The following is a 44809-nucleotide window of genomic DNA, read 5'->3' as shown; positions in this document are numbered from 1 at the left end:
AGGCGAGATTTTGATCTGCTTTCGCAGTGTCGTCAAGTACTTTTTGAAAATTTCTTTCAGACAGCGTCTTCAAGATCTTCAAGCACCCAACGAACCCTCCAGCTCGCCCCAAACCTTTCGGCTTGGTCGCCAACCTCAACTCACCGCGCTACCGTCTCCGGTTTGCGCCGCGCTTTGTGATCAGCGAAGCCCACGACTGTAGCACAGCTTTTTTCGGGAGAGCAAGAGATTTGCAGAAATTCGTTCGAGTCCGGCCTTGAAGCCTCGCCTGCCGCGTGCTGCGCGGCAGGCGTTCTGCGCTAGCTACTAATAGAAGGCGTCACGTGCGTCGCACTTCAGGCCGAGGCCGCGAGCCGCCTGACTGCTGTTGACCCGCCGGGGGGCCTCAAGCGCCTCGTGGGCTCACCCGTCCCCAGTGCCGCCTGTCGACTCAGTGCACGACCCCGACGCCCGCCCGGCTGCCCAGCAACTCCTTCTCTGCCGTCGCTTGAGGGTCCTCGCTGGAGAGGATGGCGGGCAGCACCGCCGCCAGGCGCTGGGCGTCAGCGCGCAACACCCGCTGCTTCACGGCCGGGATCTGTGAGGGATGCATGGAGAAGCTGCGCAGCCCCATGCCAAGCAGCAACTCGGTGAAGACCGGGTCCCCCGCCATCTCGCCGCAGACACTGACACTCTTGCCTGCCGCCCTCGCCTGCGCGATGGATTGGCTGATCAACTGAAGCACGGCTGGGTGCCAGGGGTCGTACAGATGGGCGACCGCCTCATCGGCACGATCGATTGCGAGCGTGTACTGGATCAGGTCATTCGTGCCGATGGAGACGAAGTCCACATGCTTGAGCAGCAGCGGGAGCATGACGGCTGCCGCCGGGATCTCGATCATGACGCCGAGCTCCACGCGGGTGAACGCATGCCCCGCATCGGTCAGCTGCTGCTGCACACGCTTGACCATGTCGAGGATCTGCCGCACCTCCGCCAGATGGGCCACCATCGGGATCAATAGCCGCACCTTGCCGAAGGCGCTCGCCCGGTAAATGGCGCGCAGCTGCTGGCGGAACATGCTGGGCTCCGCCAGGCTCCAGCGAATCGCCCGCAGTCCCATGGCCGGGTTGAGCACATGCTCATGCCGAAGCTCGTTGATGGTGAGCCGGTCAAGCGGCTTGTCAGCGCCAACGTCGACCGTGCGGATGGTGACGGGCATGCCCTTCATGGCGATGACCGCGGCCTTGTAGGCTTCGAACTGCTCCTCCTCGCTCGGCAACTCGCCCTCGCGATTCATGAAGAGGAATTCGCTGCGGAACAGCCCTACGCCGGTGGCGCCCGCCTGCACCGCGGCTTCGGCGTCCGCGGGCATCTCGATGTTCGCGTGCAGCTCGATGTGCTCGCCATCCAGCGTCACCGCCGGGGTATGACGTAGACGGCTCAGCCGCGCCCGTTCCAGTTCGCTCTGGCGCTGCCGGAAGCGGTACTCCTCCAGCACGATGGGCGACGGGTTGACGATGACGGTGCCGGCGTCGCCGTCGATGATGACCCAGTCGTCCTGCATGATCAGACGCGAGGCCTCCCGGGTGCCGACGACCGCGGGGATGTCCATGCTGCGCGCCACGATGGCCGTGTGCGAGGTCTTGCCGCCGATGTCGGTGATGAAGCCGCGGAAGACGCTGCGCTTGAACTGGATCATGTCCGCCGGCGCGATGTCGGCGGCCACCAGCAGGAGCGGGTCCTCCCCCGCGAAGTCACGGGGCGTGACCGGCGTGGGCGCCTCACCTTGTGCCTCGGCCAGCGCCCTCAACACGCGCTCCACCACCTGCTCCAGGTCCGCCTTGCGCTCCCGCAGGTAGTCGTCCTCCATCTCGTCGAACTGGCGGGCCAGCACTTCCAGGTGGGCTGACAACGCCCACTCCGCGTTGTAGTGCCGGTCGACGATCCAGTGGCTGGCGCCGCCCGTGAAGGCCTCGTCGTGCAGCAGCATCAGGTGCACGTCCAGCAGTGCGGCGAGTTCGTGCGGCGCGTCTTCGGGCAGTTCGTCCTTCAGCGTCGTCAATTCCAGTGCGACGGCGTCCCGCGCGCGCAGCAGCCGGTCAACCTCGCCCTGAATCTCATTCGGCGTCACGAAGTAGTGCGCCACGTCGATGCGGCTGGATGCGACCAGCACGGCACGGCCGATGGCCACGCCCCGCGAGACCGGAATGCCGAAGACCTGAAAACTCATGACGCTCTCCGCAGATCGAGTGGCCAATGTAGCGCGTGGCGGAAGGCCGTCGCGTCATGGTTTTTTCATGGTGACTTCACGGCCGCGTCAAACCCCATGCCCAGCATGGCGGGTCATGAACAGAAGCCAGATGATCCTCACGCATGCACTGCCGCATGCCCCCTCGCTGCAGCGCATCCAGCGAGCCACACCCCCGCGACTCAGCATCAGCTGGGCCCGCAGCGAAGCCGAGGTACGCGAGGCCCAGGCACTGCGCTATCAGGTGTTCACCACCGAGATGGGCGCCCGGCTGCCCACGCCACCGGGGCAGCCGGCCGGCCTGGACGTGGACCTCTTCGACGCTTACTGCGAGCACCTGCTGGTGCGCGCCGGCGACAGCGAAGACCACCCCGGCCCAGTCGTCGGCACCTACCGCGTGCTGACGCCGGCGGCGGCCCGACGTGCCGGCGGCTTCTACAGCGACACGGAATTCGACCTGACCCGGCTGCGCGGCATGCGCTCGCGCCTGGCAGAAATCGGCCGGTCCTGCGTGCACCCCGACCACCGCAGCGGCGGCGCCATCCTGGCGCTGTGGAGTGCGCTGGCGGAATTCATGGCGCGCAACGGGCTGGACACCATCATCGGCTGCGCCAGCGTCAACATGCGCGACGGCGGCCATGTGGCGGCCAGCCTGTGGCGCCAACTGTCCGCCGACCACCTCGCACCCATCGACTGCCGGGTGCGCCCGCGCCTGCCGCTGCCCATCGAGCACCTGCGCCAGGACCTGGTGGTCGAGCCGCCGGCACTGATCCGTGGCTACCTGCGCTGCGGCGCCCGCATCATGGGCGAGCCGGCCTGGGACCCGGACTTCAACACCGCTGACCTGCCGCTGATGCTGCGCACCGCCGACCTGCCCGCGCGCTTCCGCCGCACGGCTGGCTGAAGCCGAGCGCTTACTGGCCTTCGCCGAACTTGTCGTTGACGAGGGCGGTGATCGCGTCCTGCGCGGCCTGTTCATCCTCGCCGTCGGTCTCCAGCTCCACCGTGGCGCCCAGCCCGGCGGCCAGCATCATCACGCCCATGATGCTCTTGGCGTTCACGCGGCGGCCGTTGCGGCTCATGTAGACCTCGCATTTGAAGCTGCCGGCCAGCTTGGTCAGCTTGGCCGAGGCGCGCGCGTGAAGACCCAGCTTGTTGCTGATGGTGAGGTTGGACTTGATCATTCGTCGGGAGGCAAGGGGGGCGTGGCGACGATGCCGGTGACCGCGCCCTGCATGGCGCGCCGTGCCAGCTCGGTCAAGGGCTTCTGACTGGCGTAGCACAGCGTGCGCCACAGCATGGGCACGCTGACGCCGCTGAGCACCTGCACCCGCTCGCCCGCCAGGCGCTGGGCGCCATTGCAGGGCGTGGCGCCGAACACGTCGGTCAGCACCAGCCATTCGGGCTGGACCGAGCCGGCCATCAGGGCGCGGGCGGCAGCTTCAACGTCATCGGCACACATGCCGGGCTCGACGTCGAGCACCGACAGCGTGGGCGCACAGTCAGGAAACGTGTGCTCGGCCACTTGCCGCAGGGCGGAAGCCAGCGGGGCGTGGGCGATCACGAGCAGGTGGGGCATGGCGGCATGTTAGCGGGCGGCCTCGATGGCCAGCCCGGCGCGGAAGCTGTCCCAGGCGGCGGCGTCGTCCTGCGGCGCGGTCATCAGCGCCTGGTAGACCCGGGTGCCATGGGCAAACACGGCCACGTGCGTGACAGCGCCGTTGCTGGTCAATTGATAGTGCGAGGCCTCGGGCATCGGCGTCATGCCGGCCACCTGCAGGGCCAGCCCGGGCGGCAGCGGTCGGCCGAGCTTGGTCGCCAGCGCCTGCGGCATGGCCTTGAGGGCGGCGCCGACCTGCGTCGGGTCCGGCACCTCGGCCCAGGACAGTGCGAAGCCCTTGCCCCCGGTTTCACACTGGGCCAGGCCCATGCCTTGGCGCTGCTCCACATCCGGCTTGCAAGGAAAGAGCGCCACCGCCCCGGAGCCGGCCGGATGCACCTGGCGCCAGTTCAAGGCCGGCTGGCAGGCCGTCAACAAGGCCAGCATTAGGGCAAATCCGACAAGGGGGCTCACGCGCATGACCGGATTATCGGCAGCCGGCGGCCGACAATTCCGCAATGCAACAACAGCCCTCACCCCAAGCACTGACCGGCGTGCGCGTGCTCGACCTGTCGCGTGTGCTCGCCGGCCCCTGGTGCACCCAGACCCTGGCCGACCTCGGCGCCGACGTCATCAAGATCGAGCGCCCAGGCAGTGGTGACGACACCCGCGCCTGGGGGCCGCCCTATCTGAAGGACGCCGACGGCCAGGACACCTCCGAGGCCGCCTACTTCCTGGGCGCCAACCGCAACAAGCGCTCCCTGGCCGTGGACCTGTCACGTGCCGAGGGCCAGGCCATCGTGCGGCGGCTGGCCGGCCAGGTGGACGTGCTGGTCGAGAACTTCAAGGTGGGCGACCTGGCCCGCTACGGCCTGGATGCCCAGACCCTGCTGGCCGAACACCCGGGCCTGGTCATCTGCTCCATCACCGGCTTTGGCCAGACCGGGCCGTATGCAGAGCGGGCCGGCTACGACTACGCGGTGCAGGGCATGGGCGGCCTGATGAGCGTGACGGGCGAGCGTGACGACCTGCCGGGCGGCGGCCCGCAGAAGGTGGGCGTGGCCGTGGCCGACCTGTTCACGGGCATGTACGCCACCGTCGCCATCCTCGCGGCGCTGCGGCATCGGGACGCCACCGGCCAGGGCCAGGTCATCGACATGGCGCTGTTCGACACCCAGCTCGCCATGCTCGCCAACCTCGGCAGCAACTACCTGTGCAGCGGCAAGGCACCCGGCCGCATGGGCAACGCGCACCAGAACATCGTGCCCTACCAGGTGTTCGAGGCCAGCGACGGCCACCTGATCCTGGCAGTGGGCAATGACCGGCAGTTCGCCAAGTTCTGCGAGATTGCGGGCCAGCCCGGCTGGGCGGCGGACCCGCGCTTCGCGACCAACGCCGAGCGGGTGCGTCACCGCGCGGCCCTGGTGCCGATGCTGGAAGACGTCATCCGGCAGCGGCCGCGCAACGAGTGGCTGGCCGCACTGGAGGCAGCCAAGGTGCCCTGTGGCTCCATCAACTCCATCGGGGAAGCCCTGGCCGACCCGCAGGCCCAGGCACGCGGCGCCGTCGTGCCGATGGCGCACCCGCTCACGCCCGACCTGCGACTGATCGCCAGCCCCATGAAGCTCTCGGCCACGCCGGTCGCCTACCGGCATGCGCCGCCGCTGCTGGGGCAGCACAGCGACGAATTGCTGCGAGAAGCCGGCTGTTCCGAGGAGGAAATCACAGTCTGGCGACAGCGTGGCGTGATCGCGTGAGGGTTCACCCACCCCTGAACCAAGGGTTTCCCCCTGCCCGGGGGATGGAGCGTGAGACGAGCTGTCCTCAGGATGCGTCCACGCACTGCGGCGGGCCCACCTCCTAGAACCATCTGCCGCAGGTTCGCCGTCAACGGGTCATGCCTACACCTCCTTCTCCTGCGCCCGCGAGTGCCGCCAACGATGTCATGCCTGAGCCGACGCCGGTCCAGTGGGCGGACATCGTCCAGCAGCTCGGCGCCGAGATCGCAGGGCCGCTGAGTGCGGCGCTGGAGCAGATCCAGAACCTCGCCACCACCGGGCAGATCGACCGCCGCGGCCTGCGTCTGCTGCGCCGCAGCGTGGACGACGCCCGCACGGCCGGCATGCTCGGCCAGCAGCTGGCACGGCTGGCCTCGGGCCGGCTGCGCCTGAACCGCGAACGCCAGCACCTGACCCAGATGCTGCGCAGCGTGCTGGCCCAGCGCAGCCGCGAGACCCAGGCGCGCGGCGTGCAGGTGCGCCAGTCGCTCAAGCCCGTGGAAATCTGGGCGGACGGCGCGCTGTTGTTTTCGCTGCTCAATGCACTGATGGACTGGGCGCTGGCCAACACGCATTCGTCGGTCGACCTGCGGCTGGACCTGACCCCCTGGCCGGTCAAGGCCCGGTTGAGCTGCCGCTTCGCCCACCGTTCGCTGGACCTGCTGACCGACGAGGTCGACCCGGGCGACGACACGGCCGGCCTGGACTCGCTGGCCTGGCGCCTGCTGGAGCAGACGGCCATCACGCTGGGTGTGCTGCCGCTGCGCGAGCAAGAGGCGGGCATCACGATGCTGACGCTGGAATTCAACCAGCTCGCACCGGATGAAGAGGCTCCGGCCCCGCTGGACAGCACCCACGCACGGCTGGAAGCCGAAGCCGAGCGCATGGGCGGCAACTCACGGCCGCTGGCGGGCTGCCAGCTGCTGATCCTGTCGGCCAACCGCGAGCTGCGCGCCGAGGCGCAGAACGCGGTGCGCCACATGGGCCTGCTGGTGGATGCGGTGGGCAATGTCGCCGAGGCCGAGCAGTTCTGCGACGAAGGCCTGCCGCATGCGCTGCTCTTCGATGCGGCCCAGATGAGCGAGCCGCTGATGCAACTGATCTCCGGCATCAGCCGCGACGCGCCGGATGTCGCCTTCATCGAGATGTTCGACGGCGAGCACCGCACCCAGCTGTCCACCGCGACGAGCGACGGCATCGCGCGCATCTCGCGCCGCCACCTGCCCGACGCCCTGCCCTCGCTGTTGATGTTCGAGCTGGCTCGCCGGCCCTGAGCCGCCGCCGTCAGCCTGCGGTTGCCGTGGTCTTTGGCGGTTTTCCTAGAATGCCGGGCATGCTGCACCGTCGCCTCTTCGCCCCTGCCCTGGCCCTGATCTGCGCCGCGGCGCTCTCGGGTTGCGCCCGCGAGCAGGCCCCGGCGGTCGAGTACACCCTGCTGGACGGTCAGAAAGTCAGCTCCAAGCAATGGGCGGGCAAGGTGATGGTCGTGAACTTCTGGGCCACGAGCTGCGCCACCTGCGTGAAGGAAATGCCGCAGATCGTCGCCACGCACGAGAAGTACAAGGCTCGTGGCCTGGACACCGTGGCCGTGGCCATGAGCTACGACCCGCCCGCCTTCGTCTCGCGCTTTGCCGAGACGCGCAAGCTGCCCTTCGGCGTGGCCATCGACAACACCGGCAACGTGGCCAATGCCTTCGGCCCGGTGCAGATGACGCCGACGACCTTCCTCATCAACAAGCGCGGCGAGATCGTCAAGCGCTACGTGGGCGAGCCGGATTTCGCCGCCTTCCACGAGCTGATCGAGAAGCTCCTCGCCGAAGCCTGAGGTCGCGCCGCGCCGGGCCGCCACGTCAAACCGCCAGGTTATGGCCCGCCGACATGCCGGCATGGGCGCTGGGCGCCCGCCCGCCGCACACTGGCGGCCATGCACAAGACCCTGGCATCTTTGACGATGGCGCTGCTGCTCGCCGGCTGCGCCCACACGCCAACGCCACCTGAGGCGCCGCGCGTCACCCCCACCGCCGCGCAGTTGCAGGCAGCAGCCCGCGTGGGGCTGAACGAGGCGGAGCTGACGCCCCTGCTGAACAAGCCCACGTTCCGCATGACACCGGCCGAGGTGGACCGATTCCTGGCCTGGCAGCAGCTCGACCAACCGCAGCTGCGCCAGCGCATCGCGGCCTTGGCGCGCAAGAACATCGGCCAGCCCTACGAGCTCTACCTTCTGGGCGAGTTTCCGTACGAGGTCTACGACAGCCAGCCGCTGTTCGACCTGAGCAAGAGCGACTGCGTGGTGTTCGTCGAACACACTTATGCGATGGCGCTGAGCGCCTCGTGGCCGGAGTTCTTCTGGATGCTGCAACGCATTCGCTACCGCGACGGTGTCATCGGCGTGGCCACGCGCAACCACTACACCGAGGCCGACTGGAACCTGGCCAACGCCTGGCTGGTGCAGGACGTGACCGCCAGCCTGGGGGCGCCGACGCAAAGCTACCGGCAACGCATCGACCGACAGGCCTTCCTGAAGAAGCAGTTCAAGGTGGCGCGCGAGTTGCCGGTGCAGGTCTTCGACGATGTCTTCATCGCCAAGCAGGATGTGGCGGCCATCGAGGCACAACTGCAGGACGGTGACTTCGTCAACGTGATCTCAGGGCGCGACGGTAACTACTGGGCCTCGCATGTAGGGCTGATCGTCACTGGACCGGACGGCTCGCGCCGACTGCTGCACTCGGCCGAACCCCAGGTGCGGGAGGAGACGCTGCAGGCATTCATTACCCGCCTGGCGGAGCGCGATGCACGCCAGGCCGGCCAGGGCAAGGCGAGCTTGGCGGGCTTCAAGTTCCTGCGCCTGAACGAGGCACCGCAGGTGCCCCCGATGGCGCCCCAGCCACGCCCGCCAAGACCGGCCGCGCTGCTGCCCTGACGGGGGCTGGGTTCAGGCTGCCGTCGGGTTCAGCGCCGCGTGGGCCTGCTGGTCGGCGTGGTAGCTGGAGCGCACCATGGCGCCCACGGCCGCGTGCGTGAAGCCCAGCTCGTAGGCTTCCTTCTCGAACTGCTTGAAGGCGTCGGGCGTCACGTAGCGGCGCACCGGCAGGTGGTGGCCCGAGGGCGCGAGGTACTGCCCGATGGTGATCATGTCGATGTTGTGCGCGCGCATGTCGCGCATCACCTGGCGGATCTCGTCGTCCGTCTCGCCCAGGCCGACCATGATGCCGCTCTTGGTGGGCACGCCAGGCACTTCTTCCTTGAAGCGCTTGAGCAGGTTCAGGCTGAATTCGTAGTCCGAACCCGGGCGCGCTTCCTTGTACAGGCGGGGCGCGGTTTCGAGGTTGTGGTTCATCACGTCAGGCGGGGCGGCCTTCAGGATGTTCAGCGCCCGGTCGGCGCGGCCGCGGAAGTCGGGCACCAGCACCTCGATCTGCGTCGTGGGGCTGAGCTCGCGGACCTTGGTGATGCACTCGGCGAAGTGGCCGGCGCCACCGTCCTTCAGGTCATCGCGGTCCACGCTGGTGATGACGACGTACTTGAGCTTGAGTGCCGCGATCGCCTTGGCCAGGTTCAGCGGCTCGTTGACGTCCAGCGGGTCGGGCCGGCCGTGGCCGACGTCACAGAACGGGCAGCGGCGGGTGCACTTGTCGCCCATGATCATGAAGGTGGCCGTGCCCTTGCCGAAGCATTCGCCGATGTTGGGGCAGCTGGCTTCTTCACAGACGGTGTGGAGCTTGTGCTCGCGCAGGATCTGCTTGATCTCGTAGAAGCGCGTGCTGGGCGAGCCGGCCTTGACGCGGATCCACTCCGGCTTCTTGAGCACCTCGGCGGGCACGATCTTGATCGGGATGCGCGAGGTCTTGGCCTCGGCCTTCTGCTTGATCGTGGGGTCGTAGGTGGTGTCGGACATGGTCATGGCGTCAGCTGTGCCGAGAGCCGCTCGGCGAGCCGCCCGGCCGCGGTCGGCCAGTCGGTGGAAACCCCGAGTTTATCGAGGGATGTCGTTTCAAGCCCTTCGTAACCGCAGGGGTTGATGCGGCGAAAGGGTTCCAGGTCCATCGCGACATTCAGCGCGAGGCCGTGATACGTGCAGTGCCGGCTCACCTTGATGCCGAGCGCCGCCACCTTGGCCAGGCCGCGGAACGGGTCCTCCGGATCGGCGGGCCCGGCCAGCGCCGCATGGCTGCCGGGGTCGGCCGGGCGCACATAGATGCCCGGCGCGCCGGCCACGCGCAGGCCGGTGACGCCATAGCTGCCCAGCGTCTGGATGAGCGCGGTCTCCAGGCGGAAGACGTATTCCTTGACGAAGATGCCCAGGCGCCGCAGGTCCACCAGCGGATAGGCCGTCACCTGACCGGGGCCGTGGTAGGTCACCTGGCCGCCGCGCTCGGTGGGCACGACCGGGATGTCGCCGGGCAGCAGCAGGTGCTCCGGCTTGCCGGCCAGGCCTTGGGTGAAGGTGGGCGGGTGCTCGCACAGCCACAGCTCATCGGGCGTGCCCGGCTCACGTGCGGCGGTGAAGGCCCGCATGGCCTCCAGCGTGGGCAGGTATTCCACCCGCCCCAGGGTCTTGACGATCATGCGCGGCATCATAGGCACCCCCCGTAAGGCCTCGCCGGCCCAGGACGACTGCACATGATGAAAACGCCCTTGCTTTCCGCCCTGCTGCTGGCCGCCACGCTGGCCCACGCCAACCCGCTGGCCGAGGCCCTGACCGCCTATGACGAGGGCGACCTGAAGGCCGCCGCCCGCGGCTTCACCGCGTCGGCCAGCCAGGGCAACGCGCTGGGCCAGTTCAACCTGGCCATGATGCATCTGCGCAAGGAGCTGTCCGGCGCGAGCGACAGCCAGGCCTGGCGCCTGCTGCAGCGCGCCGCGGGTCAGCAGCTGGCGCTGGCCGAGAACGCGCTGGGCGAGATGATCGAGCAGGGCCGCCGCGGCAAGCCTGAACCCAAGGCCGCGTGCGGCTGGTTCGAGCGGGCCGCCGAGCATGGCAACGCCGATGGCGCCCTGGCCACCGCCACCTGCTACTACCTCGGCCGCGGCCGCAAGCAGGACATGGCCCAGGCGCACCGCTGGTACCTGGAGGCGGCCAAGGCGGGTGACGTGGGGGCGCAGTACATCGTCGCGTCGATGTTCGAGAACGGGCTGGGCGTCCAGAGCGACGAACGGTTGTCGCGCTACTGGTATGACGTTGCCGCCCGCAATGGCGATGTCGCCGCGCAGGCCAAGGTCAAGGCCCTGCGCGAGCGGGATCAGGCGAGTTGACCTGCCCCGCCGGGCGCCGCACCGTCAGAGCACGACCTTGACCATCGGGTGCGTGGTCAGCGTGCGATAGAGCTCGTCAAGCTGCTCGCGGCTGGTGGCCGTGACGGTGACCGTCAGGCCAAGGTAGTTGCCGCCCTTGCTCGGGCGGTGCTCGATGGTGGCGGCATCGAAGCCGGGGTCGAACTGGAGCACCACGGAAGTGATGGCCTCCACGAAGCCCTCCACATGCGCGCCCATCACCTTGATGGGGAACTGCGAGGGGTACTCGATCAGCGACTGCTCCGGCGGGATGTCAGGCGGGATGTCGGGCGGCATGTTCATCACGGTCTCCTGGCTCACTTGATCCACAGACGGATGGCGTCGAAGGCGCGGCCGAAGATGCCAGCCATGGGCACGGCTTCCTGCACGATCAGCGGCACCTCGGCGACCGGCGTGCCGGCGGTGGTGGTCACGCGCAGCGTGCCCACGCGCTGGCCCTTGTTCAGCGGCGCCACCAGCGGGTCGGTGCGCTCGACCTGGGTCTGCAGCTTGGCGGCATCGCCATGCGGCACGGCCACGAAGACCGCGTCGGCGGCGCCCAGCTTCACTTCCTTGGCCTCGCCCTTCCAGACCGGCACGGTGGCGATGGCCTTGCCCGCCTCGAACACGCGCACCGCATCGAAGGCGGTGTAGCCCCAGTTCAGCAGCTTCTGGCTCTCGCTGGCGCGGGCCTCCTTCGAGGCCGTGCCCATGACGACCGACAGCAGGCGGCGCTTGCCGTTGGGGAACTCGCGGTTGGCGCTGGACACCAGGCAGTAGCCGGCGGCGTCGGTGTAGCCGGTCTTCATGCCGTCGACCGTGGGATCGCGGCGCAGCAGCAGGTTGCGGTTGTCCTGGCGGATCTTGTTGAAGGTGTAGTCGCGCTGCGAGTAGTAGGCGTAGTACTCGGGGAAGTCCGTGATGATGTGCGAGGCAATGACGGCGATGTCTCGGGCGCTGGCCTTGTGGCCCGGCTCGGTCATGCCGGTCACGTTCTTGAACTCGGTGTTCTTCAGGCCCCAGGCCTGCGCCTGGCGGTTCATCAGCTGCACGAAGTTCTCGACCGTGCCGCCCACGCCTTCGGCCAGGGCCACGGCGGCGTCGTTGCCGCTCTGGATGATGAGGCCGCGCAGCAGCTCGTCGACCTTGGGCGTCATCGTGGTGTCGATGAACATCAGCGACGGGTCACCCTTGCGCTCGTCCCAGGCGCGCTTGGACACCGGCAGGGTCTGCTCCAGCGTCAGCTTCTTGTCGCGCAGCGCACCGAAGACGACGTAGGCCGTCATCAGCTTGGTGAGGGAAGCCGGGTCTTGCGGCACGTCGGCCTCGCGTTCGGCGAGGGTCTTGTGCGCGGTCAGGTCGATCAGCACGTAGTTGCGCGCGGCGATCTCGGGCGGTACGGGGGCCTGGGCCTGTGCAGTCAGGGCCAGGGCGGAGAGGAAGGAAGCAAGCAGTCGTTTCATCGGATCGGATTCAGGCGCTGGGCGTCAGACCTTGGTGGGGTCGAAAGCGCGCACCACAAGAGACTTGAGCAGCGGCAGCTGCCCATGAAAGAAATGGCCCACGCCCGGGACCACGGTCACGGGCAGGTTCTGGGGGCGTGCCCAGTCGAGCACGGAAGACAACGGCACCACGTCGTCGACCTCGCCGTGGATGACCACCGTGTCGGCCGGCACCGGCGCGGTGTCGAAGCGGCTGGTGGCCGGGCCGACCAGGACGAGACGCTGCGGCGGCACCGCCAGCCGCTGCGCGGCGCGCGACGCCACATAGCCGCCGAAAGAGAAGCCCGCCAGGATGAGCGGGGCGGCACCAGCGTGCTCGGCCTGCAGGACCGCGAGTGCATCATCGACCTCACCACGGCCCTCGTCCCAGCCGCCCTGGCTTTGGCCGATGCCGCGGAAGTTGAAGCGCACGGCCCGCCAGCCGAGCTGCAGGAAGGCACGCGCCAGGGTCTGCACGACCTTGTTGTCCATCGTGCCGCCCTGGGTGGGGTTGGGGTGGCAGATCAATGCGGTGCCCTGGGGCTCGGCAACGCCGGGCGGGAGGTCGATGGCCACCTCGATCATGCCGGCCGGGCCGGGCACGAGGCGCTTCTCGGTCTGCGCGTTCATCGGCCGACGGACTCGGGCAGCACCAGGCGCTCGACCACTTCACCGTCACGCAGGTGGCGCTCGACGATCTCGTCGATGTCGCTCTGGTCAACCCACGAGTACCAGACGGCTTCAGGGTAGACGACCGCGACGGGCCCGCCGGCGCAGCGGTCCAGGCAGCCGGCCTTGTTGACCCGCACGCCGCCCTTGCCCGCCAGGCCGAGCTGCTTGACGCGGGACTTGCAGTGGTCAAAGGCGCCCTGCGGGTCGTGGTCGCCGCAACTGGCCTCGCCGTTGGTGCGCTGGTTGAGGCAGAAGAAGACGTGGCGCTGGTAGTAACTCATCGCGGTGGATTCTCTCACTGGGGTTTCTGCACGAGGCGGGCGGCGAGCCAGACGAGTGCAACGAAAGGCCACGTCCAGGCCAGCCAGCGTGTCAGGCCGTACAGGTTGACGAAGCGGCCATGCTCCCACGCCTGCAGGTTCAGCGTCAGGTACGGGTCGCCCGGCGCGATGCTGATCAGGCCCACCAAAGCGCACAGCGCGAACAGACCGAAGGCAGCGGCCACACGCGAGGGCAGCAGGCAGGCCAGCAACGCCAGGCCCACGCCGAGGCCGACGCCCGGGCGCGTGGCGTCGCTGAGCCAGGCCCAGGCATGGTCGGGGCCGAAGGCCATAGCGGTGGCGGTGGTCGTGCCGAGCAGGCCGAGCACAACCGCCCCGGCAGCGAGCGCCAGGCGGCGCAGCCCGGGCCGGGCCACGGTGATCATCAGCAGCACCGGCGCCAACAGTCCCAGGCCGATGGCCAGCGCCTCCAGGCCCGGCGGCAGCTCGCGCTCGATGATGACGCCGTCGCCCCAGTTCAGCGCCCAGGGCGTGCCGGCCAGTGCGTCAACGAGTGACTCGCGCCACCAGGGCAGCCACTGGCCCAGGCCGAAAGGCAGCGGTGTGGGGTAGAGCAGCGCCAAGGGCCACAGCGCCAGCAAGGCCAGGGCCGGCGCACTGCTGGCGCCGAACCAGTGCTCGCGCATGTCCTGCCAGCGCCGCACCCAGCCGAGCGCGTTGAACAGCAGGCCGAGCACCGCGCCCAGCGTGCTGCCGGCTGAATTGAGCGCCCAGTCGGACAGCGACGGTACCCGCCCCGGGACGTAGAACTGCAGCGTCTCCATCAGAAAGGACAGCAGCGGCCCCGGCAGCAGCGCGGCGGCGAGCGCGGCGCGCAGCCCCCAGCCGGAGCGGATGGCCGCGGCGAACCCGAGCAGGCCCAGCGGCACGTAGCCGATCAGGTTGGCCTGCACGTCAAACGCGTAGAACCGGGTTGGCCAGGGCAGACTGAACAGCCACGGCACGCCCAGCCCCGGCGGCGCGCGCAGCGGCCAGAAGGGGTAGAGGCTGGCGTACAGAATCAGGCCGATGTGGGCCAGCAGCAGCCAGGTCGCGGAGCTTTGGCGGCGGGGCACCGCAATCCTCCGGCTCAGAACGGCTTGACCGTCACCAGCACGACGATGGCGGTGAACAGCAGGACAGAGGTCTCGTTGTAGACCCGGAACCAGCGGTGACTGCGGCGGTTGGCCAGTTCCTCGAAGCTGCGCAACAGCCGGCGGTTCATGTGGTGATAGCCGACCACGAAAACCACCAGCAGCAGCTTGGCATGCAGCCAATAGCTGCCGCTGAAGCGGGTGGCGCCGAAGCCCAGCCAGACCCAGAAGCCCAACAGCAGGGCCACGCCCATCAGGATGCTGGTGAAGCGATGCAGCTTGTGTGCCATCAGCAGCAGGCGTTCGCGCTCGGCATGGCTGTCGACCGGCACCATCGCCAGGTTCACGAAGATGCGCGGCAGGTAGAACAGGCCCGCGAACCACGCCGCGACGAAGACGATATGAAAGGCTTTGACCCAGAGCATGGGCCCATTATGGGCAGGCCACCTGTGGGCGAGCCGTCAGGCGGCGTAGGCGGTTTCTGATTTGGCCGCACAGCCGCGGTGAGCGCGGCTGTCACAGAGGCAAAAAAAAGCCCCGGTAAAAACCGGGGCGGCAAAGCCTTATCGCTGTCATCACGTTAAGGCTCCTGCTCAGGGAGGAAAAGCAGGGGACGACCACCTTGCGGCTATCATCCGGCGACAAGTTTAGCGCGCTTGAGCGGTGGCGTCACGAAGATGTGACGCCTTGATGTGTTGTCCATCACGCGCCGGGCCGCAGCCTCTTCTTCTGCCCCGCCCGAGGAACACACGTGCCCCGCTCCCTGATCACTCCCGCCTTCCCCGCGGCACGCCCGCGCCGCCTGCGCCGCGATGCCTTCACCCGTGCGCTGGTGCGCGAGCACTCGCTGCAGGCGTCGGACCTGATCTACCCGGTCTTCATCCATGAGGGGACCGATCTGCTCCAGCCCGTGCCCTCCATGCCCGGCGTGGCCCGCCAGAGCCTGGACCACCTGCTGCGCACGGCCGAACAATGCGTGTCGCTGGGCGTGCCGGTGATCGCGCTGTTCCCGGTCATCGACGCCGCCCTGAAGACGCCCGACGGCGCCGAGGCGCTAAACCCCGACGGCCTGGTGCCGCGCGCGGTCCGGGCGCTGAAGCAGCACTTCCCGCAACTTGGCGTGCTGACCGACGTGGCGCTGGACCCGTTTACCAGCCACGGCCAAGATGGCGTCATCGACGAGACCGGCTACATCCTGAATGACGTGACGGTGGACATCCTGGCCAAGCAGGCGCGCGTGCAGGCCGATGCTGGCGTGGACATCGTCGCGCCCAGCGACATGATGGACGGGCGCATTGGCGCCATCCGCCAGACGCTCGAAGCCGCCGGCCACATCCACACCCGGATCATGGCCTACAGCGCCAAGTACGCGAGCAGCTTCTACGGGCCCTTCCGCGATGCGGTCGGCTCGGCCGCCAACCTGGGCAAGGCCGACAAGAAGACTTACCAGATGGACCCGGGCAACAGCGACGAGGCCCTGCGCGAGGTGGCGCTGGACCTGGCCGAGGGCGCCGACATGGTCATGGTCAAGCCCGGCCTGCCGTACCTGGACATCGTGCGCCGCGTGAAGGACGAGTTCCGCGTGCCGACCTTCGCCTACCAGGTGAGCGGCGAGTACGCGATGGTCAAGGCCGCCGCGGCCAATGGCTGGCTGGATCACGACGCCGTCATGATGGAAAGCCTGCTCGCCTTCAAGCGCGCCGGCGCCGACGGCGTGCTGACCTACTTCGCGCTGGACGCCGCGCGCCTGCTGAAGAAGGGCTGACCCGTGCGGGTCTTCCACATCGAACCCGACAGCTTCCGCGAGCTGCCGGCCCTGCCCGAGCAGTTGCCGGAGCGCGGCTTCCTGTGGCTGGGCTACGGCCGGCGGGTGTTCGAGGTGGGCGAGCCGGTGCTGCAGAACGCGCTCGCGCGCTGGGGTTGCGGCAACCTCGTCGACCTGCATGTGTCCGACCTGATCAACAACCAGCTTCCCTCGCACTTCGACTACACGTCCTGGTACGACATGCTGGTGTTCCGCCGCCTGGCGGCCGCGCCCGGCAGTGAAGACCTGTTCGTGGACGACGAGCATGGCACCTTGGCCTCCGCCCAGCGGGCGCTGCGGGCCATCGACACCAGCCCGGTGGGCTTTGCGGTCTTCGACCGGGTGCTGATCACGGTGCACCCGACCGACTGCCAGGTGCGCGACTTCTTCGCCCACAAGCTCGACCGCCTGACCGAAGGCCGCGAGAAGTCGGCCCGCGGGGGCGCGCGGCTGCCCGCCAGCCCGGCCGACCTGATGCTGCGCATGGTCAACCACATGGTGGACAGCTACCTGGAACTGCGCCGCCTGCTGACCCGCCAGCTCGGCACGCTGCAGCGCGTGCTGCTGGATCAGAACAGCGAGTTCAACGACTGGCCGCTGCTGCTGGAAAGCCGCGATGCCCTGCACCGGCTGGAAGACACCTGCGAAGACCAGCGCGCCGCCATCCAGGAGTGGATCGACGCGCTGGAGGAATGGCCGGTGGACGACGACCCGCAAGTCAACCGCGAGCGCGAGCTGCTGCGGGTGCGCTCACGCGACGTGCTGGAGCATGTGGAGCGGGTGCTGACGCATGTGCGCCGGCTGGAGTCGTCGGCGGAGTCGGCGGTGCAGATGCACTTCAGCGCCCTGGGCCATCGCACCAACAGCATCATGCGCACGCTGACGGTGCTGACCGCCATCTTCCTGCCGCTGAACCTGATCACCGGCATCTTCGGCATGAACTTCGAGTGGATGCCGCTGATCAAGAACCCCAACGGCTTCTGGGAGTCCATCGCGCTGATCCTGGCGCTGGCCGTGGGTCTGTGGCTGCTGTTCCGCCGCAAGCGCTACCTGACGAGCCGCTAGGGTTCAGCGGGCGTAGGGGTCAGGCACGCCCAGGCCGGCGAGGATCTCGGTCTCGCGGGCTTCCATGCAGGCGGCTTCGTCGTCTTCCTCGTGGTCATAACCCTGGGCGTGCAGGGTGCCGTGCACCAGCATGTGGGCGTAGTGGTCCAGCAGCGGGATGCCCATCTCGGTGGCCTCGCGCTCGACGACTTCCGCGCAGATGACCAGGTCGGCGCCCACCACCGGCTCGTGCGCGTAGTCGAAGGTGAGCACATTGGTGGCGTAGTCCTTGCCGCGGTACTCGCGGTTCAGCGCGCGGCCTTCCTCGGCGTCGACGATGCGCACCGCGATCTCGCCCGGCAACTCCAGGGCCGCACGGATGTAGCGCTGCACCTTGTGGCGCGGCAGCAGCGTGCGGTGGCGCGGGTCCGCGAACTGCAGGGACAGGCTCAACTCGGGCCGGCTCATCAATTTCTCCCTTCGCGCTTGGCACGCGCCTCATAAGCTTCCACGATGCGTGCCACCAGCGGGTGTCGCACGACGTCGGCACTTGTGAAGTGCGTCATCGCGATGCCCTTGACCTTGGCCAGCACACGCTCCGCGTCGATGAGGCCGGACTGCACGCCGCGCGGCAGGTCGATCTGGCTGGTGTCGCCGGTGACGACACAGCGGCTGCCGAAGCCGATGCGGGTCAGGAACATCTTCATCTGCTCGGGCGTGGTGTTCTGCGCCTCGTCCAGGATGACAAAGGCGTGGTTCAGGGTGCGGCCCCGCATGAAGGCCAGCGGCGCGACCTCCAGCTGGCCTTTCTCGAAGGCCTTGGTGACGCGGTCGAATCCCAGCAGGTCGTACAGCGCGTCGTAGAGCGGGCGCAGGTAGGGGTCGACCTTCTGCGTCAGGTCGCCGGGCAGGAAGCCCAGGCGCTCGCCGGCCTCGACGGCCGGGCGCGTCAGGATGATGCGTTGCACCGCGGCCCGCTCCAGGGCATCGACCGCGCAGGCGACGGCCAGGAAGGTCTTGCCGGTGCCCGCCGGGCCCAGGCCGAAGGTGATGTCATGCGACAGGATCTGCTGCAGGTACTGGTGCTGACGGGGCGTTCGGGCGGACAGGTCGGCCCGGCGGGTGCGCAACACCAGCGGGCCGTTGGTGTCTTCATGGCCTTCGGCGCGCGGTGCGGTCACGGGCGCCTTGGCCTCGACGAGGGCCAGTTGCAGGGTCTCGGCCGAGAGCGGACGGCGGGCACGCTCGTACAGGCCTTCCAGCAAGCTGCGTGTGCGCTCGGCGGCCGTCTTGGCGCCGTCGACGCGGAACTCCGCGTCCCGCCGGGTGAGCTTCACGCCCAGCGCCGCCTCGATCTCGCGGAGGTGAGCATCCAGGCTGCCGCAGACGCGCGCCAGCCGGGTGTTGTCGACAGGTTCGAGGGTGAAGCGAAGGATCACGGTGCTTGATGAAAGTGTTGTGGAGATTGTCGCTGGTGCATTCCCCGGCGCGCGAGTGTCAAGGCCTCCCGCACAATGCCGCCCCATGACGCTGAACCTCGCGCCCAGGGCTGGCATGCCCCGGCGCCTGCCCCTGTTTCTCTTGTGCGCCCTGACCCTGCTCTGCCCGACGGCGCAGGCCCAGGTCATGACGCCTGGCTTGTACTGGGCCACCACCGTGCATGCGTGGCTGGCGGCCATGCTGGCCTTGATGGCCACCATCGTCGGGCTGATCTCCGGCCTGCACTCGCGCGAGCGCCCCGCCACCTTCCTGACCGGCATGATGCTCAGCTGGGTGGTGCTGCGTGCCGCGGCGGCCCCCGGTGCGTCAGGCCTGCGGCCCCTGCTGATGACGCTGCTGGTGCTGTGCGGCGTGCAGTACCTGCTGCGGCAGATGAACTGGAAACGCAGCTGGATCGACCACGCGCTGCTCATCCAGTGCCTGGTGGTGCCGGCCAGCTTGCTGCTCGCAGGCATCCAGGTCAGCCTGCTGGGCACGATCTGGCATGCGGTGCTGAGCCTGGAACTCGTCGCGGCCATGGGCTGGGCGCTGTGGCTGCGGCGGGCCAGGCTGCAGGCCACGCCGGACGAAGCCCTGCGCCGCGATTTCGTGCTGATGGCGGGGCTGCTGCTACCGACCATGGTGGCCCTGCTGGCCGAGACCATGCTGGCCGCGACCAGCGAATCGCTGTGGTGGACGGCCTCGCCGTGGCTGGGCCTGCTGCTGCCGGTGCTGATGCTGGCCCTGGGCCTGCAACTGATCAACGGCGTGGCGCAGGCCAGGCTGGACGCGGAGCGGCGCATCGGCGCCATCGAGCAGCGCATGGCCGAGCGCATCGCCGAGGTGGAGCGCACGCACAGCCAACTGGCTGAGCAGAAGCTCGAGCAGGTGACGGAGCGCGAGCGCAAGCGCATCGCTGCGGACCTGCACGACGACCTCGGCGCCAAGCTGCTGACCATCGTGCACACCAGCGAATCCGACCGCATCTCCACGCTCGCCCGCGAGGCCCTGGAAGAAATGCGCCTGTCGGTGCGAGGTCTGACCGGCAAGCCGGTGCATCTGATCGACGCGCTGGGCGACTGGCGCGCAGAGGTCGTCTCGCGGCTGGGCCAGGCCAATATCCTGGCGGAGTGGAAGTCGCCGGCCGAAGACGTGGAGCACACGCTGCAGGCCCGCTCCTACGTGCAGACCACGCGCATCCTGCGCGAGTCGGTCTCCAACATCATCAAGCACAGCGCGGCCACCCACGCCACCATTTCCAGCACGGTGCAGGACGGCGATTTCATCCTGACCATCCAGGACAACGGCAACGGCATTCCCACCGAACTGGACGGCAGGTTGGACAGAGGCCACGGCATGGCGAGCATGAAATCACGCGCCAAGCAAATGCATGGCCAATGCCTGGTGGAATCCGGGCCCGGCTGGGGTACTGTCATCCGTCTGACGATTCCGCTGTGATTTCGCCGCTGCGAACGCGCTTGTTGCTGCCCTTGTTGCCGCCCCTGTATCCCGAGGCCCTGCCATGAACCACATCCTGCTGCTCGAAGACATCCCGGAGATCCGCGCCTGGCTGAAGGCCCTGGTCAAGCAGGTATTCGCCAACGCCCAGATCACCGAATGCTCGCGGGTGCAGGACGCGCTGTCCCTGGTGAATGGCCAACGCTTCACGCTCGCCCTGCTGGACCTGGGCCTGCCCGATGGCTCTGGCGTGGAGGTGATCGCGGCGCTGCGCGAGAAGCAGCCGGAGGTGCAGTCGGTCATCGTGACCATCCATGACGACGATGAGCATCTCTTCCCCGCGCTGCAGGCCGGCGCCTTTGGCTACCTGCTGAAGGAGCAGTCGCGCGAGCTGCTGGTCGAACAGCTGCAGCGCATGAGCCAGGGCGAGCCGCCGCTGTCGCCGTCCATCGCCCGCAAGGTCATCGCCTACTTCGCCGCCCAGGCCAAGCCCAGCTCGCAGGCACTGCTGCACGAAGTCTCGCTGACCGACCGAGAGACCGAGGTGCTGCTGCGCGTGGCCAAGGGTTTCACGCTGCCCGAGATCGGCGTGCAGCTGGGCCTGTCGCGCCACACGATTGCCGACTACGTGAAGCAGATCTACCGCAAGCTCAATGTGAGCTCGCGTGCCGAGGCGGCCCTGGAAGCCCAGCGCCTGGGTTTGTTCGGTCGCAACTGAAGTCGAGGCGGCCCGGATAATGGGCCGATGATTGGACGACTCAGCGGCGTCATTGCCGAGAAAACACCGCCGCAGGTGGTGATCGACGTGGGCGGCGTCGGCTACGAGGTCGACGTGCCCATGAGCACCTTCTTCAACCTCGGCGGCCTGGGCGAACGCGCGGTCCTGCTGACACACCTCGTCGTGCGCGAGGACGCTCACCAGCTGTTCGGCTTCCTGACCCAGGAAGAACGCGCCACCTTCCGCCAGCTCATCAAGATCAGCGGCATCGGGCCCAAGATGGCGCTCGGCCTGTTGTCAGGCCTGTCGGTGGCGGAACTGGCCCAGGCCGTCACGCGCCAGGAAGCCGGCCGCCTGACCAAGGTGCCCGGCATCGGCAAGAAGACCGCCGAGCGGCTGCTGCTGGAGCTCAAGGGCAAGCTCGGGCCGGATCTCGCCCTGCCCGCCACGGTGGCCAACGATGCGCAAGCCGATATCCTCCAGGCCCTGGTGGCCCTCGGCTACAGCGAGAAGGACGCCGCCGCGGCGCTGAAGGCCCTGCCGGCGGATGTGGGTGTCAGCGACGGCATCAAGCTGGCGCTGAAGAAGCTGTCGTGAGCCGCCTGCCATGAGCATCCAGACGGACAAGTTCGGCGATGACTTCGCCCCGGCGCCGCGCATCGTCAGCACCGCGCCCGAGTCCAGCCGCGAAGAGGCGCTGGAGCGCGCCCTGCGCCCCAAGTTGCTGGACGACTACGTCGGCCAGAGCAAGGCCCGCGAACAGCTCGAGATCTTCATCGGTGCTGCCCGCAAGCGCCATGAAGCGCTGGACCACGTGCTGCTGTTCGGCCCGCCGGGCCTGGGCAAGACGACGCTGTCGCACATCATCGCAGCGGAACTCGGGGTGAACCTGCGCCAGACCTCCGGCCCGGTGCTCGAAAAGCCCAAGGACCTGGCAGCCATCCTCACCAACCTCGAGAAGAACGACGTCCTCTTCATTGATGAGATCCACCGGTTGAGCCCGGTCGTCGAGGAGATCCTGTACCCGGCACTGGAGGACTACCAGATCGACATCATGATCGGCGAAGGCCCGGCGGCGCGCTCGATCAAGCTCGACCTGCAGCCCTTCACGCTGGTCGGTGCCACCACCCGCGCCGGCATGCTGACCAACCCGCTGCGCGACCGCTTCGGCATCGTTGCGCGGCTGGAGTTCTACACGCCGGCTGAGTTGCAGCGCATCGTGACGCGCTCCGCCGGGCTGCTGGGCGCCCCCATCGACCCCGACGGCGCGCTGGAGATCGCCCGCCGCTCGCGCGGCACCCCGCGGATCGCCAACCGGCTGCTGCGCCGTGTGCGCGACTATGCCGAGGTGAAAGGTGACGGCCGCATCGTGGCCGGCATCGCCGACAAGGCGCTGGCCATGCTGGACGTCGACCCGCAGGGTTTCGACCTGATGGACCGCAAGTTCCTCGAAGCCGTGGTGCACCGTTTCGACGGCGGGCCGGTCGGCCTAGAGAACGTGGCGGCGGCGATTGGCGAAGAGGCCGGCACGATCGAAGACGTGATCGAGCCCTATCTGATCCAGCAAGGCTTTCTGCAGCGCACGCCGCGCGGCCGGGTGGCAACCCTGGCGGCCTGGCGCCACCTGGGGCTGGCACCGCCGAGCCGGGGCGATCTGTTTTCGGAGTGAGTGCGGCCGGAGCGGGTGCAAAACACCAGGCCCAAACGGCCATGAAAAAAGCGCCCCGCGGGGCGCTTTTCTGCTTCAGATCGCGAGGATCAGAAGTTGTGGCGGATACCAGCGGCCAGCGACGAGAAATCTTGGCCAGCCTTCATGCCGCTGACGGGGAAGTACGTGCCGGCAGCCTGGTTGTCAACCTTGGTCCAGAAGCCGTACACCTTGGTGCGCTTGCTCAGGTTGTAGTTGTAGCCCACGGTCAGCTGCTTGGCGCCGTCGTTGACGTTGATGTTGTCAGCCTTGCCGAAGTTCAGGTGGAACTCGGACTGGCCGACGACGTACATGCCGGAGGCGCGCCACACGTTCCAGTTCTTCTTCACACCACCGAAGGTGTTCTCGGCGCGCTGGATGTAGCCACCCAGGACCAGAGGACCGAATTCGTACAGGCCGCGGACGGCGAACTGGTTGAAGTCACCCTTCTTCTGGTAGCCGAAGCCGGCGTGGGCCGGGCCCATGTCGTAGTTGACGGCGGCGTCCAGCGAGCGCTTGGTGGTGCCTTCGCCAGCGGTCACGGACAGCTCGGAGGAGAAGCCACCGACGGTCGGGGTGAAGTAGGCCACCTTGTTCGACGACGGGAAGTCGCCGTAGGCGTACAGCGCGTCCGACGACGTGCCGGTGTCGTGGTTGTGCATGCTGACGTAGTCAGGCACGGCGAAGTAGGAACCCGGGAACCACTTGCCCAGACGCACGGCGCCGAAGGAGCCGCTCAGTTCGACGTTCGACTGACGGTTCCAGAAGGTGGTGCCGCCGCTGGCAGCGCCGGTGTCGCTCTCGAAACCGTGCTCCAGGTTGAAGCTGACCTTCAGGCCGCCGCCCAGGTCTTCCGAACCCTTCAGGCCCAGACGCGAGTTGTTGTTCTGCAGGACCATCTTGCGGTCCAGGGAGCCGATCTTCTGGCTTTCGACCGTGGTGTTCAGGCGACCCCACAGGGTGACGCTTTGTGCGAAGGCCGGAGCGGCAGCGGTAGCAGCCAGAGCGGCGACGAGAGCGATCTTTTTCATCGTTTGCCTTTTCAGTAGGGTTGGACGGGGCTTTTCAGCCCTGCCTTGAAGGACAGTGGCGGCCAGTATAGGAGCGGCTTTTGCCACACCCGACAGGAGCGACGCGCGGATGCAACAGTTCAATGACAGCGCTGAAACGGCGTCTCGAACTCAGGCCGCGATGTCGTCGGCACTCAAGCCGGCCAGGTGCTGATCGTCATTCCAGCCCACGAGCGTGAAGCCGTCGGGGGTCGCCAGCAGCCGGTTGATGGTCGCGTTGCCGAGTTGCCAGCTGCGTGGTGCATCCAGCGCCACCCGGGTGGCGGCGCGGTAGAGGCAGTCCAGCACGCCGCCGTGCGCCACCAGCGCGATGCTTTGCCCGGGGTGCGCAGCGGCAGCCCGCTGGGCCGCGGCCAGGCAGCGCGCGCTGAAGTCAACCAGGCTCTCGCCCCCGCCGACCGGGAAGTCCGGCTCCCGGCGACGCCAGCGCGCCGCCTCCTCGGGGTAACCCTGATCGATCTCCTGCCAGCTCAGGCCTTCGAAGCGCCCGAAGGCGCGCTCGCGCAGCCCACGGTCTTGTCGAACCGGCAGGCCATGGACGGCCGCCAGCGCCTCGGCCGTCTGGCGGGCGCGGCTGAGGTCGCTGGCATAGATGGCGGCCAAGGGCTCATCGGCCAGCGCCTGGGCCAGCCGCTCAGCCTGGGCCAGGCCCAGCGCGCTCAGCGGGATGTCGGTGTGACCCTGGATGCGCGTGGCGCGGTTCCAGGTGGTCTCGCCGTGGCGTATGACGATCAGTCGTGTGGCGTTGTCCAGCACTAGACGCCCCAGACGACGTCGGCGCCTTCCTTCAGGCTGCGCTGCATCAGGTCACGCAGCGGCCAGGCGCGCTGGCGCAGCGTCACGCCTTGACGCCGCGGCGCCGGCTGACCGGCAGCCACGGCTTCGTCGACGGCGCGCTGGAACTGCGCTTCGTCGTCAGCCACACCGGCCTCCAGCTTCTGGATATAGCCCGCGAGCTCCGCCGACACGAGGATGCCCTGGGGTGACGGGTCGCGGCCCATCAGGCGGAGCACCGCCTCGGCCGAGTCGGCCATCATGATCACATCGGCCGCAGCCTTGGATTTGAAGCAGTAGAGCATGCGCCGATTGTGCGCGCCGCCGGCTGCTCGTGGTGTCAGCCGTTGGCCAATCCGAGCCAGCCGGAGACGGCGGCATCCACCACATGCCGGCGGGGGCGCACACGCTGCTCGAATTCGTCCGGACGCAGCGGCCGTGCGAACAGGAAGCCCTGGAATTCATGGCAGCCGGCCTGGGCGAGGAAATCCCGCTGGGCTTCGGTCTCGACGCCTTCGGCGATGACCTGCAGGCCCAGCGCCCGCCCCATCTGCACGATGGCATTCGCGATGCCGACATCGCTCGCATCGCCTGGCAGGCCTTGCACAAAGCTGCGGTCGATCTTCAGGCGCCGGATCGGGAAGCGCTTGAGGTAGGCCAGCGACGAGTAGCCGGTGCCGAAGTCGTCGATGGACAAGGTCACCCCCAGCGCATCCAGAGCCTGCATGCGCTTGAGGGCTTCGTCGGCATCGCCCAGCAGCACGCCTTCGGTCAGCTCCAGCTCCAGCATGCTGGCCGGCAGCATGGACTCCCGCAGCGCGTCAGCGACGGTCTGCACGAAATGCGCCTGCTGGAACTGCAGGGCCGAGACGTTCACCGCCACCGGCATGCGCAGGCCACGGCTGAGCCAGTGCGCGGCCTGGGCCACGGCCTCGCGCAGCACCCAGTCGCCGATGGCGACGACGAAGCCGCTTTCCTCAGCCAGCGGGATGAACTCGGCCGGCGAGATCTCGCCACGCTGCGGATCGCGCCAGCGGATCAGGGCCTCGGCGCCGATGACGCGGTCGCTGCCCAGCTCCACCTGGGGCTGGTAATGCAACCGGAAGCGCCCCTGGGCCAGCGCCTGGCGCATGTCGTGGTCCAGCCGCATGCGGTAGAGCAGGTCGACTTCCTTGCGGGGCACATGGAAGCGAAAGCCCGCGCGGCCGCTTTCCTTCACCCAGTGCATCGCGCGCTCGGCGCTCGCCATGAGTTCGTCCGGCGTGCCGCCGTCGCCCGGGTACAGCGCCACGCCACAGCTGGCAGTGACGGTGAAGCTCAGGGTGTCGAAGGTGAAGGGTTCGGCCAGCACCTGCTGGACGCGCCGCGCCGCCGCCTCGGCCTCGAACATCTGCGCGCCGTCCACCAGCAGGGCGAACTCGTCGCCGCCCAGGCGGGCCAGCGTGTCGTTGGCGCCAACCGCGCCGCGCAGCCGCTCCACCACCTCTCGCAGCACGCGGTCACCGTAGCTGTGGCCGAGGGTGTCGTTGATCTGCTTGAAGCGGTCCAGGTCCAGGTGCAGCAGCGCAAAGACGGGCGAAGGCTCGCCCGTCTCGACGGCGGCCATCAGTTGCACGATGCGATCGGCCAGCGCGCGGCGATTGGGAGCGCCCGTCAGCACGTCGGAACGGCCGAGCTCCTCGATGCGCTGGTGGGCAGCCAGCTTTTCGCTCAAGTCGCGGAAGGAGAACACCCGCCCAATGGGCTCGCCGCGGCTCATCTGGGGCAGGGACACCTGCTCCAGCACGCGGCCGTCAGCCAGGCGCAGGACGTCGCTGGAACGCATCAGCGGCGCATCCAGCAGGGCCTCGATGCGCAGCCGGTACTGCTCCCCGTCGCGCATCACGCGCTGCAGGCTGAGCCAGATGCCGGCGTCACCCGGCTCGTGCGTCAGCCCGCCGGGCAGCCCCCAGAGCTTGGCAAAGCGCCGGTTGAAGCTACGCACCCGGCCGCTGAGGTCGACCACGAGGATGCCGTCGGCGGTGGATTCGAGCGTGGCACGCAGCTCGGCCAGCAGCGTCTCGCGCTCGGCCTCGGCACGGCGGCGGCGGGTCTGGTCGTGCAGCAGCACCAGCCAGTAACGGGCGCCCCCCGGCGTGTGCACGGGGCTGATGCTGCGGCTGACCCACCGCGGCTGGCCGTCGCTGTGGGTCAGCACGGTGTCGGAGCGGATGCGCGCGAACGGGTCTCGCGAGGCGCCTTGCCAGAAGGCTTCGTCTTCGAGGGAGCCGCACAGCGCCGCCGGCGACTGGCCGAGCGCGCGTTCAGGCTTGAGCCCCAGCAGCCGCAGGGCCGCGCGGTTGATCACCGAGACCGTGAGGCTGTCGCCATCCACCAGCCATGCCGGTTCGGGCAGGCCTTCCAGGAGGGCGCCGATCAGGGATGACGGCACCTCGGTGTTGCGAGGCAGTGCGGGACTGGCCTCGCGGACGGGGTTCACGTCGTCAGCTCCCCGGGGCCGGTGGTCACGGCGTCGAAGAAATAGGCAATGCGCGCACGCGGGCTGAGGTAGTCGAGCGAGGCACGCGGCAGGAACTGGGGCTTGAGGCTGCGGCGGATGCCGAGGTCGGGCATCTCTTCCAGATTGAGGATGAGCGCTTCGTCCTTGGGCACCTTGGGGTCATGCACCATCACGCGCGGCTTCAGCGGCCGGGCCGAGTTGACGGAGACCACCAGCGCATAGCGGTCGTCGGTCAGTTGCACCGTCGAGCCCGGCGGGTAGACGCCCATCATGCGGATGAAGGCGTTCAGCATGGTGGCGTCGAAGCGGTTGCGCCCCTGGGCGAACATCAGCGACAGCGCCTCGTGCGGCGTCATGGCCTTGGAGGTGATCAGCGGGTTGCACAGGCCGTCGAAGCGGTTGACGAGGGCCACGATGCGGGCCCCCGTGCTCATGCGGTCCATGTTGATGCGCTGCGGAAAGCCGCTGCCGTCAGCATGCTCGTGGTGCTGGGCAATGATGAGCAGTGGGGCGGGCGCCAGGCCCATGCTCTGCGCGATCGCCACGCCCTTGGCGACATGCTGCTGGTAGGCCTGGGTCTCGGCCGCCGTGAAACTCTCGTCGCGGTGGCGCAGGCGCGCGGCGATTTCAAGCTTGCCGACGTCATGCAGGAGCGACCCGACGCCCAGGTCCATCATTTCGTCGCGGCCCAGGCCGAAGGCTCGGCCGAGCAGCAGCGCGATGATGCAGACGTTGAGCGCATGCGCCGTGCTGCGGTCGCCCGCGGCTTCATTGAGCAGCCGCATATTGAGATCACCCTCGACCAGCATCTTGTCGAGGAGGGCGGCGGTCAGGCGCTCGGCCTGTTCACGCGCTTCCTGGGGCGAGGCCTGCACCTTCTCCATGACGCCGCGAAAGCCATCGGCGGCCTCGCCGTACTGTTGTTCACACAGGCGCAGGGCTTCGCGCTGGGCAGCCAGTGCACGGCGATGGGCCTCGCGGGCGAGCTCTTCCGGGCTGGGCTCGGCGGACGAGGCCGCGCCTGCCTCAGCCGCGCCTTCGGGCACCGCGGGCGCGGGCTCCGGTTGGGGCTGCAGGTTGAGGTCGCTCTTGGACGGGCTCCAACGCACCTGGGTCAGGCCCAGGCGGCGCAGGATGAGGAGCTGATCGCTGGAGGCGATCTTGAAGCTCGACAGCGGAAACGGATGCGACATCCAGCCGAGGTCGAGATGTATGAACATCCCGACGGTCAACTGGCTGACATCAATCAGCGGATCGCTTGTTCTATCCTGCATTCACTCAGAACCCGTGGCGCGGGCACCCCTGAACTCCGCCCCGTCTGCGGCAGGAGCACCACAGAGACCGGGCAGGTTTCCAGTCATACGTCAAATCAACAGATCACGCGCCACCGCCGTCCGGGAAAAATCCCATGGTGGTGCGCACGGCGGAGCTTAGCGCCTGATCGTTACCGAAATTCCGAGTGCAAGTCGGGGCAAACGCGAAGGAATGCCCAACCTGCGCCCCCCTGGACGGGTGGGGTGAGCACATCCTCACGTTTTGGGAAGTGCGGCCGCGGCATGTGAAAGCGCTGCGTCAGCGGCTGGCCCGGTGGCGGGCCACGAAATCGCGGTACCAGTGGGCGCTGTCCTTGAGCAGGCGGGCCTGGGTCGCGTAGTCGACGTGGACCAGGCCGAAGCGCTTGTCGTAGCCCGAGTTCCACTCGAAGTTGTCGAGCAAGCTCCAATAGAAATAGCCCCGCACGTCGGCGCCCAGGCTCATCGCGGCGGCCAAGGCCTGCAAATGGCTGCTGAGGTAGCTGATGCGCGCCTCGTCCGGCACGCGACCATCCACCACGCGGTCGGCATTGGCCATGCCGTTTTCGGTGATGAACATCGGCGGCGGGTTGTACTCGCGGGCCAGCCGAACCAGGTGCTGGGCGAACACCTCGGGCACGATCTCCCAGCCCATGTCGGTGAAGCCGCGCTTGCCCGGGCCCGGCACGGTCTTGCCGTCGGCATCAAACAGGCTGCGCGTATAGAAGTTGATGCCGAGAAAGTCCAGCGGCTGGCGGATCAGCGCCAGGTCACCGTCTTGCACCCGGGGCGCATCCGCCCCGACATAGGCCAGCGCGTCGGCGGGGTAGGCGCCCCGGAAGATCGGGTCCATGTACCAGCGCACGTTCAGCCCATCGTCGATGCGCGCGGCGCGGCGGTCGGCTTCGTTCGGCGTGGCCGGGAAGGACGGCGTGTGGTTGAGCACGATGCCCAGGCGTGTCTTGCAAACCGCCCGCATGGCCTGCACGGCGGCACCGTGGGACAGCATCAGGTGGTGGGCGACCTGCAGGCTTTCGGCGCGGCTGGTGTGGCCAGGCGCGAATTGCGCCGTCTCGTAACCCAGGGTGGCGGTGCACCACGGTTCGTTGTGCGTGGCGATGCTGGCCAGCCGGTCGCCGAAGCGGCGCGCCACCTCGGCCGCGTAGGTCGCGAAATGCCCGACCACGTCGCGCGACAGCCAGCCGCCCAAGCCCTCGTCCAGCGCCTGCGGCAGGTCCCAGTGATAAAGCGTGGCGTGGGGCTGGATGCCGGCTTCGAGCAGGCTGTCGATCAGGCGGTCGTAGAAGCCGAAGCCCGCCTCGTTCCAGGCGCCCTGCCCCAAGGGCTGCACCCGCGGCCAGGCGAAGCTGAAGCGGTAGCAGTCCAGGCCCAGGTCCTTGATCAGGGCCACGTCGTCACGGAAGCGGTGGTAGTGATCGCAGGCGACGTCGATGTTGGAGCCGTCCTTGATGCGGCCGGGCTGGCGGCAGAAGGCGTCCCAGATGGACGCGCCCTTGCCGTCTTCGAACGCGGCGCCCTCGATCTGCGCGGCGCTGGTGGCCACGCCCCAGCGGAAGTCGGACGGGAAAGCGGCGGCCAGGGCAGCCGGGTCGATGCGGGTGGTGTCGGAGAGGTTCATGGCAGCGAAGGGCGGCGCGCGGCGAGCCCGAGAACGGAAATGGCGGCGCGCCAGAGGACGCTCGCCGGGTTTGCAGCAGGCTCACGCTGGAGCCCGACCCTGGGCGCCGGTGCACTGCAACTGCCGACCCCACCGGGGCATCTTGCCGCCGATTGACAACGCTGTCAATTCACCACGAGAGCGCGGCGCGTGAGGCGGCCGGGCGGGCCGCCGGCGAGGCAGGGTCAGCGGGCGCGAGTGGAGTCCCGCACGACGAGCTCGTGCGGCAGGACCTTGTGCAGGTCGGCCTCGTCCTCGGGCGCGGTCATGTCGGGGCGCTGCACCGACACCAGCATCTCGACCGCGGCGCGCGCCATCTCGGCGACCGGCTGGCGCACGGTGGTCAGCGGCGGCCAGACCAGCGCGGCGGTCGGCGAATCGTCGAAGCCGGCGACCGACAGCTCGCCCGGCACCGACAGGCCCAGGCGCTGGGCCGCGGCGAGCACGCCCAGGGCCATGTCGTCATTGCTGGCGAACACGGCGGTGGGCCGCTGGCGGCGGCTGAGCAGCTGATGCGCTGCGTCCCGGCCGCTGGCAAAGGTGAACTGGCCCGGCTGGACCAGCTCGGGATCGGGCTGCAGACCGTGCGCGCGCAGCGCCTGGACGAAGCCCTGGTAACGCAGCGCACTGGCGGACTGGTCCGGTGGCCCCTTGATGAAGGCGATGTGCTCGTGGCCCAGGCTCAGCAGCAGGTTGGTGATCTCTTCGGCCGCATGCACGTCGTCCATGCGCACCGAAGGCACGCCGCGCAGGTCACGCTCGGGCGACATCAGCACGCACGGGGTGCCGCTGTCGCGCAGCGCGGCCAGCACCTCGGGGTTGTCGCACAGCGGCGGCGTGAGGATCATGCCGTCGGGCCGCAGCGCGAGCACCATGCGGTCGATCTGCTGGCGCAGGTCGGGGGCATCGTTGTGCAGGGACTCCACCACCAGGTGGTAGCCCAGCTCACGGCATCGCAGCGTGGCGCCTTACTGCACGCTGCCGACGAAGATGGCGCTCGGGTCGTAGTACAGCAGGCCGATCAGGAAGGATCGCCCGCCGGCCAGGCTGCGCGCCGATTGTTTGGGGCGGTAGCGCAAGGCCTCGACGACCTTGAGCACCTGGGCCCGGGTGCTCTCATGCACCCCGGGCTCGTGGTTGAGCACACGCGAGACGGTCTTGATCGACACGCCCGCCTCGCGGGCGACGTCGACGATGGTGGGACTTCCCCCGCGTGCGCTCACAGCAGAGAAGAATTACTTCTTCTTGGCCTTGGCGGCCGGCTTGGCGGCGGGCTTGGCAGCCGCCTTCTTGGCAGCGGCCTTGGGATCAACGGCAGCCTTGAAGCCAGCACCCGGAGTGAACTTGGGCAGCTTGGCGGCGGCGATCTTGATCTTGGCGCCGGTGCTGGGGTTCACGCCGTTGCGGGCGGCACGGGCGTGCTGCTTGAAGGAGCCGAAGCCCGGGATCGACACGGCGCCACCCTTTTTCACGGTGGTGACGACGGCGTCCAGCAGGGTCTCCAGGATGCGGCCGGCTTCGGCCTTGCTCAGCTCGTGCTTGGCGGCCAGGTGTTCGATCAGATCGGTCTTGTTCATGCGGGGGGTCTCGCGAAATAACGCGCCCGAACGGCTCGGGCGGGCGCGATTGTGGCTTATTGCGAGAGGCATACAGTCCGGCAGAGTCCCGTATCCATCGCGGAGGTCCGTGCCCGTGCAGTTTTCCACTTTGCTCGATGCCCTCCCGCAGCAGGTCTGGAAGGCCGACGCGCAGGGCCGCCTGCTGTGGATGAATGCGCGCCTGGCCGAGGCGCTCAACCGCCCTGCACTGCCATCCCCGTTGGTGAACTGGCTGCATGCCGACGACCGCGAGGCCTTCCGTCACCGCTGGGCGCAGGCCCAGGCCAACGGACGTTTCGAGATGGAGTACCGGCTGGGTCAGCAATGGGTCCTGGCCCAGGCGCAGCGCCTGCCGGACTCGCCCCACTGGCTGGGCACGCACATCGACATCTCCGCCCGCCGCACGGCCGAGGCCCGGCTGCAGCAGGCCGACGAAGTCTGGAAGCTGGCCCTGGAATGCAGCGGCGATGGCGTCTGGGACTGGCATGTGCAGCGGGGCACCGAGCATTTCTCGGAGCGCTACCTGCGGCTGCACGGCTTCCAGCCGGGCGATGTGGACGCCACGCCCGAAGCCTTCGATGCCCGCACCCACCCCGACGACATTCCGCAGATGAACCGCGACCGCGAAGATCACTTCGCGGGGCGCACCGCCATCTACCGCAACGAGCACCGGGTGCTGGCCAAGGACGGCACCTGGAAGTGGGTGCTCAGCCGCGGCATGGTCATCGAGCGCGACACGGCCGGCCAACCGGTACGCATGGTCGGCACACACACCGACATCACCGACCGCAAGCGCCAGGAAGCGCTGGTGTGGCAGCAGGCGCGGGTGGATGCGCTGACCGGGCTGCCCAACCGCCGCGCGCTGCGTGAGCGCATTGACCGAGCGCTGGCCCAGCGGGCGGTGCGCGGGGACGAAGAACTGGCGGTCATGTTCGTCGACCTGGACCACTTCAAGGAAGTGAACGACTCCCTGGGCCACGACGTGGGCGACGCCCTGCTCGGCCAGGTCGCACAGCGCCTGCAAGCCTGCATGCCGCCGGGCGGCGTCGTGGCCCGCATGGGGGGCGACGAGTTCACCGTGCTGCTGGCAGCCGCTGATGCGGCGGCCGCGGCCGAGCAGGTGGGCCGCGACATGCTGGCGGCGCTGTCCGCGACCTTTGATGTCGGCGGCGAACGGGTCTATGTGTCGGCCAGCATCGGCGTCAGCCTGGCACCGCGCGATGGCGTGGAGATCGAGTCCCTTTTCAAGCATGCCGATCAGGCGCTGTATGAAGCCAAGGGTGCCGGCCGCAACCGGTTGCGACTGTTCACGCCGGACCTGCACGAAGCGGTCCAGCGCCGGGCCCGGCTGGCCGCAGAGTTGCGCCAGGCCCTGCCCGCCCGGCAGTTCAAGCTGGTCTACCAGCCCATCCTGTCGCTGCGCGACCCGACGGCACCACCCCGCAAGGCCGAGGCCCTGCTGCGCTGGACCCACCCCAAGCTCGGTGACGTGAGCCCGGCCCAGTTCATCCCGCTGGCCGAGGCCAGCGGGCTCATCGTCGACATCGGCGACTGGGTGTTCCGCGAAGCCGCCGCGCAGGTGCAGGCCTGGCGGGCCCGCGGGCACGCGAGTTTCCAGGTCGCGATCAACAAGTCACCCGTGCAGTTCCTCAGCGAGCGCAGCCAGCAGGCGCATCCGGACTGGGTCGAGCATCTGCGCACCCTCGGCCTGCCCGGTGAGGCCCTCGCCGTGGAGATCACCGAAGGCCTGCTGCTGGAGCGCGACGAGGCGGTGGCCGAGCGTCTGCGCGCGTTGCGGGCTGCGGGGCTGTCGATCTCGCTGGACGACTTCGGCACGGGCTACTCGTCGCTGAGCTATCTGCAGCATCACGAGATCGACACCGTCAAGATCGACCGCAGCTTCGTCGCCGGCCTGGAAGCAGGCGGCAAGGCACTGGCGCTGTGCCGGGCGATCGTGACCATGGCGCATGAACTTGGCATGCAGGTGGTGGCCGAAGGCATCGAGACCGAGGCGCAGATGCGGGCCCTGCAGGCGATGGGCTGCGACTGGGGGCAGGGGTGGTGGTTTGGGAAGGGGGTTTCGGCGGAGGCGTTTGAGGAGCGGTGGTTGGCCGGCGCGGTCCAAGGCTCGGTGACTGGCACGGCACGCTGAAGCGCCCATCGAGGGCGCCTCAGCGGGGACTCGGTCACCTTCGGCGACCCCGGCGGCCGGTGAAGCGCTTGCAAGCGCTTCACCTTCCCCGCGGCGTCGGGCAGGCCGCAGGGCCTGCCCTCGGTCCGCGGTGACGCGCCTTTCGAGTCCTCTCCTGGGCCCCAAAACGCAAAAGGCCAGCACTTGCGTGCTGGCCTTTCTTGTTTGGTGCCCAGGAGAGGACTCGAACCTCCACGGAGTTACCCGCTAGTACCTGAAACTAGTGCGTCTACCAATTCCGCCACCTGGGCTTTCAGGAGCCGCGCATCATAGCGCAGATTTTGCGGCTCTCCGATCAAAAGCTCAGATGTCGAACTTCACACCCTGAGCGAGCGGGAGTTCGCTGGAGTAGTTCACGGTGTTGGTGGTGCGGCGCATGTAGGCCTTCCAGGCGTCCGAGCCGCTCTCGCGCCCGCCGCCCGTTTCCTTCTCGCCGCCGAACGCGCCGCCGATCTCTGCGCCCGAGGTGCCGATGTTGACGTTGGCAATGCCGCAGTCGCTGCCGGCCGCGCTCATGAACGCCTCGGCCTCGCGCAGATCGGTCGTGAAGATGGCGCTCGACAGGCCCTGCGGCACGCCGTTCTGCAGCGCGATGGCTTCGTCCAGGGTCTTGTACTTGAGCGTGTACAGGATGGGCGCGAAGGTCTCATGGCAGACCACCTCGGTCTGGGCCGGCATGCGCACGAGCGCCGGCACGGCGTAGTAGGCCTCGGGGAAGCGGTCCGCCAACGCGCGCTCGCCACCGCTCACCTGGCCGCCCTGCTCGCGGGCGGCGCTCAGCGCGAACTGCATCGCATCGAAGGCCTGGGCGTCGATCAGCGGGCCGATCAAGGTGCCCGGCTCCACCGGCGAGCCGATGGGCAGCTGGGCGCGGGCCCGGTCCAGGCGCTCGACCAGCGCATCGTGGATGCTTTCGTGCGCAATCACGCGGCGTGTCGTCGTGCAGCGCTGGCCGGCCGTGCCATAGGCGCCGAACAGGATGCCGCGCACCGCCAGCTCCAGGTCGGCGCTGGGCGTCACGATGATGGCGTTGTTGCCGCCGAGCTCCAGCAGGCAGCGGCCGAAGCGCGCCGCCACGCGCGGACCCACGGCACGGCCCATGCGGGTCGAGCCCGTCGCCGAGACGAGGGCCACGCGGGCGTCGTCGACCAGCGCCTCGCCCACGTCAGCGCGGCCGATGATCAGCTCGGACAGGCCGTCAGGCGCCGCATGGCCCGCAGCACGGTAGGCCTTGAGCGCACGCTCGAACAGCGCCTGCGTGGCCAGGGCCGTCAGCGGCGTCTTCTCGGACGGCTTCCAGACGCAGGCATCACCGCAGACGAGCGCCAGCGCCGAGTTCCAGGCCCACACCGCCACGGGGAAGTTGAAGGCCGAGATGATGCCCACCACGCCCAGCGGCAGCCACTGCTCCATCATGCGGTGGCCGGGGCGCTCGCTGGCGATCGTCAGGCCATGCAGCTGGCGCGACAGGCCCACCGCGAACTCGCAGATGTCGATCATTTCCTGGACTTCGCCCAGGCCTTCGCTCGTGACCTTGCCGGCCTCGATCGAAACGAGCTGCGCCAGTTGAGCTTTGTGCGCGCGCAGTTCCTCGCCAAAGAGGCGCACCAGCTCGCCGCGCTTGGGAGCCGGCACGACGCGCCAGGCCTTGAAGGCTTCGTGGGCACGGCCGATGGCGGCCTGCATGTCGCCGCGCGAGGCGGTCGGGATCTGGGCCAGCACGCCGCCGTCAATCGGCGAGCGCACGGTGAGGTCGCCGGCAGTCGGCAGGTGAACGCCCAGGGCGTCGAGGAGGGAATGGGTGGAATTCGTCATGGCGTGATCATCTCGCGATCGAAGAACACAGCCACAGAGACGCAGAGGCACAGAGAAGCCGTGCCGCGCCCTCTGTGTCTCTGTGCCTCTGTAGCTTGGTCCGGCTTCAACAAATGGCGAATCAGGAAATCGACTCGACCTGACGGCTTTGCTGATAGGCCGCGCCGAAGCGGTTGGCCAGGAAGTCGGGCAGCGCGACCTGCTCCTGGCGCACGAAGCCCTTCTGCGGCAGCTTGCCTTCGCGGAACAGGTCGACCGCGGCGCAGATGCCGGCTGCGGTCGTGATCTGGATGGCCGACAGCGGCTGGGCGCCGTCGCGGGTGGCGAAGATCTTGCGCGCGAACACCTCCTGCAGCAGCACGCCGTTCTTCATGCCCGAGACGGTCACGAACACCAGCACCACGTCCTGCATGGTGGCCGGCATGCTCTTGCGCATGATGGCCTTGAGGTTTTCCTGGTCGCCCTTCAGACCGAGGTCGCCCAGCAGGAACTGCATCAGGTCGCGGTGGCCGGGGTAGCGCACGGTCTTGTAGTCAAGATTGCGCACCTTGCCCGCCCAGGTTTCGCACAGCGTGCCCAGGCCGCCGGAGGTGTTGAAGGCCTCGTACTCGGTACCGTCCAGACTGAAGTGCTCCAGCCCTTCGAGCGGCAGCGCGGCGATGGTTTCGCCCTCGTGGATGGCCTCGCAGGGGTGGCAGTATTCGTTGATGAGCCCGTCGACCGACCAGGTCAGGTTGTACTTGAGCGCGTTGGTCGGGAAGGCCGGCAGCGCGCCGACGCGCATTTGCACGTCGCGCACGCTGTCAAAGCCGCTGGCCAGGTGGTGGGCCACGATGCCGATGAAACCCGGCGCCAGGCCGCACTGCGGCATGAAGGCGGTGCGGGCGCCCTCGGCCATCTGCTTGATGGCCTTGGTGGCGGCCACGTCCTCGGTCAGGTCGAAATAGTGGCAGCCGCATTCCAGCGCCAGTTCGGCCGCGGTGATGGCCAGGTGGTAGGGCAGCGCATTGACGACCGCATCCTTGCCGCGGAGCTGCGCGGCGAGCGCCGCACGGTTGTCGCTGTCGACTCCGGCCGTGGCAATGCCCTCGTCGGCCAGCGCCTTCAGGTAGGCCGGGTTCTTGTCCAGCACCGTGACCTGATAGTCGCCCGTGGCGTGCAGCAGGCGGGCGATGGTCTGGCCGATGTGGCCGGCGCCAAGCAGGGCGATCTTCATGGAGGCTCCTCAAGATGACAGATGGACTGCGGCGCACTCTAGGCAGAGACCGTGACGAAAGAAAGCACGCTTTCGACGAAATCAATTGCCCTCTCGCCGTTTCGTCGCGATGATTCGCCGTTATGGATGAATCACGGGTAAACACCAGCGCGCCGCCGGACGACCTCGACCGCCGCCTGATCCTGCTGCTGCAGGCCAACGCCCGCGAAAGCACGGCCACGCTCGCACGCAAGCTGGGCGTGGCCCGCACCACCGTGGTCGCGCGGCTGGCGCGGCTGGAGGCCAGCGGCCGCATCGTGGGCTACACCGCGCGCTTGGGCGGCGACGAAGCCGGCCGCAGCGTGCAGGCCTTCGTCGGCATCACGGTCAGCCCCAAGGCCGGGCGCGAGGTGGTCAAGCGCCTATCAGAACTGCCGGAACTGCGCCAGCTCGCTTCGGTGAGTGGTGAGTTTGATTACATGGCACTCTTGCGCGCCGACACTACGGCCCGGCTCGACGCGCTGCTGGACGAAATCGGCGAGATCGACGGCGTGCTGCGCACCAACAGCTCCGTCGTGCTTGCGCTGCGCGTGGATCGACAGACCTAGCCTCACGGAGAACCCCGACATGACCTGGTTGGCCCTGGGCCTCGCCCTCTTTCTTGGCATCCACCTGACCCAAGCCGTCACGCCGCGCTGGCGCCTCGCCATGATCCGGCAGCTGGGCGAAAAGGGCTGGAAGGGCGCCTACACCGTCGTCTCGCTGATCGGCTTCGCGCTGATCCTGTGGGGCTACTCGCTGGCGCGCCAGCAGCCCGTCGTGCTGTGGCCGGCCATCCGCGGCATGAACCACGGCGCCGCGGCCCTGATGCTGGTGGCCATGGTGCTGCTGGCGGCGGCCTATGTGCCGCGCAACCACCTCAAGGCCAAGCTGCAGCACCCGATGACGCTGGCCGTGAAGGTCTGGGCCTTCGCCCACCTGATCGCGAACAACACCTTGGCTGACATCATGCTGTTCGGCAGCTTCCTGGTGTGGGCCATCCTGGTGTTCCGCGCGGCACGCCGCCGCCCCGCTGTGCCGGCAGCCCCCGGCACAGCGGCGGGCACCGCCGCCACGGTCGTGCTGGGCGTCGCGCTGTGGGCCTTCTTCGCGTTCTGGGCGCACGCCGCCTGGCTGGGCATCGCCCCGCTGGGGCGTTGAACCCGTGCCGGCGCTGGCGCAGATCCGGCCCGTCACGGCGGCTGACGAAGCCGCCTTCATCGCCGCGGCCCGCGCGAGCCGCCGGCTGCACCAACCGTGGGTCACCGCGCCCTGCGATGCGCCGGCCTTCGCCCGCCACCTGGCACGTTTCGACTTCCAGGCCCACCACGGCTTTGTCGTGGAGGTGGACGGCCAACTCGCGGGCGCCATCCACCTGACCAACATCGTGATGGGCGCGTTTCGAAGCGGCTATCTCGGCTACTACGCCTTTGCCGGCCTCGCCGGCCAGGGCCACATGACGACCGGGCTGAAGGCCATGGTGCGCCACGCCTTCACCGACCTCGGCCTGCACCGGCTGGAGGCGAACATCCAGCCCGGCAATGCCGCCTCGCTGGCGCTGGTGCAGCGCTGCGGCTTCCAGCGCGAGGGCTATTCGCCCAAGTACCTGAAGATCGGCGGCCGCTGGCGCGACCACGAGCGCTGGGCGCGCCTCAAGACCTGACCCGGCCCGCGTCCATCAACCGCGTCAGCCCCAGCAGCGCATCCAGCATCGGCGTGACCGCGCCCACCTGCTGAGCCAGCTCGCGCGGGGCGGCCAGCAGCGCGTCGGTCTCGATGGCGCGGCCGGCTTCGATGTCCTGCAGCATCGAGGTCTTGAACGCGCCCAGCGAGCGGGTGATGGCATGGCGGTCCTGCGGCGACTGTGCGATCGGGCAGCCCACCTTCTCGCCGATGACGGCGGCCTCGCGCATGATGGCCGTCGTGAACTCGCAGACCAGCTCGTCGGCCAGGATGCGGTCGGTGGTGGCACGGGTCAAGGCCGAGACGGGGTTGGTCGTCATGTTGCCCCAGAGCTTGTAGAAGACCTCGCGCTGGATGCTGTCCACCGCCTTGGCGCCAAAGCCCGCGCGGGTCAGCAGCGCCGTGGCCTCGGCCAGCCCCGCACTGCTGCCGCCCGTGGCCTCGCCCAGCAGCAGGCCGTTCCCCATCACATGCCGCACCCAGCCGGGCTCGCGCAGCGCACAGCTGGCATGCACCACGCAGCCGATCACGCGCGCCGGGGGCAGCAGCGCCGCGATGCGGCCGCCCGGGTCCACGCTGGCGAGGGACAGCCCCGGCACCGGCAGCCCGGCCGTGAACCACCAGGGCAGGCCGTTGAGCGCCGTCAGCACCCGCGTGTGCGTGCCACAGAGCTGCGCCACCTGCGCCGCCACGCCGGCCACCGCGGGCCCCTTGACGGCGAGGATGACGAGGTCCTGCTCGCCCAGCTCGGCGGGGTCGTCGCTGGCGTGCAGCGGCGCTCGCCAGGTCTCGCCGCCGATGTCCAGCCGCAGGCCGTGTGCGCTCACGGCGGCCAGGGTGTCACCCCGGGCCAGCGCGCTCACGCGCACATCCTGCAGCCGTTGCAGATGCGCGGCCAACCAGCCGCCGATGGCCCCCAAGCCGACGATGCAGACCTTCATCATGAGGATGAGTCTCGCACGCGCGCTTGTCGGGGATGGGGATAGGTTGACATGATCTGCCGCTTGCATAAAGCGGAGACCCACATGGCCACCAAGACCGCCAAGCCCAGCAAGAAGACAACCCCGCCCGCCGCGCCCAGCCCCAAGCTCGATGCCCGCCCCGACCGGCTCGACCTGCGCGACCTCGTCTACCGCTCGCCGCTGCGCTCGCTGCCACCCCGCTGGCCGATGGACGCCGACCTCAAGCGCCTGCTGCCGGCCTACGTGAAGGCCGGCCGCATCCTCAACCAGGGCAACGAAGGCGCCTGCACCGGCTTCGGCCTGGCCTGCGTCACCAACTACCTCTACTGGCTGCGGCACCTCGCCGCACCGCGCAGCCGCCGCCTGCCCGAGCTGGTGAGCCCGCGCATGTTCTACGAGCTGGCCAAGCTCTACGACGAATGGCCCGGGCAGGACTACGAAGGCTCCTCCTGCCGCGGCGCGCTCAAGGGCTGGCACAAGCATGGCATCTGCTCGGCGGCGCTGTGGCCCTACCCGCTCGACAAGGACGGCAACGGCGTGTTCGAGCGTCCCCAGCCCGGCTGGGACGAAGACGCCACCACCCGGGCGCTCGGCGTGTACTACCGCGTCGACAAGAAGAGCGTGGTGGACATGCAGGCCGCCATCTACGAGATCGGCGCGATCTACGTGTCGGCCGACGTGCACGATGGCTGGACCCTGGACGCCAGCCCCATGCCTGCCAGCCACGACAAGCTGCCGCGCATCGAACGCCAGGTCAAGGCCACCGGCGGTCACGCCTTTGCGCTGGTGGGCTACAACGAACGCGGCTTCGTCGTGCAGAACAGCTGGGGCACCGACTGGGGCGCCAGCGGCTTCGCCATCCTGAGCTACGAAGACTGGGTCACCAACGGCACCGATGCCTGGGCGGTGGCCCTGGGTGTGCCGCAGGACCTGTCGGACATCCAGGGCCGCCAGGCCGCCACCGCCACGCGCGGCAAGGCGGCACGCGCAGCCAGCGGCTTTCGCGTCATGGCCGGCCGCGGGCTCACGGACGTGGGCGCCACGCTGCGCGTGCAGGACAACCCCCGCGACGACCCTTGGCCCTTCAACCACGTCTTCGACCACAAGCCCTACCAGCCGCTGCGCACCGACGCGGCCTACACCCACACGCTGGTCTCGGGCAACGACGGCCAGCTGATGGCCACCGACTTCACCCGCGACCGGCGCGACCGCCTGGGCCTGGCCCGCGAGATCATCGTGGAGCGACCGCTGGCCTGGGCCAAGGCGGCCGGCGGCAAGACGGTCAAGCTCGCGCTCTACGCGCATGGCGGGCTGAACAACGAGCTCGCCTCCGTGCAGCGCATCCGGGTGCTGGCGCCCTACTTCCTGGCCAATGGCATCTATCCGCTGTTCTTCACCTGGAAGACCGGCCCCGGCGAGACGCTCAAGGCGATGGTGGAAGACCTGGCCCACCGCGTCATCGATGGCCAGCGCAGCGAGGGCTGGCTGGACCGCCTGCGCGAAGCCGCCGGCGAAGCCAAGGACCGGGCGCTGGAGGCCGTGGCGCGCCAGTTCGCCCGTGGCATCTGGGCGGAGATGCGCGAGAACGCCGCGGGCGGGGCCACACCCGACCATGTGCTGGACCTGAGCGCCCAGCTGCTGCGCGAGTTGCGCGACCAGCTCGCCAAGGCCGGCAAGACGCTGGAGCTGCACCTGGTGGGCCACTCGGCCGGCTCCATCCTGCTGGGCCATCTGCTGGACCGCCTCGACGGGCGCGACGTGCTGCCGGTGGCGAGCTGCGAGCTCTATGCCGCCGCCTGCTCCAGCGGCTTTGCGGTGCAGCACTACGGCGCCGCCCACCAGGCCGGCGTGCTGCCGCTGGACCGCCTGCGCCTGCATGTGCTGACCGATGGCAATGAACGTGCCGATGGCCTGCCTGACGCGCGCCGCGACATCTACGGCAAGTCCCTCCTCTACCTCGTCTCGCGCGCGCTGGACGATGTGCGCAAGCAGCCCTTGCTGGGCATGGAACGCGCGCTGGTCAAGCCCGACCCCGCCTGGGTGGACGATCAATGGGCGTTGGGGCCGGGCGGCAAGCCCAACCCCGACGTCGCCGCCTGGCTCAAGCTCTGGCCCGCGGGCGAGCTACTGCAGCGGGTGGCCAGCCCCAAGGTGCGCATCACCAAGGCCGGCGACCAGATCGACGCCAGCCATGGCAGCTTCGACAACAACATCGACGTGCTGACCGGGACGCTGGAGCGCATCCGCGGAGCAAGCCTGGTCGCACCGATGGAATGGCTGGATTACTAGACCACCCCCTACGCGCTGCGCGCGCCCCCTCAAGGGGGCACTCCCGACGGCCCGGCGGAGCCGGATCCGTGGGAGTCGCTGGAGGGGCGGCGGCGCTGGCGCGCGCCTTGGGGCGGTGTCGCAGGCAACCCCGTGGTTCCTGAGGACAGCGTTCGGCCGCGAGAATCGGCGCCATGAAATACCTGCACACCATGGTCCGCGTCCATGACCTGGACGCCTCGATGCGCTTCTACCGGGACGCCCTCGGCCTTGTCGAGGTCAAGCGATCCGAGCATGAGGCCGGCCGCTTCACCCTCGTGTACCTGGCCGCCCCGGGCGATGAAGACGCCCAGGTCGAGCTGACCTACAACTGGCCCGACGCCGACGGCAAGGCCGAGGTCTACACCGGCGGCCGCAATTTCGGCCACCTGGCCTATGCCGTCCAGGACATCTATGCCGCCTGCGCCAAGCTGCAGCAGCACGGCGTGACCATCAACCGCCCGCCGCGCGACGGCCGCATGGCCTTCGTGCGCTCGCCCGACGGCATCTCGGTCGAGCTGCTGCAGGCTGGCCCGGCCCTGCCGCCGGCCGAGCCCTGGGCCTCGATGCCGAACACCGGCAGTTGGTAAGGCCCTGCCATGGCGACGGCTGACCCGGCCGACGCCTCGCTGACCGGTCAGCGACTGGGCCCCTGGGTGCTCTCTCACCGCCTCGGCCGGGGCGGCCTGGGCGAGGTCTGGCACGCCCAGCGCGACGACGGGCTCTACGACGGTCGGGTGGCGATCAAGCGGCTGCACGGCGATGGCACCTCGCCCGCCGTGGCGCGGCGTATGCGCCGCGAGCGCGCGGCGCTGGGCCGGCTCGCCCATCCGCACATCGCGGCCCTGCTGGACGCCGGGGTGCAAGGCTCTCACGCCTACCTCGTGCTGGAGCTGGTGGACGGTCCGCCGCTTGCCGAGCACGCCCGCGCCCTGGACCTCTCGGCCCGCGTCGCCCTGCTGCTGCAGGTGGCCGAAGCGGTCGAGCATGCGCACGGCCGCCTGGTCGTGCATCGCGACCTCAAGCCGGCCAACGTGCGCGTCGACGCGCTGGGCGGCCCGAAGCTGCTGGATTTCGGCCTGGCCGTGTCGCCCGACTTCGGCGCGGGCGAGACCCAGGCCGGGCTCACCCCGGGCTACGCCGCGCCGGAGCTGATCACCGACGACGACGGCGGCACGGGCGTGGACGTGTTCTCGCTCGGCGTGATGCTGTTCGAGCTGATGACCGGCTGCCTGCCTTTCGGTCAGCGGCAGGACAACCCCACCGCCATGACGCATGCGGTGCTGCACCAGCCCCCGCACCGGCTGGAGGCGCTGTTGCGCGAGCCTGCCGACGCTGACGGCCCGGGCCGCCCCGTGGATGCCCATCGCGCCCGCGGCGACCTCGAAGCCATCGCCTTGCGCGCGCTCGCCAAGACGCCGCGAGAACGCTACGTGGGCGTGCACGCCTTCATCGAAGACCTGCAGCACTGGCAGGCACGCCGCCCGGTGCTGGCCCGCCGCGGCGCAGGCTGGCGCCACCGTGCCGGGCTGTGGGTGCGCCGGCACACGCTGCCGGCGGCGCTGGCCGGCGCGGTCGCGGTGTCGCTCGCGGCCGGCATGGGCGTGAGTCTGTGGCAGTGGCAGCAGGCCGAAGGGGCACGCCAGCGCAGCGAGACCGTGAGCGGCTTTCTCACGGCGCTGCTGGCCCGCGGCAGCATCCCGCGTGACGGCCAGCTGCCCACCATCATGGAGCTGCTGGACGACAGCCGCGACCGGCTCACCACCCTGGGCGACGATGCGGACGCCCGCGCCAAACTGCTGGAAGTCCTGTCCCGCACCTACATGGCACTGAACCGCTTCGACGAAGCGCTGCCGCTGGGCGAGCAATGGCTGGCGCTGGCGCGACAGCAACACGGCGAGGACACGCCGCCGGTGCTGCTGGCACGCCTGAGCCTGGGGCAGATCCACCAGATCATGGGCAACGACGAGACGGCCATCGCGCTGCTGGAGCCGATCGGCGCCCCGCTCGCGCGTCATTTCGGGCCCGACAGCGAACCGGTGCGCATGCAGTTGTTCAGCCTGGCGGCGGACTACATGCATTCGCATCGCCTGGCCGATGCGGAGCAGGCGCTGGAGCGCGTGCGCGTGTTGACCGAGCAGCTGCACCCGGGCGATGAATACGAGCTCGCCGACTACCTGCAGAACCTCAGCGTGCTGCGGCAGCGCCAGGGACGCCTGCAAGAAGCACTCGCCGTGCTGCGCGAGACACGGCCGATGTGGTCCAGCACCCATCCGAAGATGGGCCGGCAGCGGCTGGTGCTGCGCCAGTCCGAGATGTCGCTGATGGGCGAGAACGCCGACTTCGACGGGCTGGATGCGCGTGTGGAGCCGCTGCTCGCCGACATCCGGCAGGCGCTCGGTCCAGGCAACGACCTGGCCCTGCACGTCCTCAGCATCTATGCCAGCACGCTGCGGCTGCAGGGGCGGCATGCCGATGCGCTGACCGCCCTCGACCGGCTGCTCACCCAGGCACGCGCCGACGGGCAACCGCCGACGAGCCTGTTGGTCTATCGCAGCGAACGGCTGCTGGCCGGGGCCGCACGCGGCCGCTTCGATGCTGCCGAAGCCCGCGCGGTGCTGGGCGAAGCCGCCGCCCTCCCGGCCAGCAATCGCCGCGGGCGCAGCCTGGTGCTGGTGGCAGAGGCCGCACTCGCCGAGGGCAACACCTCGCTGGCGACGCAGGCCCTGCAGCGGCTGCGCGAGTTGCCGCTGCCGCCATCGCTCACCAGCGCCGGCAACCGGCTGGCGCGCGCCGAGGGCCGCCTGGCGCGCGCGCTGGGAGACCTCGACCGCAGCGCGACCCTGCTCAACCAACGCCTCGCCCAGGTGAAGGCCACGCCCGACACCGGCCTCGTGCAGGTGTGGTCGGCACACCTGGACGTCGCCATGACCGCCGTCCTGCAGGGGACGGCCGACAGCGCGGATCGACTGGCCCAGGCGCGTGCCGCACGTCCCGCCCACCTCGCGCCGGGCCATCCGCTGGATGCCGTGCAGCGCTGGCTCGACGCCCGCCACGCGGCCGGCCGGGATG

At 69.0% G+C, this 44809-nt stretch carries 45 protein-coding genes and 1 tRNA gene (1 of these 46 only partly in view); 19 read left to right on the top strand and 27 right to left on the bottom strand.

From position 1 onward, the window contains the following. Positions 1-430: 430 nt before the first annotated feature. The gene (gene ptsP, locus CDO81_RS23060) at positions 431-2209 is read right to left on the bottom strand and encodes a phosphoenolpyruvate--protein phosphotransferase (RefSeq protein WP_088485587.1); all 1779 of its coding nucleotides are present in this window, start codon (positions 2207-2209) and stop codon (positions 431-433) included. A 115-nt stretch (positions 2210-2324) separates the two neighbouring features. On the opposite strand from ptsP, the gene CDO81_RS23055 reads away from it, so the two are divergent. Then, positions 2325-3131 (top strand): GNAT family N-acetyltransferase, encoded by an 807-nt coding sequence (locus CDO81_RS23055; RefSeq protein ID WP_088485586.1) that lies wholly within the window; start codon positions 2325-2327, stop codon positions 3129-3131. Positions 3132-3141: 10 nt separating this feature from the next. On the opposite strand, the gene CDO81_RS23050 is transcribed toward CDO81_RS23055, so the two are convergent. From CDO81_RS23050 to CDO81_RS23040, 3 genes are read right to left on the bottom strand one after another with little or no spacing between them, the layout of a single operon-like run. Then, entirely contained in the window at positions 3142-3411 is a 270-nt protein-coding gene (locus CDO81_RS23050) for an HPr family phosphocarrier protein (protein WP_088485585.1), read from the bottom strand. Further along, on the bottom strand, positions 3408-3806 hold the full coding sequence (locus CDO81_RS23045) for a PTS sugar transporter subunit IIA (RefSeq protein ID WP_088485584.1): 399 nt from the start codon (positions 3804-3806) through the stop codon (positions 3408-3410). Before CDO81_RS23045 ends, CDO81_RS23050 begins: the two co-directional genes overlap by 4 nt. A gap of 9 nt (positions 3807-3815) precedes the next feature. Beyond that, positions 3816-4307 carry a hypothetical protein gene (locus CDO81_RS23040; protein WP_144397371.1) on the bottom strand — a complete coding sequence of 164 codons (492 nt, stop codon included), beginning with the start codon at positions 4305-4307 and terminating at the stop codon, positions 3816-3818. Positions 4308-4345: 38 nt separating this feature from the next. Between CDO81_RS23040 and CDO81_RS23035 the strand changes: the two genes are divergently transcribed. The 4 genes from CDO81_RS23035 to CDO81_RS23020 all read left to right on the top strand — a co-directional run bounded on the left by CDO81_RS23035 (position 4346) and on the right by CDO81_RS23020 (position 8525). Then, positions 4346-5584, top strand: coding sequence for a CaiB/BaiF CoA transferase family protein (locus CDO81_RS23035; protein ID WP_088485582.1), 1239 nt, complete (start codon positions 4346-4348; stop codon positions 5582-5584). 188 nt (positions 5585-5772) lie between these two features. Further along, positions 5773-6879, top strand: coding sequence for a hypothetical protein (locus CDO81_RS23030; RefSeq protein WP_088485581.1), 1107 nt, complete (start codon positions 5773-5775; stop codon positions 6877-6879). A 59-nt stretch (positions 6880-6938) separates the two neighbouring features. After that, on the top strand, positions 6939-7430 hold the full coding sequence (locus CDO81_RS23025; protein WP_088485580.1) for a TlpA family protein disulfide reductase: 492 nt from the start codon (positions 6939-6941) through the stop codon (positions 7428-7430). Positions 7431-7529: 99 nt separating this feature from the next. Then, positions 7530-8525: an N-acetylmuramoyl-L-alanine amidase-like domain-containing protein gene (locus CDO81_RS23020; RefSeq protein ID WP_088485579.1), complete on the top strand. Its 996-nt coding sequence runs from the start codon at positions 7530-7532 to the stop codon at positions 8523-8525. A gap of 12 nt (positions 8526-8537) precedes the next feature. Here CDO81_RS23020 and lipA read toward each other — a convergent pair whose 3' ends face one another. Together lipA and lipB are read right to left on the bottom strand one after the other, a co-directional pair. Beyond that, a complete protein-coding gene (lipA, locus tag CDO81_RS23015; protein ID WP_088485578.1) occupies positions 8538-9506 on the bottom strand; it encodes a lipoyl synthase in 969 nt (322 codons plus the stop codon). After that, positions 9503-10171: a lipoyl(octanoyl) transferase LipB gene (lipB, locus tag CDO81_RS23010; protein WP_088485607.1), complete on the bottom strand. Its 669-nt coding sequence runs from the start codon at positions 10169-10171 to the stop codon at positions 9503-9505. The genes lipA and lipB overlap by 4 nt, the downstream gene beginning before the upstream one ends. Positions 10172-10225: 54 nt before the next feature. On the opposite strand from lipB, the gene CDO81_RS28540 reads away from it, so the two are divergent. Further along, positions 10226-10858, top strand: coding sequence for a tetratricopeptide repeat protein (locus tag CDO81_RS28540; protein WP_144397370.1), 633 nt, complete (start codon positions 10226-10228; stop codon positions 10856-10858). A gap of 24 nt (positions 10859-10882) precedes the next feature. Here the strand turns inward: CDO81_RS28540 and CDO81_RS23000 are convergent, their stop codons facing one another. Genes CDO81_RS23000 through CDO81_RS22975 form a run of 6 tightly spaced genes read right to left on the bottom strand, consistent with a single transcriptional unit; the run spans position 10883 to position 14868 of the window. Next, positions 10883-11179 (bottom strand): DUF493 family protein, encoded by a 297-nt coding sequence (locus CDO81_RS23000; protein WP_088485605.1) that lies wholly within the window; start codon positions 11177-11179, stop codon positions 10883-10885. A gap of 14 nt (positions 11180-11193) precedes the next feature. Then, a complete protein-coding gene (locus CDO81_RS22995; RefSeq protein WP_088485577.1) occupies positions 11194-12339 on the bottom strand; it encodes a D-alanyl-D-alanine carboxypeptidase family protein in 1146 nt (381 codons plus the stop codon). A gap of 24 nt (positions 12340-12363) precedes the next feature. Then, on the bottom strand, positions 12364-12987 hold the full coding sequence (locus tag CDO81_RS22990) for an alpha/beta hydrolase (RefSeq protein ID WP_088485576.1): 624 nt from the start codon (positions 12985-12987) through the stop codon (positions 12364-12366). Continuing rightward, on the bottom strand, positions 12984-13310 hold the full coding sequence (locus CDO81_RS22985) for a (2Fe-2S) ferredoxin domain-containing protein (protein ID WP_088485575.1): 327 nt from the start codon (positions 13308-13310) through the stop codon (positions 12984-12986). The genes CDO81_RS22990 and CDO81_RS22985 overlap by 4 nt, the downstream gene beginning before the upstream one ends. 14 nt (positions 13311-13324) lie before the next feature. Then, the gene (locus CDO81_RS22980; protein WP_158218395.1) at positions 13325-14425 is read right to left on the bottom strand and encodes a VanZ family protein; all 1101 of its coding nucleotides are present in this window, start codon (positions 14423-14425) and stop codon (positions 13325-13327) included. Positions 14426-14439: 14 nt separating this feature from the next. Further along, positions 14440-14868, bottom strand: coding sequence for a CopD family protein (locus CDO81_RS22975; RefSeq protein WP_088485573.1), 429 nt, complete (start codon positions 14866-14868; stop codon positions 14440-14442). 326 nt (positions 14869-15194) lie between these two features. Between CDO81_RS22975 and hemB the strand changes: the two genes are divergently transcribed. Together hemB and CDO81_RS22965 are read left to right on the top strand one after the other, a co-directional pair. Then, complete coding sequence (gene hemB / locus CDO81_RS22970; protein ID WP_088485572.1) at positions 15195-16208, top strand: porphobilinogen synthase; 1014 nt, start codon at positions 15195-15197, stop codon at positions 16206-16208. A gap of 3 nt (positions 16209-16211) precedes the next feature. Beyond that, positions 16212-17312 carry a magnesium transporter CorA family protein gene (locus tag CDO81_RS22965; protein WP_088485571.1) on the top strand — a complete coding sequence of 367 codons (1101 nt, stop codon included), beginning with the start codon at positions 16212-16214 and terminating at the stop codon, positions 17310-17312. A gap of 3 nt (positions 17313-17315) precedes the next feature. Here CDO81_RS22965 and ybeY read toward each other — a convergent pair whose 3' ends face one another. After that, on the bottom strand, positions 17316-17759 hold the full coding sequence (gene ybeY / locus CDO81_RS22960) for an rRNA maturation RNase YbeY (RefSeq protein ID WP_088485570.1): 444 nt from the start codon (positions 17757-17759) through the stop codon (positions 17316-17318). Beyond that, positions 17759-18730 carry a PhoH family protein gene (locus CDO81_RS22955; protein ID WP_088485569.1) on the bottom strand — a complete coding sequence of 324 codons (972 nt, stop codon included), beginning with the start codon at positions 18728-18730 and terminating at the stop codon, positions 17759-17761. Before CDO81_RS22955 ends, ybeY begins: the two co-directional genes overlap by 1 nt. An 85-nt stretch (positions 18731-18815) precedes the next feature. On the opposite strand from CDO81_RS22955, the gene CDO81_RS22950 reads away from it, so the two are divergent. The 4 genes from CDO81_RS22950 (at position 18816) to ruvB (ending at position 22615) form a co-directional block, all read left to right on the top strand. Next, complete coding sequence (locus CDO81_RS22950; RefSeq protein WP_088485568.1) at positions 18816-20228, top strand: sensor histidine kinase; 1413 nt, start codon at positions 18816-18818, stop codon at positions 20226-20228. A 64-nt stretch (positions 20229-20292) separates the two neighbouring features. After that, positions 20293-20946, top strand: a complete 654-nt coding sequence (locus tag CDO81_RS22945; RefSeq protein WP_088485567.1) for a response regulator — start codon at positions 20293-20295, stop codon at positions 20944-20946. Between the two features lie 27 nt (positions 20947-20973). Then, positions 20974-21543: a Holliday junction branch migration protein RuvA gene (ruvA, locus tag CDO81_RS22940; protein ID WP_088485566.1), complete on the top strand. Its 570-nt coding sequence runs from the start codon at positions 20974-20976 to the stop codon at positions 21541-21543. A 10-nt stretch (positions 21544-21553) separates the two neighbouring features. Next, positions 21554-22615: a Holliday junction branch migration DNA helicase RuvB gene (gene ruvB / locus CDO81_RS22935; RefSeq protein ID WP_088485565.1), complete on the top strand. Its 1062-nt coding sequence runs from the start codon at positions 21554-21556 to the stop codon at positions 22613-22615. Between the two features lie 89 nt (positions 22616-22704). Here the strand turns inward: ruvB and CDO81_RS22930 are convergent, their stop codons facing one another. From CDO81_RS22930 to CDO81_RS22895, 9 genes are all read right to left on the bottom strand, one after another. Next, positions 22705-23664, bottom strand: a complete 960-nt coding sequence (locus CDO81_RS22930) for a porin (RefSeq protein ID WP_088485564.1) — start codon at positions 23662-23664, stop codon at positions 22705-22707. A 150-nt stretch (positions 23665-23814) separates the two neighbouring features. Beyond that, positions 23815-24456, bottom strand: a complete 642-nt coding sequence (locus CDO81_RS22925) for a histidine phosphatase family protein (RefSeq protein WP_088485604.1) — start codon at positions 24454-24456, stop codon at positions 23815-23817. Between the two features lie 2 nt (positions 24457-24458). Beyond that, entirely contained in the window at positions 24459-24782 is a 324-nt protein-coding gene (locus CDO81_RS22920; RefSeq protein ID WP_088485563.1) for a DUF1840 domain-containing protein, read from the bottom strand. A 35-nt stretch (positions 24783-24817) separates the two neighbouring features. After that, positions 24818-26956 carry a putative bifunctional diguanylate cyclase/phosphodiesterase gene (locus tag CDO81_RS22915; protein ID WP_241517107.1) on the bottom strand — a complete coding sequence of 713 codons (2139 nt, stop codon included), beginning with the start codon at positions 26954-26956 and terminating at the stop codon, positions 24818-24820. Next, the gene (locus CDO81_RS22910; RefSeq protein WP_088485562.1) at positions 26953-28251 is read right to left on the bottom strand and encodes a cyclic di-GMP phosphodiesterase; all 1299 of its coding nucleotides are present in this window, start codon (positions 28249-28251) and stop codon (positions 26953-26955) included. The genes CDO81_RS22915 and CDO81_RS22910 overlap by 4 nt, the downstream gene beginning before the upstream one ends. A gap of 298 nt (positions 28252-28549) precedes the next feature. Further along, positions 28550-29908 carry a GH1 family beta-glucosidase gene (locus CDO81_RS22905; RefSeq protein WP_088485561.1) on the bottom strand — a complete coding sequence of 453 codons (1359 nt, stop codon included), beginning with the start codon at positions 29906-29908 and terminating at the stop codon, positions 28550-28552. A 224-nt stretch (positions 29909-30132) separates the two neighbouring features. Then, a complete protein-coding gene (locus CDO81_RS22900) occupies positions 30133-30891 on the bottom strand; it encodes a substrate-binding domain-containing protein (protein ID WP_277621595.1) in 759 nt (252 codons plus the stop codon). Positions 30892-30915: 24 nt separating this feature from the next. Further along, positions 30916-31170 (bottom strand): LacI family DNA-binding transcriptional regulator, encoded by a 255-nt coding sequence (locus CDO81_RS28535; protein ID WP_206602156.1) that lies wholly within the window; start codon positions 31168-31170, stop codon positions 30916-30918. A 12-nt stretch (positions 31171-31182) separates the two neighbouring features. Further along, positions 31183-31524, bottom strand: a complete 342-nt coding sequence (locus CDO81_RS22895; RefSeq protein ID WP_088485602.1) for an HU family DNA-binding protein — start codon at positions 31522-31524, stop codon at positions 31183-31185. Positions 31525-31639: 115 nt separating this feature from the next. Between CDO81_RS22895 and CDO81_RS22890 the strand changes: the two genes are divergently transcribed. Then, positions 31640-33697, top strand: coding sequence for a putative bifunctional diguanylate cyclase/phosphodiesterase (locus CDO81_RS22890; RefSeq protein WP_158218394.1), 2058 nt, complete (start codon positions 31640-31642; stop codon positions 33695-33697). Between the two features lie 205 nt (positions 33698-33902). Here the strand turns inward: CDO81_RS22890 and CDO81_RS22885 are convergent. The 3 genes from CDO81_RS22885 to CDO81_RS22875 all read right to left on the bottom strand — a co-directional run bounded on the left by CDO81_RS22885 (position 33903) and on the right by CDO81_RS22875 (position 36767). Then, positions 33903-33987: transfer RNA gene (locus CDO81_RS22885), tRNA-Leu, on the bottom strand. Between the two features lie 52 nt (positions 33988-34039). Beyond that, the gene (amaB, locus tag CDO81_RS22880; protein ID WP_088485559.1) at positions 34040-35551 is read right to left on the bottom strand and encodes an L-piperidine-6-carboxylate dehydrogenase; all 1512 of its coding nucleotides are present in this window, start codon (positions 35549-35551) and stop codon (positions 34040-34042) included. A gap of 121 nt (positions 35552-35672) precedes the next feature. Further along, positions 35673-36767: a saccharopine dehydrogenase family protein gene (locus tag CDO81_RS22875; RefSeq protein ID WP_088485558.1), complete on the bottom strand. Its 1095-nt coding sequence runs from the start codon at positions 36765-36767 to the stop codon at positions 35673-35675. A 122-nt stretch (positions 36768-36889) separates the two neighbouring features. Here CDO81_RS22875 and CDO81_RS22870 point away from each other — a divergent pair, with 122 nt between their 5' ends. From CDO81_RS22870 to CDO81_RS22860, 3 genes are read left to right on the top strand one after another with little or no spacing between them, the layout of a single operon-like run. After that, positions 36890-37354: an Lrp/AsnC family transcriptional regulator gene (locus CDO81_RS22870; protein WP_088485557.1), complete on the top strand. Its 465-nt coding sequence runs from the start codon at positions 36890-36892 to the stop codon at positions 37352-37354. Positions 37355-37373: 19 nt separating this feature from the next. Beyond that, the gene (locus CDO81_RS22865) at positions 37374-37946 is read left to right on the top strand and encodes an NnrU family protein (protein WP_088485556.1); all 573 of its coding nucleotides are present in this window, start codon (positions 37374-37376) and stop codon (positions 37944-37946) included. Positions 37947-37950: 4 nt separating this feature from the next. After that, positions 37951-38448: a GNAT family N-acetyltransferase gene (locus CDO81_RS22860; protein ID WP_088485555.1), complete on the top strand. Its 498-nt coding sequence runs from the start codon at positions 37951-37953 to the stop codon at positions 38446-38448. On the opposite strand, the gene CDO81_RS22855 is transcribed toward CDO81_RS22860, so the two are convergent. Continuing rightward, a complete protein-coding gene (locus tag CDO81_RS22855) occupies positions 38438-39409 on the bottom strand; it encodes a 2-dehydropantoate 2-reductase (protein ID WP_088485601.1) in 972 nt (323 codons plus the stop codon). The two genes, CDO81_RS22860 and CDO81_RS22855, sit on opposite strands and share 11 nt — an antisense overlap. A gap of 84 nt (positions 39410-39493) precedes the next feature. On the opposite strand from CDO81_RS22855, the gene CDO81_RS22850 reads away from it, so the two are divergent. The 3 genes from CDO81_RS22850 to CDO81_RS22840 all read left to right on the top strand — a co-directional run. Beyond that, a complete protein-coding gene (locus CDO81_RS22850; RefSeq protein ID WP_088485554.1) occupies positions 39494-41719 on the top strand; it encodes a C1 family peptidase in 2226 nt (741 codons plus the stop codon). Positions 41720-41892: 173 nt separating this feature from the next. Further along, complete coding sequence (locus CDO81_RS22845) at positions 41893-42327, top strand: VOC family protein (protein ID WP_088485553.1); 435 nt, start codon at positions 41893-41895, stop codon at positions 42325-42327. A 9-nt stretch (positions 42328-42336) separates the two neighbouring features. Next, positions 42337-44809: the 5' portion of a serine/threonine-protein kinase gene (locus CDO81_RS22840; protein WP_088485552.1), read on the top strand. It continues 92 nt past the right edge of the window; 2473 of the gene's 2565 nt are visible here — the first part of the coding sequence; it begins with the start codon at positions 42337-42339; its stop codon lies off the right edge, out of view.

This window comes from Roseateles puraquae (assembly GCF_002205845.1).
GTDB lineage: Bacteria > Pseudomonadota > Gammaproteobacteria > Burkholderiales > Burkholderiaceae_C > Pelomonas > Pelomonas puraquae.
This window is presented reverse-complemented; position numbering and strand designations above follow the sequence as displayed.

Excerpts from the sequence above, each read along its gene's own strand:
- ptsP (WP_088485587.1), bottom strand. The coding sequence starts at position 2,209 with ATGAGTTTTCAGGTCTTCGGCATTCCGGTCTCGCGGGGCGTGGCCATC.
- CDO81_RS23055 (WP_088485586.1), top strand. The coding sequence starts at position 2,325 with ATGAACAGAAGCCAGATGATCCTCACGCATGCACTGCCGCATGCCCCC.
- CDO81_RS23050 (WP_088485585.1), bottom strand. The coding sequence starts at position 3,411 with ATGATCAAGTCCAACCTCACCATCAGCAACAAGCTGGGTCTTCACGCG.
- CDO81_RS23045 (WP_088485584.1), bottom strand. The coding sequence starts at position 3,806 with ATGCCCCACCTGCTCGTGATCGCCCACGCCCCGCTGGCTTCCGCCCTG.
- CDO81_RS23040 (WP_144397371.1), bottom strand. The coding sequence starts at position 4,307 with ATGCGCGTGAGCCCCCTTGTCGGATTTGCCCTAATGCTGGCCTTGTTG.
- CDO81_RS23035 (WP_088485582.1), top strand. The coding sequence starts at position 4,346 with ATGCAACAACAGCCCTCACCCCAAGCACTGACCGGCGTGCGCGTGCTC.
- CDO81_RS23030 (WP_088485581.1), top strand. The coding sequence starts at position 5,773 with ATGCCTGAGCCGACGCCGGTCCAGTGGGCGGACATCGTCCAGCAGCTC.
- CDO81_RS23025 (WP_088485580.1), top strand. The coding sequence starts at position 6,939 with ATGCTGCACCGTCGCCTCTTCGCCCCTGCCCTGGCCCTGATCTGCGCC.
- CDO81_RS23020 (WP_088485579.1), top strand. The coding sequence starts at position 7,530 with ATGCACAAGACCCTGGCATCTTTGACGATGGCGCTGCTGCTCGCCGGC.
- lipA (WP_088485578.1), bottom strand. The coding sequence starts at position 9,506 with ATGACCATGTCCGACACCACCTACGACCCCACGATCAAGCAGAAGGCC.
- lipB (WP_088485607.1), bottom strand. The coding sequence starts at position 10,171 with ATGATCGTCAAGACCCTGGGGCGGGTGGAATACCTGCCCACGCTGGAG.
- CDO81_RS28540 (WP_144397370.1), top strand. The coding sequence starts at position 10,226 with ATGATGAAAACGCCCTTGCTTTCCGCCCTGCTGCTGGCCGCCACGCTG.
- CDO81_RS23000 (WP_088485605.1), bottom strand. The coding sequence starts at position 11,179 with ATGAACATGCCGCCCGACATCCCGCCTGACATCCCGCCGGAGCAGTCG.
- CDO81_RS22995 (WP_088485577.1), bottom strand. The coding sequence starts at position 12,339 with ATGAAACGACTGCTTGCTTCCTTCCTCTCCGCCCTGGCCCTGACTGCA.
- CDO81_RS22990 (WP_088485576.1), bottom strand. The coding sequence starts at position 12,987 with ATGAACGCGCAGACCGAGAAGCGCCTCGTGCCCGGCCCGGCCGGCATG.
- CDO81_RS22985 (WP_088485575.1), bottom strand. The coding sequence starts at position 13,310 with ATGAGTTACTACCAGCGCCACGTCTTCTTCTGCCTCAACCAGCGCACC.
- CDO81_RS22975 (WP_088485573.1), bottom strand. The coding sequence starts at position 14,868 with ATGCTCTGGGTCAAAGCCTTTCATATCGTCTTCGTCGCGGCGTGGTTC.
- ybeY (WP_088485570.1), bottom strand. The coding sequence starts at position 17,759 with ATGAGCCGGCCCGAGTTGAGCCTGTCCCTGCAGTTCGCGGACCCGCGC.
- CDO81_RS22950 (WP_088485568.1), top strand. The coding sequence starts at position 18,816 with ATGACGCTGAACCTCGCGCCCAGGGCTGGCATGCCCCGGCGCCTGCCC.
- CDO81_RS22945 (WP_088485567.1), top strand. The coding sequence starts at position 20,293 with ATGAACCACATCCTGCTGCTCGAAGACATCCCGGAGATCCGCGCCTGG.
- ruvA (WP_088485566.1), top strand. The coding sequence starts at position 20,974 with ATGATTGGACGACTCAGCGGCGTCATTGCCGAGAAAACACCGCCGCAG.
- ruvB (WP_088485565.1), top strand. The coding sequence starts at position 21,554 with ATGAGCATCCAGACGGACAAGTTCGGCGATGACTTCGCCCCGGCGCCG.
- CDO81_RS22930 (WP_088485564.1), bottom strand. The coding sequence starts at position 23,664 with ATGAAAAAGATCGCTCTCGTCGCCGCTCTGGCTGCTACCGCTGCCGCT.
- CDO81_RS22920 (WP_088485563.1), bottom strand. The coding sequence starts at position 24,782 with ATGCTCTACTGCTTCAAATCCAAGGCTGCGGCCGATGTGATCATGATG.
- CDO81_RS22910 (WP_088485562.1), bottom strand. The coding sequence starts at position 28,251 with ATGCAGGATAGAACAAGCGATCCGCTGATTGATGTCAGCCAGTTGACC.
- CDO81_RS22905 (WP_088485561.1), bottom strand. The coding sequence starts at position 29,908 with ATGAACCTCTCCGACACCACCCGCATCGACCCGGCTGCCCTGGCCGCC.
- CDO81_RS22895 (WP_088485602.1), bottom strand. The coding sequence starts at position 31,524 with ATGAACAAGACCGATCTGATCGAACACCTGGCCGCCAAGCACGAGCTG.
- amaB (WP_088485559.1), bottom strand. The coding sequence starts at position 35,551 with ATGACGAATTCCACCCATTCCCTCCTCGACGCCCTGGGCGTTCACCTG.
- CDO81_RS22875 (WP_088485558.1), bottom strand. The coding sequence starts at position 36,767 with ATGAAGATCGCCCTGCTTGGCGCCGGCCACATCGGCCAGACCATCGCC.
- CDO81_RS22870 (WP_088485557.1), top strand. The coding sequence starts at position 36,890 with ATGGATGAATCACGGGTAAACACCAGCGCGCCGCCGGACGACCTCGAC.
- CDO81_RS22865 (WP_088485556.1), top strand. The coding sequence starts at position 37,374 with ATGACCTGGTTGGCCCTGGGCCTCGCCCTCTTTCTTGGCATCCACCTG.
- CDO81_RS22855 (WP_088485601.1), bottom strand. The coding sequence starts at position 39,409 with ATGAAGGTCTGCATCGTCGGCTTGGGGGCCATCGGCGGCTGGTTGGCC.
- CDO81_RS22850 (WP_088485554.1), top strand. The coding sequence starts at position 39,494 with ATGGCCACCAAGACCGCCAAGCCCAGCAAGAAGACAACCCCGCCCGCC.
- CDO81_RS22845 (WP_088485553.1), top strand. The coding sequence starts at position 41,893 with ATGAAATACCTGCACACCATGGTCCGCGTCCATGACCTGGACGCCTCG.